We start from the raw sequence: 57,671 nt of genomic DNA, 5'->3' as shown, positions 1-57,671 counted from the left end.
TATAGCTGGTTTAAAGGCCGAAGATATTATGGGTAAAAGCCCTAAAAGCATACAATTTGATACCTTGGCAGTTGACGCCTTAGACATTATTAAACAAAACAATATAACACAATTGTTAGTTCTTGAACAAAATACTTACTTTGGCATCATCCATTTACACGATCTCCTTAACGAAGGCATTGTGTAATTTTTAAAATTAAAAATGAATAAAAATTATTATGCATTAATTATGGCCGGTGGCGTCGGAAGTCGCTTTTGGCCAGTAAGCAGGACAGAGTATCCAAAACAATTTATCGATTTTTTCGGCGTAGGCAAGACCCTTATTCAAAGCACGTACGAAAGATTTTTAAATATCTGTCCTCCCGAAAATATTTTTATCGTTACTAACGAAATATATTCGGACCTAATTAAAGAACAATTACCTCAGTTATCGGATAACCAGATTTTGGCGGAACCTTTAATGAGAAATACGGCACCGTGCATTGCTTATGGCAGTTTAAAAATTGCGGAGCTAAATCCAAACGCCACCATTGTGGTAGCACCTTCCGATCATACCATTGCCGATATTGATGGCTTCATACAGTCTATTGAGCAATCATTAGATGCAGCATCTAAAAATGACTGTTTAATTACTTTAGGTATTAAACCAAACCGTCCCGACACGGGGTATGGCTATATCCAGCATACTGATTATGTGCTTAATACTGACACAGATCTGCATAAAGTTAAAACTTTTACTGAAAAGCCAAATTTGGAATTGGCAAAATCATTTTTGCAAAGTGGCGATTTCCTTTGGAATGCCGGGATCTTTATCTGGTCGGCTAAAGCGATTTTAAGTGCTTTCGAAAAATATCTGCCAGACATGTACGAAATATTTAATATTGGTAAGTCTGAATTGAATAATGGAGGAGAAAAGGCGTTTATCAATAATGCCTATCTGCAATGCACCAATATTTCAATCGATTTTGGCATTATGGAAAAGGCAGAGAATGTTTATGTGCTTCCGTCTGACTTTGGCTGGTCTGACTTAGGTACCTGGGCTTCTATTTACGAAATGGCTGAAAAAGATTATGTTGGTAACGCCGTTATTCCTTCGGAGCAGGTATTGATGTTCGATTCATCGAATTGCATGGTGAATGTTCCAAAAGATAAACTGGTTATCTTACAAGGGCTGCATGATTACATTGTGGTTGAAAACAATAATATGCTCATGATTTGCCCAAGAAATGAGGAGCAAAGAGTTAAAGAGTTTGTAGCGGAGGTTAAATCCAGATTTGGAAACAAGTTTATATAAAGATGGATGAGTTGAGATGTAAAATGGATGATGTAGCATAGTTGCCCATCATCCATCTTACATTTACCATCTTACTACTTATTGTAGAAAAATCCTGAAACAAGTACCATTGCACGATACCAATAGAAAGGTCGTCATCTCGACTGTAGCGCAGCGAAATGGAGAGATCTATTTAGTTAGATTTAGCTTCGCTGAGCACTCTGTGGTTCTCGACTACGTTGCACTCCGATCAAAATGACGGTAACTCGAGGGATTTTTAGGCGTGGATTAATACTGTCATTTATATTGATTTTTATGAAATAAATTAATCCTCAGTATGATGCGCCCATGGAACGCACTAATCTATATTAATTCCATCAACCCTCTTCCCTATTACATCTAACATTAAACCGTTCTCTGCCTAACCGCTTCGTATAAAATTACTCCTGCAGCTACCGAAACATTTAATGATTCGATTTTACCAGCCATTGGTATTTTAGCTAAATGATCGGCTACTCTTAACAGATCATTAGAAATTCCTTCATCTTCTGAACCCATTACTATGGCAGTAGGCATGGTATAATCTGGTGCATAAATAAAATCACTGGTCTTTTCAGTACAAGCCACTATCTGCAGGCCACTTTCTTGCAGAAACAAGCAGGTTTTGTGTAGGTTGGCATGGCGACAAATCGGAATGCTAAATAATGCACCTGCAGACGTTTTAATAGCATCAGCATTAATTTGCGCCGCATTTTTTAATGGAACAACTATGGCGTGAACACCCACGCAAGCAGCCGTACGCGCTATTGCCCCCATATTGCGGACATCAGTTACACTATCTAAAACCAAAATTAATGGAACTTCGCCCTTTTCGAAAACAGCAGGAACAATGTCTTCAATGTTTTGATAGGTAATTGGAGAAATTACTGCAATTACACCTTGATGGTTTTTCTGCGACATGCGGTTCAGCTTCTCCACCGGAACCGAGTTTAATGGAATTAAGGTATCTTTTAGAAGGGCTTTTAACTCTAGAAAAAGTTCCCCGCCCAAACCGCGTTGCTGATAAATGGTTTCAATATCTCTTCCTGCTTTAACGGCTTCTATTACGGCCCTGATGCCAAATACAAACTCGTTATTCTCTTTTGCGCGTTGCGGTCTTCTAAAATTATCCATGTTTCGAAATTGTTAGGCAAAAGTATTCAAATAAAATGTTTTAGCCCTAAACAATGTACTCCTTATTAACATTTAATTGTTTAAAAATTTTTACAGCGTCGCAAATGCAATAAAATTTAATCTGATTATGCTTCAATTTGTTAACAAACAGCTAGTAACTAATTCAAGCAACCCCATCAAAATTTAATTACTTTTGTGGAATGAGTATCGATAATGAACAAGGCGGAAAGAACAGTATGACTGCAAGAAAAAGCAGGTTAAGTAATACCATAAGTTCACAGGGGAAAATTCCCCCTCAGGCATTAGATCTTGAGGAAGCAGTTCTTGGGGCATTAATGCTCGAAAAAGATGCACTTTCTGCTGTAATTGATGTTTTAAAGCCAGAGGTTTTCTATAACATTGCCCATCAGAAAATTTTTGAAGCGATTCATATTTTATTTCAAAAATCGCGACCAGTTGATATTTTAACAGTAACTGCTGAACTAAGGACTTTAGGTTCTCTGGAAATAGTTGGCGGTGCTTATTACATTACGAGTTTGACCAATCGCGTTGCTTCTGCAGCGAATATTGAGTTTCATGCCCGTATTATTTCTCAGAAATACATTCAGCGTGAGTTGATCAGAATTTCGACTGAAATTATTACAAATGCCTACGAAGATACCACTGATATTTTTGATCTCTTAGACCAGGCAGAAAAAGGGCTTTTTGAAATCGCCCAGAATAACCTGCGTAGGGATACGCAAAAAATGGACGATATTATCAAACAATCTTTAGCCACACTAGAGGAACTCCGTACGAAAACAGATGGTTTAACCGGTGTACCAACAGGTTTTACAGGATTAGATAGAATAACCGGAGGCTGGCAAAAGCAAGATTTAGTAATTATCGCTGCACGTCCGGCGATGGGAAAAACAGCCTTCGTACTAACCTGTGCAAGAAACGCCACCGTCGATTTTGCAAAACCAACCGTAGTATTCTCACTGGAGATGTCGTCGGTTCAGCTGGTGAATCGTTTAATTTCCGGAGAAGCAGAAATTGAGCAGGAAAAAATCAGAAAAGGAAATTTACAGGAATGGGAATGGCAGCAGTTACACAGTAAAATTGGCCGTTTAACCGAAGCTCCCCTGTTAATTGATGATACACCTGCACTAAATATTTTTGAATTCAGGGCAAAATGCCGAAGGTTAAAATCGCAATACGATATCCAACTGGTAATTGTCGATTACTTGCAGTTGATGCATGGTAAAGGCGAAGGAAAAGGCGGTGGTAACCGTGAGCAGGAAATTGGTAGTATATCGAGAGCGCTAAAATCAGTTGCAAAAGAGCTTGATGTTCCGGTACTGGCCCTATCGCAGTTAAGTCGTGCGGTAGAGAGTAGACCAGGTTTACAGGGAAAAAGACCAATGTTATCCGATTTACGTGAGTCGGGTTCAATTGAGCAGGATGCGGATATGGTATTGTTCTTATATCGTCCTGAATATTATGGTATTACCGAGGATGAGCAAGGAAGATCGCAGGCGGGTATTGGTGAGGTTATTATTGCAAAACACCGTAACGGTGAAACCGGAATTGTACCACTTAAATTCGTTGGTAAATTTGTGAAGTTCGTGGATTTGGACGATGATTTTAATGCTCCGCCAAATTCATTTGCTGCAGATCCGTCTGCTGGAATGTATCCATCTCAGGATTTCGAAAAACAAAGCAATGTCATTATCCGTCCTTCAAAAATGGATGATTATAATGATGATGATCCACCTTTTTAGAAAATCCCACACGACCTAAAATGCTCCAAAATCGTCATGTCATACATATGATTTTTGTAAGATAATTATTCCTCTTGGGAGATGGACTTCAATAGATTGATCGTCATTCCCGCGCAGGCGGGAATCTTAATCTCTAGGCTTATGGCATTAAGATTCCCAATCAAGTTGGGAATGACGACCCCACGCAATGTATTAATTCATTTAAATTCCCCTGTCATTCATGTTCTTTTTTCTGCAATAAACTACGTAGTCATAGCAAAAAAGTATTTCGACTTTAATAAAAAGCAAAACTATGGGTACTGGCACAAAAAAACTGGCCTGGTAGCAGAAAGCCAATCAATCTAAACCCGATAAAACGAATGCTCCCGATTCTTCATCGGAGCAGCAGTGATAGCGGGACTACATTAACTTATATAGTACTGTAATTGCTTTTCAAATTATAGTTAAGATTCAAAACCTTCATCTGTTATTACTAAAATAAATATCCAATTAATATACCTGCTAATACAATAACAGGTGGACTAACTTTAGTAAAATTTAACAATAAAAATGTAGCGATCATAATCCCTAAAAACACCCAGTTAAAGCCCATTGGTATTAATAGTAGCACAAAAGCCGCAATAATAAATCCAACGCTAACGGCATTAATTCCGGAAAGGCTATGACGGATTCTGGAAATCTTTTTCAGATCGTCCCAAAACGGTACAATAAATAAAACAAGGATGAGTCCTGGTAAGTTAATGCCGATTACGCCAATTAATCCGCCTAAAATCTGCCCCCATAATCCGTATCCAAAGTTCTTCATACTTAATGCACCTAAGTAACTGGTAAAAGAAAATGTTGGACCAGGTAAGGCTTGCTGTAATGCAAAACCCGATAAGAATCCGGATGAAGGCAAATAGTGTTTCATCTCTACAAACTCAGTAAACATTAAAGGCACAAGCACCTGTCCGCCTCCAAAAACCAATATTCCGTTACGGTAAAAGTTTTCGAGTAAACGGATGGGTAAACTAAAGGGCGATGTTCTATTGATAATGGCACCTACCAAGGCGAATAACAGCAAAGCACCTAAAAAGTAGATCATTTTTTTAGGGTTGATGTTCGAAAAAAGTTTCACCCTCAATTCCGTTTCTTCCTTCGGCGTTTCAATGGCTGAAGAAATCATTCCGCCGATCAATATAGAAAGTGGAAATACATAAGCATTTCTTAAAACTAATGTAACAATAACCGAAGCAATGGCCAGGAATATAGAAACCTGAGAGGATAAAACCTTTCTGCCTAGTTTCCATGCGCCATAAGCTACAATCCCTAAAGCAATGGGCTGGATATATTCTAAAATATCGTTAAACTTTTGTTTTTGATCAAGTAAAGCATAACTAATTGCTGCAAAGGTCATTATGGTTGCAGTAGGCAATATCCAGATCAGGAAAGTGATAATTGCCAGTTTAAGTTTTCCAACCTTCCAGGCTATCCCAACAAGGGTTTGTGTCGATGCTGGTCCGGGTAAAACCTGTGCCAGTGCATTCAGCTCTAAAAGTTCTTCCTCTGAGATAAATTTGGCGCTCTGAACAAAATATTTAAGCAACAAAGCAAGGTGTGCCTGCGCCCCGCCAAAAGAAGTGAAAGTAAAAAAAATTACATTCCGGATAAACAGCCACTGCTTTTTGGCAGCGATGGGTTTGGTTTGCATTAATTCAAAGCTAATAACTGTTAACTGAAAATTGACAACTGATAAATGGCTTAATCATCTTCATAATCTAATCCGGCGGCAGTATTATAAGCGCCCTGTAATTCTGAAAAGGCATGCATATCTCTTTTATTTCGGGCCACTTGCATCCCCTTCTCGTAGGTTTCGATTGCTTTCTCTTTTTCCCCGTCTTTTTCCAATAATTTGCCTAAATGGTAATAAGTTCCTACATAATCAGGATGTTTATCGGTTAATTGAAGGTAAAAAGAATAAGCTTTTTCCTTATCATTTAGATTGTTATACTCTGTGGCTAAGGCATATAGTATAAATGGGTCGTTAGCATCACTCTCTAAAAATTCTAATAACTTGCTTAAACGGGTGGATGACATTTTATTTCCTTGCTTTTTTAATTAAATTTGCAGAAAGACCTTATATAATAATGATATCATATATGAACCGATCAGCAGCTAAACAATTTTAGTTCCGGAACGTTCATAGCAATAAAAACCACTATTAACATATGAAAATATTAGTTTGTATCAGTAACGTGCCAGACACGACGACAAAAATAACTTTTACTAATGATAATACCGAATTCAATACGTCAGGAGTGCAATATATTGTTAATCCTTATGATGAAATCGCTTTATCACGTGCAATTGAGTTAAGCGAAGGTGGAAAAGGAACCGTAACTGTGATCAATGTTGGCGAAGCAGCTAACGATCCGACCATCAGAAAAGCACTGGCCATTGGAGCCGATGATGCAGTTAGGGTAAATGCAGCCCCGAGAGATGCTTATTTCGTGGCTAAACAAATTGCAGAATACGCTAAAGACAAAGATTTTGATGTTATTTTAACCGGTCGCGAATCTATTGATTACAATGGTAATCAGGTTGCAGCTATGGTTGGCGAATTTTTAGATATTCCATCTGTATCCATCATCAAAAAATTAACTTTCGAAGGAGATACAGCCACTATTGAACGAGAAATTGAAGGTGGTAAAGAAGTTTTAACCGTTTCTGGTAAGTTCATCGCAAGTTGCGCTGAAGGTGTGGCAGAACCTAAAATTCCGAATATGCGTGGTATCATGAGCGCCAGAACAAAACCTTTAACCGTTGTTGATGCAATTGCTATTGAAGAGGTAAGTAAAGTAACTAAATACGAAACTCCTGCTCCCCGTGGAACGGTAAAATTAATTCCTGCCGATCAAACAGAACAGTTGATCAGCTTGTTACACAGCGAAGCTAAAGTAATCTAACCTACTAAATCCCCTGACGGGGACTTTTAAAATAAATAAAAAATTAAATTTTACTAAAATCCTTTTAAGGAAATAAATTATATGTCAGTATTAGTATATGTAGAACAAGCTGAGGGAAAATTTAAGAAATCTGTTTTTGAAGCCGTATCTTATGCCAAAGCCATTGCCGATCAACAATCAACTAATTTAACCGCAATTTCTATTGGCGATGTAGCCGACAGCGAATTAAAGGAATTAGGTAAATATGGTGCATCAAAAGTATTAAATGTAACTGCCGATCAATTAAAAACCTTTGTAAATCAGGCTTATGCAAGTGTTATTGCTACTGCTGCCGAAAAAGAAGGTGCTGATATCGTTGTTTTATCTAACTCTTTCTCTGGTAAAGGTTTAGCACCGCGCATTGCAGTAAAACTTAAAGCGGGATTAGCGGATGGTGCAGTTGAGTTACCTGGTACTGATGGTAAATTTTCGGTTAAAAAAACGGCTTTCTCAGGTAAAGCATTCGCCATTACCGAATTAACATCGGCTAATAAAGTAATTGCATTAAATCCAAATGCATTTGGTGTTAAAGAAAATGCAACCGATGCAGTTATAGAAAACTTTGCTGCTGATATTAAACAATCAGACTTAGGCACAGTTATTAAAGATATTGTAAGGGCTACTGATAAAGTTTCGTTACCGGATGCAGAACTGGTAGTATCAGCAGGCAGAGGATTAAAAGGACCAGAAAACTGGGGAATGATCGAAGAGCTTGCCAATTTATTGGGAGCAGCTACAGCTTGTTCTAAACCGGTATCGGATGCAGACTGGAGACCACATTCAGAACACGTTGGTCAAACTGGTATTGCTATCAGCCCTAATCTTTATATAGCTATTGGTATCTCAGGCGCCATCCAGCATTTGGCGGGTGTTAGTTCATCAAAAGTGATTGTTGTAATCAACAAAGATCCGGAAGCTCCTTTTTTCAAAGTGGCCGATTATGGTATTGTTGGTGATGCTTTTGAAGTGGTACCAAAATTAATTGAAGCATTAAAAGCACATAAAGCATAAAATAAACCTTTAAACCTCGCAGGTTTTAAAATGGCGATAGCCTTCAATGAGACCGAAAAAAAACTTATCACCCGAATTAAACCTGCGAGGTTTGGAAAACAAATATGAAAAAAGTTAAATTAGATATTGTAGGTTTATCTTACAGCCAGACTCAATCTGGTGCTTATGCCCTTGTTTTAGGAGAAGTAAATGGACGCCGTCGCTTACCAATTATTATTGGTGCATTTGAAGCGCAGGCCATTGCCATAGAAATTGAGAAAATGACTCCTAGTAGGCCATTAACACATGATTTATTCAAATCAATGGCTGATACTTTTCATATCGATATTAAGGAAATTATTATATACAACCTGGTTGATGGCGTTTTTTACGCAAAGTTAATCTGTAGTGATGGTAAAAATACACATGAAGTTGATGCCAGAACATCTGATGCTATTGCTTTGGCCGTTCGGTTTAATGCCATGATTTATACCTACGAATTTATTTTGGCTTCTGCCGGAATCGTGATAGAAGGTAATGACTTTCTTTTTCTTGAAAATATGGATTCTATTGCCAAAGAACCCGAAGCAGATAGCCTGCCTACCTCAACCCAGCAACAGGGTTTTGGTGATTTAACATTGGAGGAACTTCAACAAAAATTACAGGAAGCCATTGCCGAAGAAGCCTATGAAAAGGCCGCAAGATTAAGAGATGAGTTGAATAAGCGCGGAACATCTTAGTATTGGAGTATATTAAAAGTTTATCCGCTCAAAATTTGTCAGGTTTTTTCTCTCAAATCCCCTCTGTAAAAGCTAAATTCTAAAATGAACCGGATTATTTTAAATAATTTAGGTTCATTTTGGATTATCATTTAAAATAGTTCTATATTCAGCTTTTACTTTCAATCATTCAAACTAAATTATTATTATGAATGTTAAGTTTCGCTTAACTATAATGAGTTTCATGCAATTCTTTGTATGGGCTGCCTGGTTAATTACAATTGCAAATTATTGGTTTGGAACCAAACAATGGGATGGTGCAGATTTTGGAATCATTTTTTCTACGATGGGCATTGCATCACTATTTATGCCTACCATAACCGGTATTTTAGCCGATAAATGGATTAACGCAGAAAAACTTTATGCCATCTTGCATCTACTTTACGCAGCAACCATGTTTTACCTGCCACAGGTAAATGATCCGCATACTTTTTTTTGGGTAATCTTGGTAGCCATGTGTTTTTATATGCCAACCATAGCCCTGAGCAATTCGATCAGTTACACCACCTTAAAAAATGGCAATTTTGATGTAATAAAAGACTTTCCGCCCATCAGGGTTTGGGGTACCATTGGTTTTATTGCTGCCATGTGGATTACCAATTTAACGGGCAATAAGGCCAGTGCCAACCAGTTCTACATTGCAGGTATAAGTGCCTTATTGTTGGGCATATACGCTTTTACATTACCTGCTTGTAAGCCTTTAAATTTAATCAGCGATAAAAAAACATTTGCACAGAAACTTGGACTCGAATCTTTTAAGCTTTTCGCCGATTACAAAATGGCGTTGTTTTTCATCTTTTCTATGTTTTTAGGAGCTGCTTTGCAACTTACAAATGCTTATGGTGATGTTTTTCTGGATGAATTTAAATTATTCCCCGTTTTTGCAGAATCATTTGTCATTAAATATTCTACCATCATTTTATCAATTTCGCAGGTATCAGAAACACTTTTTATTCTGGCTATTCCTTTCTTTTTGAAAAGATTTGGCATTAAATGGGTAATTGCAATTGCGATGTTTGCCTGGGTACTACGTTTTGGTTTATTCGCCTATGGCGATCCTTCAACCAACCTCTGGATGATCATTACTTCATGTATTGTTTACGGAATGGCATTCGATTTCTTTAATATATCAGGATCGCTGTTTGTTGAAACATCAACTGCGCCAAAAATCCGTTCTTCTGCACAGGGTTTATTTATGATGATGACTAATGGCTTTGGTGCCGTGTTTGGCAGTTTGGTTTCAGGTTGGATGATTAGCCGCTTCTTTACCACTTATTACAGTACGATTGCTTCGCTCTCCAAATATGTTAAAAGTGAGGAAGACAATGTACACTTACTTAAATTTCTTAAAAATAAAGGAATTGATGTATTGCCTAACGGAAACCTCAGCAGGGCCCTTGATGTAAAGGACTGGCATAACATCTGGTTAACTTTTACCATTTACGTACTTGTTATTGCAGTCGTTTTTGTGGTCATATTTAAGCATAAACATACACGGGCAGAAGTAGAAGCTATTAATCATTTATAATTCCAATTTATTCCAATGCCAGCTGGTAAGTATAGAAAAGAACACAACTGCCTAAACTGTGGCGCTCATGTTGAGAAACATTATTGTAGTGATTGCGGTCAGCCAAATTTAGAATTAAAAGAAAGTTTCTGGGCTTTTATCAGCCACAGTATTGCACATTACTTTCACTTCGACAATAAATTCTTTCAAACCCTCTCTCCTCTTTTAACAAAGCCTGGGCAGGTAACGCTCGATTATTTGGCTGGTAAAAGAGCCCGGTACATTAATCCGGTAAGCATGTACATTTTTGTTTCCATCGTATATTTTTTGGTGGTGTATTCGCCAAAACACGTAGAAAAAGACCCCGATAATGGACATATTGGTATCGAAAAGAAAAAGGATGAAAATGTTACAGATAGTGTAAATAAAGCACTAAAGCTTACAGGTATATCTAAAGAAATTGCAAATAAAGCTACAAGATCGATTAACGAAGCAATCAAGAAGAAGGAATTTGTAAAACTTGGTTTTGCTGATCAGGAGAAAGAATTAAATAGACTTAATGCAGAAAATGCTAAACTAAAGTCTGATTCTCTAATTGATATGATCAATGAATATAATGATATTCACATCGAAAGGAATGATAGTACCTATGCAGCTTATCTTTTGAGACAGAAAAAGCTGCCTGTTTCCAAACAAGATAGCTGGTACGATAGACTGATTAAAAAGCGGTCAATCACACTTGGAGAAAAATCTGAGGTCATCCAGGAAACTCTGGAGCATAACCGCCCGAAGCAATATTTTTTATTGATGCCATTGCTGGCCTGGTTTATTATGCTCAACTTCAGAAAAAACCACATCTACTATCTGGATCACCTGATTTTTACTATCCATGGTATGATGGTTTATTTTATCGTCGCCATTATCACTCAGCCGGTAATGAAACATGTTTTTGGGGAAGATTCTTTTGTCAGCAAAATTATTGAGGTGGGTGTTACCATATTTCTGTTCTGGTATATGTTTAAGGCACTTACCATTTTTTATCAACGCAAAACGTGGAGCACAATTTTTAAAATATTCTGGATATTGATCCTGTATGCAGTAGCTTTTAAACTATCGGAAATAGTGATGATTAACCTGATTTATTACGTAGCTACCTAAAATTGTATCGTCATTTCGACCGTAGCGGAGAAATCTTTGAACTATCCACTTAAACGTTCTTTAAAAATCTCTCCATTTCGCTTTGCTCCAGTCGAGATGACGGATAGAACCCATAAAAAAACCACCCAAGATACTCGGGTGGTTTTTTTATGGGTTTTATAGAATTATTTTCTGTCTTTAATCTCAACAAATTCTCTGTCAGTTTCGCCTACATAAATCTGACGTGGACGACCTATCGGTTCTTTGTTTTCGTGCATTTCTTTCCATTGTGCAATCCATCCTGGTAAACGCCCTAAAGCAAATAGAACAGTAAACATTTCGGATGGGAAGCCTAATGCGCGGTAAATAATACCTGAATAAAAATCTACATTCGGATATAACTTACGGTCGATAAAGTATTGATCGGTTAAAGCCGCTTCTTCTAATTTTTTAGCAATTTCTAAAATCGGATCATCAATGCCCAGGTTTTCTAAAATATCATCACAAGCTTTTTTAATAATTTTAGCTCTTGGATCGAAGTTTTTGTAAACCCTGTGCCCAAAGCCCATCATGCGGAATGGATCATTTTTATCTTTCGCTTTTGCAATCCATTTCTCTGTATCACCGCCATCAGCTTTAATCAACTCTAACATGTCGATCACCGCCTGGTTAGCACCGCCGTGCAGTGGACCCCATAGTGCCGCAATACCGGCAGCAATTGAAGCATATAAATTACAATCAGAAGAACCTACAATACGAACGGTTGATGCTGAACAGTTTTGCTCGTGATCTGCATGTAAAATAAGCAATTTATTCATGGCATTAACCACAATCGGATTTACGTCGTAATCTTCGGTACGTTGTCCAAATGTCATCCAAAGAAAATTGGTTACATAATCGTATTTATTTTTTGGATAAATCAGTGGATGACCTAATGATTTTTTATAAACGAAAGAAACAATGGTTGGAAATTTAGCCAAAAGTTTGATGATGGTTAAATCTTGTTCTTCTGCGGTTTGATTTGGCTTTAAGCACTCAGGATAGAATGTAGACAATGAGAAGATCAGGGAGCCTAACTGACCCATTGGATGAGATCTTGATGGATAACCATCAAAAAATTTCTTCATATCCTCATGTATGAGTGTATGTTTACTGATTTCGGCCTGCAGTCCTTCTAATTGAGTTTGCGTAGGAAGATCACCATAGATAATCAGATAAATAACCTCTAAAAAACTCGATTTTGCCGCAAGCTCTTCAATAGAATATCCCCTGTATTTTAAAATGCCTTTTTCACCATCTAAAAAAGTGATTTTACTTTTTGTAGAACCAGTATTTTTAAAACCAGTATCTAAAGTTACAAAGCCTGTTAGATCTCTTAATTTCGAAATATCAATGGCCTTTTCATCTTCTGTTCCTGTAATTACTGGCAATTCTACTGTCTTACCATCAACTTTTATCTCTGCAATATCTGACATATTATTGTATTATGTTTATAGCTTTCTAAATTATATAAAATTAATATACATGCATAACAAATCTGTTAAATTAATATGAATAATTAGTCAAAATGACGTAACAATCATGCTTAATTAAACCCGTTTTAGCACCTTATTTTGCCTTAATCTCTTCGGCAACTCTACCACATTCTAACATCTCGTTACCATAGTAAGGATTTTTAATTTCCTTTTCGGTTGATAACCAATCACCTCCGTCTCCCTTATTCGCCATAGGGCAATGTTGAACATATATCGTGCCTTTTTCTATTTCTGCATTTTTAAGCAAGGCGATTAAATCGGCACTTAAAACAGTGAATTCTTTTCTTTGCGAAGCGAGATTCTTGCTTGCAGCGATTTTTCCTGAAACAGCTGCAGTAGGCTCGCAACCTTTATAGGCAGCCAAACTCGTTTGTAACGTTGCTGCCGATTTTTGTGCACTGGCAGAATCTGATTTTACGAGTGCATTTTTTAAATCTACATATTGGTTAAAGATTTGAGATTTTTGCTTGTCTTTTATAGAAACCTCATTTTTAACCGATGCCGAATCTGTTTTTATTGAATCTTTAGTTTTTGCAGATTTTTTGTCTGTCTGGTTACAGGCCATTAAAGCGGTAAGTATTACTAGTCCGAATATTCTTTTCATTTGTATTTGGTTTTCGGCTCAAAATAGCAATTAAAATGGTAAATAAATAAAAAAGTCCCGATTTTCATCGGGACTCCAAAATTAAATGATGTTCTAATTATAATTTAAAATTATAAGCCAGTCTCAGGTTAAATTGTCCGGTTTTCATGAAGTAAAGATCGGAAGCGCTGTTATTTACATACCCCTCATATTTTACGCCAAGATCAAGACCGTTTTTCCATTCGTAACCTAAACCACCGGTATAAATAAAGTTCATGTTGGCACCCTCTTTTATGGCTAAACCTGAACCAAGTTCGGTAGCAAGATACATTCTTTCAATTGGGAATACCCTCACACCACCCATTACCGGAATAAATTCGAATTTTAGCGGGCTGCCTTTCCATTTTAAACGGGTATAACCGCCGGAAGCTGTAACAGCTACATACGGGCTTAAATCATACTGAAGTTTTACATCTGCACCATAACCATAATCCATTTCCGAACGATCTGGAAATAATCCAGCATTTACACCTACGCCGATTTTGAAAGCCATTCCGCTTCCGGTAGTCATTGGCTCGGTGGAACCCATTGTTTGCGCTTTTAAATTAGAAGTGGTTAAAATTGCAAGAGCCGTTAAAGTCGTTGCAAAAAGTTTAGTAGCTGTTTTCATTTTAAGATATTTTAAGTTATCAATTAAGGATTTAATTTATATACGTTAAAATATCTATGGCGGATTTTCAAATTTTCATTTTTTTCAGAATGTTATGGAATATAAAGGCCTCCTCTATTAAGGAGGCTTTTATAAAGCTATTAATTATTGATTAATTGATAGGGTTATTATTTCTTCTTGGTTCAACACTAATACTCAGTACATTTCCATTAGTTATTTCACGTGTCACATAACTACCATTTGACATTCCTATAATAATAGGTTGGTCAAATGTTAGGATAGCTTCCGCTAGATTATCTGAGCCTAACATTGTTTTTATACTATATGTTCTCTTGTCAGTTGTAGTTGCAGTTTCGCCGAATTTTAAACCCAGTTTTGCTACAGATGCGAATTGAGGTTCGAAGCCAAAATTAGTGGCAAAGGTGGTTGTATTTTCATAACTTTTAGTTTCTTCTTGAGTGCCATCTACTTCATAAAAAATAAATTTCCAGGCCGTGCCATAATTTTCTAAATCCCAAGGAATTAATTCAATATTTGGATGGAATTCTTTAGGAATAGCATTCCTGAATCCATATATTTTTCTGCCAATAAACTTAAGTTCGCCAGTCAATTCATACTGTAGATCGAATAACTCCGATGGTCTAACACTCATCTGCCTAACATATTCATTTCCAGCTCCATTTTTAGCGTTTACCAATACTGAAATTCTAAATTCAAAATTTCCATCTGTCCACATTGTTGTTGGTAAATTCCCTGTGTTCGGCCCGGTGGCGTAAGAATTATTTACTCTAGGATCACCATCTTGATCTGAAATTATTCCCAAGGCATTTGGCGTTAAAAATTTAAATGATGTAATATATTCGCTATAATAGTTTCTAAATTTCCCTTTAGGACTGCTTGAAGTAATACCGTAATAAACATAATCGCGATGCCAATCATTACCAGAATTGTATGCATCAACATTTACTTGGTCAATCGCATTTAAATCAGACACATTCGGTGATGGTGCAACACGACTAATTGTCCCTTGTATACTAGCCAACTTATTTGTTTTTAACGATAAAGAGGAAGTTGATTTTTCAACAGGTAAACTACCATCATAAGCTTTATCGATGAACTCAAATGAAAGACCATTTGAAGTATTAGAAACGAGCTTTACACCACTACTTTTTACAGCTAATTTGTTATTACCTTTTTTGACAATCACCCGCTCATTTTCCTTAACAACTAAAACCGGAAATCCGGGTATTTGTTTTTGCGATAATTTTACTTCCACGCCCTTATCATCATACAATGAAACGGTTCCAGCTTTATCCAAATTAGATACAGCTATTACCGGAGCCTCGCTGATTGTATTCCAGCTAGCGGGTGTAAAGTTAGGCAAGGTAGGAACAAAAATTGTTAAAAGAGGAAATTCTCTTTCTATAGCTTCTAACTCTTTCTCAGTGGTAAAATTTAGCAATTTAGACCTGAATGATTTACCATTGCTAATCTCAGCATTTTTTATTTGATAATATAAAATATCATTATCCCGATCAAATTCTTTTAAACCTTCTGTTTTAATAAACTTTCTTAAATCTTCATCTGATTTCACTGCTTTTGCTAAAATTTTTGCAAATGATGTTTGCAATTCTACGGTTCTACTTTTGACTTCTAAGTTTTCAATTTCTTTTGATGAGTTTTTGCCTATCTCTTTTTTACAACTTAATAATGATGTTGAAACTAACAATCCTGTCAGCAGTAATTCTAATGTTCTTTTTTTCATAGTTATTGTTTTTAATAATAGATGCTACAAATGTAGTAAAAAACAGCACTAACTATAAATTAAGTTACTATATTTAAATATGTTTATATTTTATGTTAATAGTGTTAAATTAAATATATTAAACTAATTAAATATACAAAAAAGGTCATATGTAATTTAATACATAAGACCTTTTTGATCTTTAATTCTTAGATATTTACAAGCTAAATCCGTAAGCTAAGCGAATGCCAGCAAAACCAATACTACCATTGTTAGAGTAACCTTCGTATTTAGCAGCTAAATCTAAACCATTGCTCCATGCATAACCAATTGCCGGAGAATAAACAAATGAAGTACCAGAACCTTTAGTTGTACCAAAACCAGCACCTAACTCTGCAAGGCCATAAGCACCCGCACCCGAATCATTAAAGAAATATTTTGCACCTGCTTTAACCGGAATTATGCCGAAGCTTCCACCTCCGTAAGAGTCTTTTCTAGAAAAGTTATTATAGCCCGCAGTTACAGGAATTGATAATTGCTTATCTACGTTAAATTGATATCTGATATCACCACCTAACACTAAACCATATCCAGTTGATGTTCCCGCTCCTACATTTAATCCTATTCCTAAGTTCCGACTTGATTGCGCGTTAGCATTTGTAGTAAAGAATAAAGCCACGACAGCTGCTGAAGTAGCAATAATTTTAGTAATTGTTTTCATTTTTAAGATATTGTTTTTGAGTTAAACTAATATCTTCAACAGATACAAAGGTTGTGCCAAAAGGGCTTTATTAATATAATTTAAGCGATAAGACAACCTTAAGATGACCAATAAAGTTAATTTGAAGCAACTGAAACCTTTTCAAGTATTAACTGTTTTAACAGGTTTGTTGATGCAGATGCATCCAGCCAGATAATCTCCACATTGTCCTTTTCCATTTTCCTGAAAAAAGTATTTTGTCTTTTGGCATATCGGCAAATAGCAGTACCAAGTCTCAGCTTTAATTCTTCAAAAGTTAATAATCCATCCAGGTAATTCACAATGAATTTATATTCCAGTCCGTAGAAAACCAGTATTTCTTTACTAATGCCCTCTTTAAGTAATTGTGCTACTTCTTCAATTAAGCCTGCATTGAATCTTTCGTTTAATCTGGCTAAAATTTTAGCTCTGGTCACCTCTACTTCATTCTTCAATCCAAAAATAATCGGTTTAATTTCCGGGCGATCTACTGTTTCCAGTGTATGATGTTTTAAATAATCTGCTATTTCTAATGCGCGGATTAATCTCTTTTTAGAGGATAGATCAACATGGCCGGTTTCCTGGCTTTTATCATTTTGCAATTTTAAAATCAATTCCTCTTTCGATAATAAATTTAGTTGATCTCTCAACTGTTGATTTACGGGAACAGCAGTAAATGTTTGATTTTGCAGAAGGCTATGGATATACATTCCTGTTCCACCACAAAGGATAGGGATTTTGTTTTTTTTTGTTATAGATTCAAAGGCCTGATAGAAATCATTTTTAAAAGCATCTACATGATAACGCTCGCCAGGTGTTAAAATATCGATTAAATGATAAGGGATGGTTTTGCCGTTTATATGATATTCTTGCAAGTCTTTTCCTGTGCCAACATCCATTCCTTTAAATATCTGACGGCTATCGGCACTAATGATTTCTCCATTTAAAGCATCTGCTATGCTTACGGCCAGCCTGGTTTTGCCAGAGGCAGTTGCGCCTAAAATGATAATGAGGTTATGCTGATCCATTAAAACTGGAGAATGAATTTTAAACTTCCTGTATGATATACCTCTTGTGCAAAAACCTGCTGATCTTTTTTAAGCTGACGATTTAGATTTTCATCCAATATGTAAATCTGAGGTTCCAAAACGGCGGTTTGCCTGAAACCCAATTTGATATAAGCCTCCCCTGCCGACCAGTCCCGATCTGCATAAGTCATCAGGTCATTAGGTTGATAGGTTGCAGCGAAAAAGGAAATCAGTTTACTTAATCCTCCGGTAATGGAATAACCCGCTTTAACTGCAAACCTGATCAGTTCTGCAGATTTATAATTTTCGGTATGATTCATTTTACGCAGTGCCGAAAAAGTAGCAACAGCCACGAGTTCCTCTTTTTCAAATAAACCAATTTTATAACGGCTGTTTACAGATCCCTGCAGGTGATTTTCAATTAAAAAAGAATCAGCAACAGGTTTGGTAATCTTGAATACTTTGGTTTTCCTGCCATGAATACGAATATTTTTACCAAGCAGAGATTTTATTCTCGCCAAAACCTGATCTGGTTTTGATAGCCAGAGATCTTCCCATAGGTGAATGAGTTTCGTATCTATGCGCTGATATTTTTCCTGTAAACCTATAAGATCGCGTGGGATAAATTTATGGTTTAAACTAACCAGGTGGATGATCAATTGATGATTAATCCGTAACAACTGAAATCCATCTTCTAAATAAAAAAAGTACCCGATTTTATGATGAGCAAGTGCTAGATTAAATTGATGGTGCCAGTTATCTTCGGAAATTAAGTTATTCAATCAGTAGAAAGTTATTGAGAAAAATTATCTGCTGCAAATTTAACCATCATATTTTTAAATCCATTCTTTTTCTTTAAAGTTCGTATGGATAATCTCCACTAAAGTTTCTACTTCTTTTAATTTGGTATCATCAAGGCTCGAAATTTTTAAACCTGCTTTATTTTCTCCAAAATTGTGTAAATCGTGATTTTCTGCAGAAAATTCATCCGTATTGATTTTAACTTCTACAGCATCACCGTTAATATAAACACCTGTAAAAAAGCGTTCTGTTACTTTTTCGCCGTTTAATTCAATATTTTTTTCACTGTAGAGATCATACCCATTTTCCGAATTTTCGTGTACCGTATATCCGCGGGTGGCGTATGGTTGTATTCCGGCTCTAATGGTCTGAAAAATTTCAACAAGATCAGTTTTCATAATTGTATTTGATTTTAGAATTAAACACCATAGTACAATTATTGTTTAATTTTTATTCTGTCAGCCACCAATTTTCCGTAGGCAAATATTCGTTTAAGATTACGGTTTCGCCCAATTTTGGAGTAACTAAGGGAAGCTGCTTCTCTGCTGCTGCTAAAACAACTCTTTTAATAGGTTCATTCCAGGGATGCATGGCTAAGCTAAATTTACCCCAATGTACAGGCATTAAAACTTTTGCTTTTAAATCAATTGCGGCCTGTACGGTTTCTTCTGGAAACATATGGATGTATGGCCAATAGGCGTTGTATTGTCCACACTCGAGTAAGGCTAAATCAAAGGGACCAAACTCCTCACCTATTTTAGCGAAGTGTGTATCATATCCGGAATCGCCACCCAAAAATAGCTGGTAGTTTGTAGTTTTCAGTACAAAGGCTGACCAAAGCGTTTGATTCCTTTTAAACTTTCTCCCGGTAAAATGTCTCGCCGGAACAGCTGTTAATTGCAATTTGTTAAACAATGTTATTGATTCGTTCCAGCTCAGTTCATTTATGTTTTCTTTCTTAATTCCCCATCGCTCCAGATGTGAACCTATTCCAAGCGAAGTGACGATGGTTTTAACTTCTGGCGAAATTTTTAAAATACTACTATAATCAAGGTGATCATAATGATCATGTGTGATGATCAGGATATCGATATTTTTAAATTCTTCTGCTTTTAGTACATCGGTGCCCAAAAAAGCCTTACTTCCGATAAATGAAAATGGAGAGGGAGTTTTGCTAAATATAGGATCAACCAGAATTCTTAAATCAGCTATTTTGATCAGGTAAGAGGAATGTCCAAACCAGATAATTTCGGGAGAATCACTTTTAGGAGTGCCATTTAAGTCGGGTGAAATATAAGGAAGCGCTTTATCAGGAGCCTTATTCGGGTGTTTTTCAAAAAGGAATGCGTTTAACACCTTAAAAAAGCTAATACCCTCAGGTTGCATTGGCGTTAAGGACTGGTTTTGCAAGGCACCATCATGATAATTAGCTAGGTGGCGGATTTTTTCCAGCCGTAATCCTTTTGGTAAACGCCCAAAAACCGGAAGATTCGTAATGACTAAAAATGTGATGAAGAGAACGAGTACAATATATAAGGCTATCATGTTATTTAATAAGTGAAGCAAAGTAATGAATATGCTTTTACAAAAAAACATGATTTGGATATATATGACGCATGGATTACTTCTTAGAGATTTGAATGGCAATGCCTCAAGTTGTTAAAGCATTGCTGTAAAACTTAAACAATTGGAATAAGCCCAACCCTATGTATAACATCCCTAAATTTTATACCTTTGGGAAGGGTTAAACATATAGCTTAGATAACTTTTGTACCTGCTTGCAGGAAAATAACCCAATTTGACGAGGAGTGGTACGAACACTTCTCGTCTTTTCGTTTAAATGAGATTGTATATAAAACAAGTTTCATTAAAAATTTGTTGAGGTGAACGCAATTCTTATTAACTTTATCATGCATTGAACCCCTTTAAAAGTGCTATGGCTAATTTTTCGATAAGTCTATAATTGTAAAGGTTTAGTAGTTTGGTAGCGCCATTAGTTTTCCGAAATTATTGATATTTATATAACAGCGGAAAGAAATGAGGAAAAAAAATAGCGCAAACGTTTGATTAATTTGTATTATTAAGTATTAAAGAAATTTAATGTAGTTTAGCACTCAAGAATGCAGTCGAAACCAACAACCATCAAAGAAATAGCCAGAATCTTAAACATTTCTCCATCCAGTGTTTCCAGGGGATTGCACGATCATCCGAGCATTGGAGCGGTTACGAGAGAGAAAATTAAGCAGCTGGCGAAGTCGCTAAACTATGAGCCCAATAATGCAGCTATTCTTTTTCAAAAAGGGAAAACGTATACTATTGGTGTAATTTTACCAGAACTGTCAGAACACTTTTTCTCCATCGCTATTTCTGCAATTGAAGATGAAGCTATTAAGAAAAACTATACGGTAATTTTTGCGCAATCACACGATCATTATGAGCAGGAAGTAAAGCTCGTTGAGAAAATGAAAAATCAACGGGTAGATGGCTTATTGGTTTCCATCAGTAAGGACACTTCTAAATTTGATCATTTCGAAAAGCTTAATTCATTTAATATACCAGTTGTATTTTTTGACCGGATACCGCCATTAAAAAACGTGCATTATGTTGCTTGTAGCCTGGAAAGTGCAACAGTAAAAGCTGTAAACTATCTATTGAAAAAGGGACACAGAAGTATTGGAATGATTAACGGCCCTAATACTTTATATGCGAGTGAGGAGCGCAGGGATGGTTACATACAGGCAATTACTTTTAACCGGTTAAAATTCGATCCATCCTTAGTAGTAAACTGTGATTTAACCGAACAAGGTACAATAGAAGCTGCCGAACAGTTTTTAAACCACAAAAGAAAACCAACGGCTATCGTTGCTTTTAATGATTATGTAGCGCTGTTTCTGATCAGATACTTTAAAAAGTTAAATGTAATTAATGATTTTGATATAGTGAGTTACGCAAATTTGCCTATTATCAGCTACTTAGATAATTCACCTGTAGCTTCAGTAGAGCAATATCCATATTTGCAGGGACAGAAAGCCGCCAATATCCTGTTAGATCTTATTCATAGTCCTAATTCTGAAAACCAGGCCTATTACAATACCATCGTAGAGTCTGATCTGATTATAAATGAAGTAAAAGAATAAACAAACGTTTGCGCTGAATTACTGGCTTTTGTTTAAACTTCCTGGTAAAATATTATACTGCTTTTTAAAGGCAGTAATAAAGTGTTGTGCATTTTTATAGCCTACAAGAAAAGAAACTTCATTTACAGTTTTCTTTTCTTTGGATAAAAAATAATGGGCTTTTTCCATCCTGATCTTGTAAAGATAGCCAAATACAGTAAATCCCGTTAGTTCCTTAAAACCTCTTTTAAGTTTATAATCATTAATACCAACCTTCCGCGATAATTCCATTAATGAATTCGGATTTTGTAAATCGTACTCAACCAATCGTTTGGCCATTAGAATTTTTTCTATATCATTCTTTTTTATTATGCCTGTTTGTTTTTCTTGTTTTTGATTAAAATAAGCAATAATCAATTCAAATATCCTGGCCTCCAAAAATAGTCGCTTTAATCTAGCTTCGTGTCTGGGGTAAATAATTTGCTGCAGTATCAAACCAATTTCCGGGCTGGTGGATTTTTGGATGGTTGTTTTAATCTCATAGCCAGGTTCTCCTCCTGTTACCTGGCAGAAATATTGTTCGGTGAGCTGTATATAAAGATAACTGGTTTTCTCTACTACATTAAATTTAATCGAATTAACCCTGCCTATATTAAAGTCCTGCTCGTTTTTAGCCAGTGATAAAAAATTATTTTGGTGCCTGTTATTATAATAATTAATTGTGCCGCTCAGACAAAATAGAAAGCCAATATGCTGTTGGGAAGATTCAAAGCTAAAACTTTCTTCCTCTTGGGGGCCAATTTCTACAATAGCAATATGAATCCCGCTAAACCACTTTTGGTTTATACGCAAGTTGGCATGAGCTGTTTTTAACTCTGATACCATCTCCTCTACATCTTTAATACCATCAAAATTATCAGGGTAGGTGTGCTCATAAATAATTTTTCCTTCTGGATAGGTAGAGAGTTTAACTTCCATATTTATTTAATCCGTTTAGCGGTATTAATTATCCGTTTAACGTTATCTGCTTTTATTGAATATCTACAAATTTGCATAATTATTTATAATTAGTCTAAATAAATGAAGATATATTTATCAATTGCCTTATCGCTTTATGGATTTGTTACTGTGGCTCAGGAAATTAAAATGGATACAGCAAAGGCAAATGATTTGAGAGAGGTAGTAATTACGGGACAGTACGGGCCGCAGACTTTGAAAAATTCGGTATACAATGTAAAAACCATAAGTGCAGAACGGATTAAGTTAAGAGCAGCAACCAATGTACAGCAGATTTTAAATACCGAACTCGGTTTTCGTTTTAGCAATGATTTAACCTTAGGCACAACTGATGTTTCTTTAATGGGAATGACTGGCAGGAATATTAAAATTTTATTGGATGGCGTACCTATGGTAGATCGATCGGATGCCCGCGAAAGTTTAAATCAGATAGACGTTAATACCATTGAAAGGATTGAAATTGTAGAAGGCCCGATGTCTGTTATATATGGTACTGATGCTCTGGCCGGCGTAATTAATATTATAACCAAAAATCCCGGAAAGCCATTGTTAAGCGTTAATGTGCGTGTACAGGAAGAGACAGCTGGAAAAGAATATAACCTGCTCCATGGTGCGGGTCAGCATAATCAGAATCTGAGTATTAGTTGGCAGCAAAAAGGCTGGAGTGTTTTGCTTGGTGCATCACATAACGATTTCGGTGGCTGGAATATGGCTCCAAAAACAGCATTTTTAGAAGAATTTAACAGCCATAAAAATCAATGGAAGCCTAAGGAGCAATGGCTTGGTAATACTAAAATCGGTTATAGAAATCAAAATTTCAATATATGGTATCGTTTAGATGGGCTAAACGAGGATATTGATTCGCGTTTTGGAATAAATCCATCAAGTTTCGAAGGGAAGCTGTCCACGTACACGACCAAACGTTATACGCAACAATTGCAGTCCGAATGGAGGGTAAATGATAAATTACAGGTTACAGCTATAGGAGGTTACACCGATTTACAACGATCAACCCATACTGTTATCCATAATTTTACAAACAACACAGAACGATTAAGCGTGGATCAGGGCGAACAGGATATCGCAAAATTCAACTCAGCTATTTTTAGGGCCACTGCAATTTACGTATTGAATCAATCAATTGTATTTCAGCCCGGAATCGAATACAATAGAGATGCAGCCAGTGGGCAGAGAATTAACGGATCGCCGGTCATCAATGATTATGCAGCGTTTATTTCTGCCGAGATTAAACTTACCGGTGGAATAAGAGTAAGGCCAGGATTGAGGTTTATTAAAAATTCCATTTACGATGCTCCACCTGTAATTCCGTCATTAAATACCAAATTTACTTTAACAAAAGATTTAGATCTGCGTTTGGCTTATGCGAAAGGTTTTCGTTCACCTGCCTTGAGGGAATTGTATTATGATTTTGTAGATGCCAGTCATAATATTTTGGGTAATCCCAATTTAAAAGCAGAAGAATCGAATAGTTTTAATGGTTCTTTGGCATGGTCAGGCATACATGAGAAAGATTTGCAATTCCGCTCTAACCTATCGGCTTTTTATAATCTATTTAAAAACAGGATAAATTTTGCTCAGTCTCCTACAAATAACACTATAACCTCACTATTTAACGTAGAAAAATATAAAACTACTGGTGGTACATTGGATAATACCTTGATTTATAAAAATATTCAAGCTACACTGGGTGTATCATATATCGGCCGATACAATGATTTAAGGGTGAGCAATCCACAATTGGAAACTCCAGAATTTGCTTGGGCTACGGAAGTAAATTCGAATATAACTTATACGCTTCCGAAAATAAATGGGAGTATCAGCCTCTTTTATAAATATACGGGGAGCTTACCAAACTATAAACTTACTATAGAAAACGATCCCAACTCAGTAAGACTGACAAAAATTGGCGATTTCCATACTGCAGATTTAATGCTGAACAAAAATCTGTTTAAATCTTTAACCATTAATGCTGGTATTAAAAACCTTTTTAATGTTACACAACTCAGCAATACTTCAACCGCTACTGGCGGGGCGCATAGCATAGGTGGCGATGTTCCATATAGTTATGGTCGATCGTATGTACTTGGGCTAACCTATAACTGGAATAAACTTTAACAATAATAACATAATTAAAACAAGATGAATAAACTTAACTCAATGATCGCTGTGGCTTTTTTAGCAATAACATTTACAGCTTGTAAAAAAGATACCGATGAACCCATTTTTATTGCTCCACCTTCTGATGGAAGTACGTTAACACTTAGTGGCAAAACAGCAGAATCAAACTATACAAATATCGTTTATGTAGATTTTAGCGCAAATAAACAGACTTCTGCAGAGAGAAAAAGCTTCAATATCGGGTTAACTTCTGATGGTAAATTCAGAGTTGTACTTAACTCCTCCTATCAAACTACCGCAACGGCTACCTCAAAAACCGATATTACAGCTGTTACACTGGCAGATCCTGGAACAAACGTTAATTTAAATCACGACATCATGGATCCGCTTACTGTATCATTAGTTGATTATTGGGATGGAAATGTCACTAAAACAGCTTTTGCTGAAGTAAGTGCTACCGAAGCAGATAATAAAGTTTATTTATTAAGCTATGAAGGAAATAAGGATAAAGACAAGTGGTTTAAATTAAAAGTTACCCGTAACGGTTCTGGTTATAAAATTCAATATGCCCGGCTAAATGAAACTGTAATAAAAACTATGGATGTGCCTAAAAGTGCCGATTATAATCTGGTTTTTGTTTCATTAGAAAACAATAAAATTGTTCAGGCCGAACCAGCAAAAAGTGCATGGGATATTTCATGGAGTTATAGTACGTTTAACTCTGGTTTAGGGTCGCCTTATTGGGTTCAGGATTTTATTTCTATTAATAACTTAGGCGGCGTAAGTGCAGCAATGGTATCTAAAAAAGACGCTTATTCAACGTTTACAGAGGCTGATTTAGCTGGTATTACTTTTCTATCTGCAAAAGATGTGATTGGAACAAGCTGGAGAACTTCGCCTAGCCAGGCAGGTACAGGCGGTGCAGTTAAAAGTGATCTTTGTTATATTATTAAAGATGCTGCAGGTAATTATTATAAACTGAAATTCAATAGTTACATTTCTGGCGACGGTGGTGAAAGAGGTAAACCGGTTATCGAATATAAATTGGTTAAAAAAGGATAAATGTAAGTAAGGCTTATCGCCCGTTAAAAAATATGTTTTGTTAGTTGGATAGATGCTCTCCGCGATGGGGAGCTTTATCTTTTTATAGGTGTTATTAATTTGTGGGCTTCATGCTGATCCGGTAGCTATCGGATTTATTGCAGCATCTATATGGTAAGCTCATTAAGACCCTGAAACAAGTTCAAGGTGACGATGTGCGAACCTGTGAGACTTACGAATTCTGACGCACATATTACGGTTAAACTTCTTAAGTATAACAAATGCTATAAACGCAAAAAGGGGCCTGGCATACCAGAACCCTTTTTGTTTCATACTCGCGAAATATTATTTTCCAGAGTTTTTCTTGTCAGTTACTTCTGCACGGATTTCTTGTGCTAAAACTTTAAGATCTTGCATTGCTTTACGCACACGAGTACCAGCAGCTGCATTGCCAGCATTATAAAATTTTTCTACATCTGCTTCAATAGCAGCAACAGCAGCTTTAACTTTTGAGAATTTTTCCATCGCTAATTGATGTTTTTAAGGTTTAAAAAATTTATTTTTTTCAATAATACATATTTACCTTGAATTAACAACAGAAAGCAAATATTTATTTACAATAAGTTTTGCACATTTTCAGAATCAAAAAAATGCCCTGGAACTTATTGCAGCCCCATTTTTCACAATTCGTAGATAAAATATTATCACTTATGCCAATTGTTCAGAGAGCTTGATCAGGTTATTGAAGGTTAAGTTGGCACTATTTACACATCGTTCATAATCCGCTTCAGAGATATGCTGATTGATTACAGAAACAAATATTTTCCATTTTGTGCTAAGCTCCTCACCGTAAACACCATAATAATTTAGGCCATCTTCGTGGTTTTTAAAATTCGGATTGGCAAGAATATGCCTTTTTATTACGTTACCCCCCAATGTTGCCCCTTCTAGCACATATAATGCGCCTAAAACTTCTGCCGTATTTATTTCCGGCACAAATAATTCAAAATTTAATCCTGGTAAGGTTAAGCTACTGATATTCCAGTAATTTAAGTCTTGCGTTAAAGCATTTAGCTTCAATCGTTCTTTCATCCCCAATTGCTCAGCAATAGCGGCGTCCAGGCTATTTGCAAGTGTATTCTCTAATTTTTGGTGAATAATATAATTAATAGTTAATAGCTTTTTATACTGATCTGTACTTAACGAATTGTTCATAATCTCATTAACGAACATCAAGGATTCTAAGGTTTTATGATTTTGTGCAGTTTCAGTTCTCAATAAATTGGAAATCATATTTGGGAGTTTATTACTAAATAAAAAAGATTCGGACTTAATGTCCGAATCTATCTATGTTGTTTATTCAATTTTAATTTAACCTTAAATGTTGGTTAAACCAAAAGTCGTGTACGGAATGTACACATTTAACTAAGTTTTCGTAACCGTCAGGTTTGGTAAGGTAGGCATTGGCGCCAAATTCTATTGAGGCTTTTACATCGTCCGGATTATCAGATGTTGAAAACAAGATTACGGGTATGGTTTTCAGATAAGGAATATCCCGTATAAATTTTAATAAATCCAAACCAGACAGGCCTGGTAAATTCAAATCGAGTAAAATTAATTTCGGCTTAGTTTTATTTTCAGCAAAATTTTGAAGTTTTTTCAATGCTTCTACCCCATCTTCAACTATTGTTAAATTCAGTGTATCCTTAACTTCCTGTACAGCACTTTGCATAAAAAATGCATAATCTATATCATCCTCAACATAAAATATATCTGGTGTTTTCATTTATCTGTTTTTAAAAGCTACAAAAAAGGTCGATCCTACATTCAACTTACTCTCAAACCAAACTCTGCCATGATGTTTTTCTACAACCCTTTTTACAATAGCAAGTCCCACTCCTGATCCTTCAATCTCCTTCACATTATCCATACGTTTAAAAAGTTCAAAAACTCTGTCATAATACCGGTTATCAATTCCTATACCATTGTCTTTAACTGAATAGATAATCTCTCCTCCGTCTATATACGAAGAAACCTCGATTTTGGGTTCATTAACCATGGCAGAGTATTTAACAGCATTTCCAATTAAATTTGTAAAAACCTGCGTAATCATGGTTTTATCACCTTTGATGTTAGGGAGTTGTCCTAAAATTAACACTGAATGATCTGCTTTATAGGCCGACCACACCTCGCTTTTGATATCTTTTATCAAAGATTCTATGTTGACTGTTTCAAAATTAACCTCAGAACGGCCGACTCTTGCTAAATTTAAAATCTCCTTAATCAATGAGTTCATTTTATCAGCGCCGGCTAAAATCCTGCTTAACATTTTTTTACCTCCATCATCTATGCTCTTGTTTTTAAGCATCAGCTCTGCGTAAGTTTTAATCGAGGTAAGAGGGGTTCTTAAATCATGTGATACGGTGTAACTAAACGTATCCAGTTCTTCGTAAGCTGCCTGCAATTTCTCATTAAGTAATCTAATTTCATTCGCCTTTTTATTAATATCGGCAATGATAATTTCTCGTATCCTTAACACAGAGTCAACTTCTTCAGCCATCCATTTTTCAGACGTGTTGTTCACTACCTCCGACCAGATTTCGAAAGATTTACGCGGAGACAGGCTCATTAAACCATTTTCTGATGGAACTACAGATTTTTCAGGATTTCCTGCCCAATTTACGTTGGTAATCATTTCGGGTTTAAACCAAATCACCATTTCACCCATTTCCCTATTGATAATACAGGAAAGAATACCGGAAGCTACAGATTTATATTTTTTAGCGGGAGAATAGATTTCAGATAATCGATGGGTATAGAATATCGACTCATCATTGGCCGTTTTCAACCATGCTGAAAGTGCTCTTATATCTTCTTCCAATGGTACATTTCCAATAGTTTTGAGTTCATTTTCGAAAATGACGGCCACACCTGACGCTTTGGTAACATTTAAAATAGTACGTTTATGCGTAGTTATCGCCTCAATTAAATACTTATCACGTGTTAAATGCTCTGAAAGAATGTTTGCGGTACTTTTAAATTGCTCAATAATTTTTGCGTCTTCTTCTTCCTGGCGATATTCCAATGCAGAGGAAAGAATTTGTCCGATTAGCTTTGCACCTTCTCTCGCTTTATAATCAATAAATTTCGGACTATAATTATGGCATGCAATTAAACCCCAAAGCTCTCCATGAGAAATTAAGGATATACTAAAACTGGAGTGAACACCCATATTCTTTAAATATTGAATATGTATGGGAGATACTGCTCTTAAGCCTCCATTGGTTAAATCAAGTGCTTCATTTTCTTTAAATGTAATAATTTTTGAATCGGCTATGTTTACGTCTGCAATTAGCCTCGTTAAATTAAGTTTATAAAGTTCTCTGGCTTGCTTCGGGATATCTGATGCCGGATAATGCAGGCCAAAAAAAGCTTCTAATGTTTCTTCTTTTTCTTCTGCAACAACTTCGCCGTGGCCATCTTCCAAAAATTTGTAGATCATAATACGGTCGTAATTGATCAGCCTTTTTACTTCTTTGGCCGCCCCCTTCAATAAGGCGGAAATGTTTTTTCCCTGAAGCATGGATGAAGCTGAACGGCCAATTGAACTTTGAATGTCGAATTGCAGCGTAACAGGTTCAAATTCTAGTAACCAGTCGTTTTTTGATGAAGAAATAATGAGATAAAACGGATGTCCGTTAATTTCGATGGGGTGCGGGCTAATGGCATCGAAACTTTTGCGTATAATACCCAGTTTCAGTAAATCTTCAATATTAAACGCAGCGTCTTGTTGTTTAATAGAGTGATTTAAATCTGACAGTGGTTTATTTAATAAGCTTCTGGCTTGTTCTTGTAAAAAATCTCCTGTATTTTCACTGATATAGGTAATGGTTGAGCTGTTCTTGTCAACAGCTACCAGAAAACCATGTGATTGAATTTTGCCCGGGATATGAATGGGTTCTTTATCACAATTGGTTAGGTCTACAGAAAATTTAGTCATACGTATTTTATTGCAGCAAATTTAATTTAACGAATCAACAAATATAAAGGGTATATTTTAGAATGTCTCTAATTTGATAAATTCGGATTTGAGATTTGTTTTTTATTATATATTTGTTTGAATTTAAAAAAATCATTCAAACTTTGGCAAAGAAAAATATTTTAGTTATTGAAGATAACCATGCAATCCTTGATGTTATTACACTTATTTTAGAAAGCGAAGCTTTTAATGTTGATGGACTGAACAAAGGTGCTGATTTTATTAACCATGTTCAGGAGTTTAATCCAGATGTAATAATTATGGATATTATGCTCCCTGACGTTGATGGAAGGGTACTTTTAAAAGAACTTAAAGAGACAGAGTCTACCATGCATATTCCCGTATTAATGATTTCTGCCCGTTATAATGCGAACAACTATACATTAGATGGTATAGAAGCAGATGATTTTATGGCCAAACCTTTTAACATCGACGAGTTGATGGACAAGATTTATGCTTTGCTGAGGAAATAGTTTTTATTCAGCCATACCTGGCAATTTTATTCCTCCAAGTTTTAGGTTTTTCATTAACACTTCCAGAAAAGAGAGTTTAGTATCTGTAAATCCGTGTGCATTGACCCAAACATTTATATTTGCTCTGAAACCACTATCTTCTAAAGCAGATACGCCTATTCTCCGTTCTGGTGTTTTTAAACAAGAACTAAATTCATCGACTGTTTTATTGAAAATGGAAACCACTTTATCATAGTCTATCCCATAACTAAATTTTATTTCAATATCCAATCTTCTAATACCCTCTCTGCTGATATTGATAATCACTTCGTTCGATAATTTACTATTGGGAATAACTACAGTTCTATTGTCAAAGGTTTTAACTATGGTATAGAATATCTGGATTGAAGATACCGTTCCTTCCTGGCTTTGTGCAATAATATTATCACCCACAACAAAAGGTTTTAATAGTAAAATCAATACACCACTGGCAAAATTTTGCAGCGTACCGGATAGTGCTAAGCCAGCTGCAACTCCAATACCACCTATCAAAACTGTTAAAAAAGTAAGCTGAATGCCAATAATCTGCATTACAGTAAGTACGAGTAAAATTCTTAAGCTAATGAGTATTAAACTGGTTAAAAATGGGCGTAATGAAGGATTTATATCTTTGCGGTGCATACCACCCTGCATCCATTTTCCCAGTAACTTAATCAACCACAAGCCTAAAATAAGCAACACAATACCTAAAATTACAGATGGCCCTTTATCAATTATCCAATCATAGGCCTTATCATAAAAATGGTCAATATTACCGGCATCAATCTTCATATTAGTATTCTCTGTCTCTTATTACTGGTTTTTCTCTTTAACTGCCTTGTCTTTAGTTACATCTACTTTCTTTGCATCTTTTGCTGATGTAACTTTATCATCAGCGCCTTTAGCTTTTGTATTTTTCGGTGCCGTAGCCTTGCTACTTTCTGCCGATGTTTTAGAATTTTTCATCTTTTATAATTGTTAATCTTCAGCATTCAGCCATGCCTTTGCCTCTTCTATTTCTTCGGGTTTAAAGCCTTTTGATTTACCAGGTGTAGCGAGGGTGAAAACATCAGTAAACCACTCAACTCCTTTTTCAGCGCTTACTACTGCAATTTTTTTCCATTTGTTAAAATTCTGTAAACCTGCTTTAACGTCTTGTACCCAGGCACCGGCAGTAAAATTCTTCACATCAGTTTCCAAAACAAGCAAATACCTGATTTCCTTAAACCGGTCGGCCGTTCTTTTTAAACCCGTTAATAGAACGCTCTTAATATCATCGCTTGTAACTTCTCCGGTAGCTCTTACGCCAAAAATATGATCTGGAAGCCCTGTTATTTCTGTTAGCATACTTTTTCTTTTATTTAACAACACTTTAATTCGATAAGAAGTTTGCCATTTATGTAAATTCTGAAAAGTTGTATAATAATAAAAACACTTGTCTTACCGATCCTGTTATAAAACAATATTTACAAAATCAAAATAATTCTATGAAAACCAACTTGTTAAAACCTTTCACCATTGTTTGTGGAATGGCTGTTTTACTTTCAGCCTGCACAGGTGAAACTAAAACCACTGCAGCGACAGACTCAACTATAACTGACTCTACTCTAAATGCGGCATTAAAACCTGCGGGACCAGCACCTGAATGGGGAAAAACAATAAAACCGGAAATGCAGGTGGTAATAGAAAAATTAAGCAGTTATGGGGATAAGCCTTTAGAAACTTTAAGTGCTACTGATGCGCGTAAGAATCATACACCCACAGACGCGGTAATGGATTTAATCAAACAAAATAATATTGTTGTCCCTGCACCTAAGGTAGATACAACGGGTAAGGATATTGAGGCTAATGATGGTAAAATTCATTTGCGCGTTTACACCCCTAAAAAAGGAAATGGACCCTATCCGCTCATTGTTTATTATCATGGTGGCGGTTTTGTTATCGCTAATTTAGATGTTTATAATGCATCTGCCCAGGCTTTGGCTGAACAGGTTAATGCAATTGTGGTTTCTGTAGCTTACCGCTTAGCACCCGAAAACAAATTTCCCACAGCACATAACGACGCTTTTACAGCCTATGAATGGGCTATAAAAAATGCAGTTGACTTAAAAGCTGATCCAGCAAAAATTGCAGTGGTTGGTGAAAGTGCAGGCGGGAATTTAGCGGCAAATGTATCTATTATGGCCAGAAACAAACATATCATGCTTCCTGTACACGAGGTTTTGATCTATCCTATTGCTCAGGCAGATATGAATACAAAATCGTATAAAATGTATGAAAATGCAAAGCCGTTAAATAAAGCGATGATGAGCTGGTTTACCGAAAAATACCTTAATAGCATGATCGAAGCGCAAGACCCTAAAATATCATTGGTTAATGCCAATTTAAAAGGACTTCCGCCAACAACTATTATCACGGCTGAAATAGATCCCTTACATGATGATGGAGTAATACTAGCCGAAAAACTGAGCGCTGCCGGGGTAAAAGTTAACAGTAAAAATTATGAAGGAGTAACACACGAATTTTTTGGGATGGCGCTACTTGTGCCTGAAGCGAAAGCTGCCCAGGCTTATGCCGCAGATCAATTGAAAGCTGCTTTTAAATAGTTAAATCTTTCTGGAGCAAAACATAAGGTTTAGCTCCAGAAAGATTTTGCTTAGCGCTTGGCGTAAGCGTTTGCAAAACGCCCAACTTAACTACGCTCCTTTCTTCGAACCTAAGCTCTGCATCAGTTGATCATACAAATCATCACTGGAAGCTTTTTGAGGTTTCATCTTCTTCACAGTAGCTCGTTTTCCTTTAGCTTTTGCTTTAATAATTTTCAATAATTCGGTACTGTAATCATCTTTAAATGTACTCAAATCGAATTTTGAGCTATATTGTTTGATCAAAGCTAATCCCACATCCATTTCTTTTTTGGTGATGGTAATATCATCAACCTTATTAAGCTCAGATAAGCTTCTGATTTCCTGTTCGAATCTGATTTTTGTGATTACAATTACGTTTTCCATGGGATGAATAACACAGAGATTTTCTGTATTCCTGAGAACAAATCTGGCCACGCCAGCTTTACCAGATTTTTGCAATGCTTTTAACAACAAACTATAAGCTTTTTTGCCCTGCTTTTCAGGCTCGGTATAATAAGAAGTTTCGTAATAAATAGGATTTATCTCTTTTATATCAACAAAATTCTCTAATTCTATAATTTTAGTTTTTTCAGGTGCAGCCTCTTCAAAATCGTGCTTATCTAAAACGATGTACCTGTCTTTTAAAAAATAGCCTTTAACTATTTTCTCATAAGGAACTTCTTTATGTGTATTTTCATTTACTCTAAGGAATTTAATCTTTGCATGATCGCGTTCATCGAGCATATCTAAATCAAGATTACTGTTCTGGACTCCTGAAAACAACTTAATCGGGATATTTACCAAACCAAACCCAATCGAACCTTTCCATATTGATCTCATAGCTTAATATTTACTTACTAACAAGCACCTAAAACAGATTGTTTTGGGTTTATTAAGCGTAAATTGACGAAATCACAAACTATTTGGATAATGTAATGTTATTTAAGTATCAACCCTATTTGAAATACATTATGAAAATCGCCTATATTTCAACCTATCCTCCGCGCGAATGTGGTTTAGCAACTTTTAATCAGAATTTGGTTAATGCATTAAGTTTAAATCCAGCTTACAATCCGCAAAAAAGTTTTGTTGTTGCCTTAAATGAATCGGATGATGTTAATGAACACGATTACCCAAACGAAGTAAAATTTGTTATTCGTCAACAAAATCAAAAAGATTATATTGATGCAGCAGATTTTATCAATAACAGTGATGTAGACAGCTGTATCATTGAGCATGAATTTGGTATATATGGCGGCAATAGCGGTGTATTCTTATTGTCTTTAATTAACAGATTAAAAAAACCATTCATTACCATTTTGCATACGGTTTTAAAAGAACCGAATTTTATGCAGCAGACCATTATTAAAGAAATTGCAGTTAAATCATCTAAAATAGTGGTGATGAGCAAAAAAGCAGTCTTATTTTTAACCAGTATTTACCAGATTCCTAAGGCTTCTATTAAATTAATAGAGCATGGTGTTCCGGATCTGGAACCTATACCAAATAACGAAATTGCACAAAGTGAACTGTTTAAAAATCGAAAAGTGCTTTTTACTTTTGGTTTAATTAGCAGGAATAAAGGTTTAGAAACGGTGATTAAAGCTTTACCCAACATCGTAGCACAACATCCTGATGTTTTGTATGTGATTTTGGGCAATACCCATCCCGGTGTGGTAAAACATAACGGTGAAGAATATCGTGATAGTTTAAAAGCACTGGCGAAAGATTTGGGCGTAGAAAATAATATTGCATTCGTCAATAAATTTGTATCTGAGGAAGAATTGCATCAATATTTAACCGCCTGTTATTTATACATTACACCTTATTTAAATGAAGCACAAATTACCAGTGGTACACTATCTTATGCGGTAGGTGCTGGTGCAGCAGTAGTTTCTACCCCATATTGGCATGCGCAGGAACTTTTAGCCGATAACAGAGGCAAATTGTTTGATTTTAAGAATGATGTACAATTGGCAACCATTGTAAACGAGCTATTAAGTGATCAAGATAAATATCAGAAGCTGAGGAAAAATGCTTATAAATATGGATTAAATCTTCGTTGGCCGGCGATTGGAAGTGTTTATCTTAGCGTATTAGATGAGGCTTTGGCTGCAGGAAAAAAACCAGAAAGGATTACTCCTCCTATTATTGATGTTGAAGGTATGCCAGCGCTTAATTTAAACCATATTTCATTGTTGACAGATGATACCGGAATCATTCAGCATGCCCGTTTTGGTATTCCAAATTTGAAGGAAGGCTATTGTATTGATGACAATGCCAGAGCTCTAATTATGGCTTTAATGGCTATAGAGCAGGATAAAAATCCTAAAGCTTTAAAATTGATGCCTGTTTATCTTAGTTTTATTCAATATATGCAAACGGATGATGGGAATTTCAGGAATTTCCTGAGTTTTAACCGCAATTATTTGGATGAAATAGGCTCAGAAGATTCTTTCGGCCGAACCATCTGGGCATTGGGCTATTTAGTTTGCAGCGCACCCAACAATTCTTACCGTGAATTCGGCAGGGAATTATTTTCGCACTCTATTCCACATTTCAAAGAATTAAAATACCTCCGTGGAAAAGCAAATACCATTATTGGTCTATCCTATTACCTGTGTGCCCATCCTGGCGATGAGTTAATTACAAAAGAAATCAATTTGCTGGCCAATTCATTAATGGCATCATATAAAGACAATAAAGATGGCGATTGGCATTGGTTTGAAGATATTCTTACTTATGATAATGCAATACTTCCTTTGGCCTTGCTTCATCATTATGAAGTTACCGGGAATACTGCATCTTATAAAATTGCCATAGAAAGTGTTGAATTTTTAAATAGCTTTTCTTTCGAAAACGGATACCTAAATCCTGTTGGCAATGCCGGATGGATGAAAAAACACGGTAAAAATCCTATATATGACCAACAGGCTATAGAAACGATGGCAATGGTTTTACTCTATGCTAAAACCTTCGAAGTAACTAAAGATGAAAAGTATTTAAGTTTAATGCATATCAGCTATGAGTGGTTTTTAGGGAAAAACAGCTTACATATTCCATTGTACGATTTTGAAACACATGGCTGTGCAGATGGCTTACAATTTAACAGCGTCAACAGAAATCAAGGTGCCGAAAGTACGCTGGCTTACTTTGTCTCGCACCTGGCTATCCTTAAAGCAGCAGAAGCAGAATATGAAACCTTGTCTTCCCCCTTAGTAGAGGCAGATAAATGTAGCTAAGATTAATTTGTCTTGGAAATAAATATTAAGGCTGGTTCAGAAATGAGCCAGCTTTTTTATAGATAAGTCAGTTTATCTTTAAATGGATAGGTGGTCAATATTATTTTGAAAATCAGGGTTTGGCACGCTTCGGTTACAGCTGTCCTGCTATCTCTTCAAGTCCTCACTCATGCTTCGCTCCGGGCTTTCCGTTCTATCAGGTTTATTTAAATTTGGTAGGTGCTTCTTAGGATTAAGATTCATAGATCATGGTAAAAATATTTTCTACAGGCAGGCTTTATCATAAATTGTAATTTAATCGAATTTGTCACGTTGAGCCTGTCGAAACGCCTATTAAGATATCTAAAACAGGGTCCTTCGACAAGCTCAGGATGACAATTCTATATTTATGAGATAGCCTCTTTTTTGCAGGAAAAAGCCAAATCATCCTTAAATTGACTCAAATGACTTAGGTGGTCAATATTATTTTAAAAATCAGGATTTGGTACGTTTCGGTTACAGCAGTCCTGCTATCTCTTCAAGTACTCACTCATGCTTCGTTTCGGGCTTTCCGTTCTATCAGGTTTATTTAAATTTGGTAGGTGGTTCTTAGGATTAAGATTCATAGATCATGGTAAAAATATTTTCTACAGGCAGGCTTTATCATAAATTGTAATTTAATCGAATTTGTCACGTTGAGCCTATCGAAACGCCTATTAAGATATCTAAAACAGGGTCCTTCGACAAGCTCAGGATGACAATTCTATATTTATGAGATAGCCTCTTTTTTGCAGGAAAAAGCCAAATCATCCTTAAATTGACTCAAATGACTTAGGTGGTCAATATTATTTTAAAAATCAGGATTTGGTACGTTTCGGTTACAGCAGTCCTGCTATCTCTTCAAGTACTCACTCATGCTTCGTTTCGGGCTTTCCGTTCTATCAGGTTTATTTAAATTTGGTAGGTGGTTCTTAGGATTAAGATTCATAGATCATGGTAAAAATATTTTCTACAGGCAGGCTTTATCATAAATTGTAATTTAATCGAATTTGTCACGTTGAGCCTATCGAAACGCCTATTAAGATATCTAAAACAGGGTCCTTCGACAAGCTCAGGATGACAATTCTATATTTATGAGATAGCCTCTTTTTTGCAGGAAAAAGCCAAATCATCCTTAAATTGACTCAAATGACTTAGGTGGTCAATATTATTTTAAAAATCAGGGTTTGGTACGTTTCGGTTACAGCAGTCCTGCTATCTCTTCAAGTCCTCATTCATGCTTCGTTTCGGGCTTTCCGTTCTATCAGGTTTATTTAAATTTGGTAGGTGGTTCTTAGGGTTTAAGATTCACAACTGCCCCAGTTTGTATCCTTAAAGACCTGAATATTGAGTGTAATCACCATTGTCTTCACTGATCAATGAAAAGGACTATGCTATCAAAACCTCGCATGTTTCAGAAACCTGCGAGGTTTAATGATGTTAAATTCATCACACTAGTTGTAATGAGAAAATATCGTTAATTATTTATCGTTGTTTTCCAATAATTTATTCAACAGCAGCTCCAAATTTACTGTTGCGAAAGAAGAGCTGTAATCAGACAATCCATAAGGAATAATCAGTTCACCGTTGCTGATGATCGAACCGCATGAATAAACCACATTGGGTACATAACCTTCGCGTTCGTCGTTATTTGGGATAATTAAAGGCTCTTTTAAATGACCAATTTCTTTACTCGGATCTTCCAGATCCAACAAACTTACACCAATACAATATCTACGCATCGGGCCAACGCCGTGGGTAATCACAATCCAGCCTTTCTCCGTTTCAATCGGAGAACCACAGTTACCGATCTGTACCAGTTCCCAATCGTAACGAGGTTGTTTTAACAGTATTGGGTTCTCCCAAACATTAACCTTGTCCGAAAACATCAGGTAATTATTCCAGCCATCTATCCGGCTCATCATTACATATTTTCCTTTAATTTTTCTTGGAAATAGCGCCAGGTTTTTGTTCTGTGCACCATCTCCATAAAGCGGAATTACCTTAAACTCATAAAAATCCTCTGTTTGTACCAGCTTAGGAATAATTAAAGAACCATCAAAAGCTGTATATGTGGCATAGTACAGCACTTTTCCGTCATCTTTAATAAATTTTACAAAACGTGCATCTTCAATTCCTTTACGCTCAAATTCAGATATAGGAAAAATTACACGATCAGAAATATCGGTATCTTTTGAAAAAGTTATGGTATGATAAGTATCTGATAGCCAAAGTATTTTATCGTATTCGATCAGTCGTGTTGGATTTTCTTTATGCAGACTTTTTGAATCCTTAATGATATTGCTTAAGCTGGTGTATTCAAATTTATCGTCCAGTTTTGCTTCAATTTCTTCGAGCACAGAAGGATCGATCTGCGCATAAGCCGCTTTTTTAAGGAAGAGTTTTTTAACGTAGATTGCATTTTTAACTACCTCAGCCTCATCAACATAATTGCCTACTGGTAAAACCTGGATATTATTGTTTTTATCGATCAAAGCACGGCGGAAAACTATGGAAGAAATGTGCCCCTCACCTACAGCCCTGAAGCTAATAATTACCCGCTTTTCTCCTTCTACCAGATCGGTCTGATCAGGATCATCAACAATACTCGGGTTAAAAAATGCAGCCGATTCAATGGAATATTCGTGTGTAAAATAGGCTCCGATAAGCAATCTCGTATATTCATCTACATCTTCCAATTCGGTACCCAATGCAATAAACTGCTTTTTTAACTTTTTGCAGTGACGTGTTAAAATCTTCGTGATGTTTCGGTGCCTTTTCGAATATTCCTGCAAAATGGGCGAAATCAGTGAAAACACTTTTTCGTCTGAAAACTCTAAAACCTTTCTAATTACTTCTAATGCTCTCTCCTCTCCGTTGAAAAAAAAACGGGCAATAACTCTTTTAGTATCCGGATTAACCTTAACCGGTTTACGCTCTATGTATAATCTCATCGTTTAAGCTTTTTTGGTAGTAATTTTACGTTTTGCCGCACTATTTACTGTAAATTATATTAACGGAATTTACGACTTAATTGTTTACATTATTATCATAATCTTTACCTTTAGTTTTTCATTCCTATTCTAATTAAAAAGGCCTTAATGAATATCGATCAAGCAGAAAATAACCCTCATTCAAATGAAAATTTGCATCTGGCAAAATTAAGTTATTATGATATCCTGGATACACCTGCCGAAAATGCTTTTGATCAGTTAACGCAATTGGCCGCTGCTATTTTTGAGGTCCCTCATGCAGGTATCTGTTTTCAGGCTTCCGAAAAAATATTCATAAAATCTCAGATCGGTTCATCGTTTCCTGATGAATCTGTTTTTTATGTTAGCGCACCATTCATCACACCTGATGGATTTGATATTGGCCAGATTTACGCTGCAGGCGACCAACCTAAAGCGGCTACAGAAAAACAACTCAGTATGTTGAAATTACTGGCTGATATGGTAATAGAAAAACTGGAATCCAGAATTGCGATCAGAAAGGCTTTAAGGGCTTATGATGATCGTTTACATGTACTTGTTCATGATCTTAAAAACCCGATGACGACCATTTCACTTCAATCTGAGTTATTAGGACGGATTCCTGGCATTGATGAAAGAGCTAGCCTGATTGCGGAAAAGATCAATACGCAATCTAAAAGAATGATCGACAATCTGGAAGGTCTTTTGAGTTCCGCCCGTAAGGAAGCCCATTCATTTAAGCCAAAAAAAACAAAAGTTGACCTAAAAGAATTAATTGAAGAAGTAAAGTTTAATTTGGATTTAGCGCTTAAACAGAAAAATCAAACCGTTTTGATCGATATTGAAGCTCCGCTTGAAATTTTTGGTGATGCTGACAAACTTAAGGTCATTTTTAGCCAGTTGCTTGATAATGCTATTAAATTTTCTCCAAAAGGAAAGGAAACTAAAATATCACATCAAACCGTAGAAAATGAAGTAACTATTGCCATAAAAGACAATGGTGTTGGATTAACAGAGTACGATCTTGATAAAATTTTCTTAAAATTTGCAACATTAACTGCTGTACCTACAGATCATGAAAATACTTATGGCCTGGGTCTAATCACCGTAAATGCTTTAGTGGATATACATAAGGGAAAGCTTTGGGTAGAAAGCGAAGGAAAAGATTCAGGTACAACATTTTTCGTAACGTTACCCATTAAATAAGTTTAAATCTAATAATTCGCTGAGTTTCATTTCTTCGAGTAAAATCCTTTCAGGAATAGCATTTCTATGATACGACCATTTTATTAATCTTATAAAGCCGTTCTCAATTTCGATACCAGTCATATCGCCATCACTAAAACAACAACATCCGCTATTGAAGTAACCAGGTTTATATTTGCCAAAGCTTGGTGCTTTATCTCCTTCTTTTATCAGCTTACGAAGCTCTGCATTTAAAACAGCAAGACCTTCAGCATTTTTTTCTTTTTTGGCTTTATTCAGGTTTACGTAAATCCGTTCCAGGTGTGTTAACGAAGCAAAAACCGGTTGATGTGTATGTCCTGTAATTAAAGCAAGGTTCTTTTTTGTAGCTGCCCAGCTGTACATCAATGCATTATGTGCTGTTTTAAGTTGGTTGTTATATGCAGGCGTATTCGGGTTAATTTGAAGGTACGATTGCAATGGAGCCCAAATTGTACTTACAAACCATTTGCTAAACCAGTTTCCGTCACTTTGCAAGTCTCCCTGATGTCCGTGGGTCAGGAAAATATCAAGTTTACTTTTTCCCACTCGCATCCGTAAAATTGCTCCTTCGTAAATACGGATTTTAGTTCCGTAAATTCTATTGAGGTTAAATCCTGCTAAAGGATCATTATCCCAATATAAATCATGGTTGCCAAATATCTTTGTAAAATGATTTTTTGAAATAAAGGCTTTCTCTGCTTCGAACGTTTCCTTATTGTGTTTAATTACAGATTCGAGTAAATTTTCCCAAAGCTCCTCGCTATCTCCCAGATTTATATAATGGAAATCCTGCAGGTTGTAATATTCAAGTGCCTTCAGGTAATTCTTTTCAGCTAAAGTGAAATCGTCAGCATAATCGCGGGCACCTTTATGCTGATCTGACAGAATGATGAATTTATCAGTATTGGTAACTTCAAAAATAAGTCCCCGTTTCCCGGGGCTGGTATTTATAGTTTTATAAAGTTTATTTAAAGCTTCATGGATACGTTTACGGTTGGGCCTTGACCCAAATCTATTCGACATCCGAATAATCCAGGCACTGAGTAAACGTTGTAAGAATTTTCGCATGTATAAATGAGTCTTCGCCAGGATTATTGTTTCTCAAAATAACAAAAAATATCATGAATCGTTTTTGTCGTTACGTCATTCCCAACTTGATTGGGAATCTTAAAGCAATAACAAATTGTTAATGCTTTAACCCTTAAATGAACCTCGTATGTCTTGCATGGTTAAAAAAATAATGGTTTCTAATTATTACGGCAATAATTTAACCATATAAGGCATTTAGGAGAATATAAGCTCATGCATCTTGAAATATATTTCAAAAGATTTAATTACATCAAATAGTTATCTCATTAATGTAATACATTTAATTGGCTTATTTCCGCTCTTTCCATGGCAAAATTAGTTTTATTAAATACATTTTACTAATTTTGTTAGCATTGAAAAGATCAGGAAGCGCAGATTTACCATTACATTATGGCCATGTACCACCGTGGCTGGCGCAGCGTATGGCCACACTTGGACTAGCTATAACGGAAGCCATCCTGATGGAATATGGTAAAGCAGAAGTAATACGTCGTTTAAGCAGTCCTTTTTGGTTTCAGAGTTTAGGTGCGGTAATGGGGATGGATTGGCATTCATCAGGAATTACAACTTCAGTAATGGGTGCTTTAAAGAAATCAATTAATCCATTATCAAAAGAATTGGGAATTTACATCTGTGGAGGCAAAGGAAAACACAGCAGGGAAACGCCAAATGAGCTTTTAAAAATTGCTGATAAAACGGGGTTAAATGGAACTGAATTGGTTCGCGCGAGTAAACTTAGTGCAAAAGTAGACAATACTGCCATTCAGGATGGCTTTCAACTGTACCTTCATAGTTTTATTTTAAGTAATGAAGGCGATTGGGCAGTAGTGCAGCAAGGCATGAGCGACAATAGTGCTACAGCCAGAAGATACCATTGGCATTCTGAAAACTTAAAATCTTTTGTAGAAGAACCCCATACGGGAATCTGTGGCATTAATCAAGGTCAGATCCTAAACTTAACGGCTAATGATGCTGATCAGGCGAGGCAGAGCATGATGAGTATGACAGCTGAATCTCCCACGAGGATGCTTAGTGAAATACAAAAGTTGGTACTACCCGATCATCATGATGTAAAATCGAAAGATGTAGATTTAAAACGTTTGGGAAGTATTTTGTGGCTGGCACAGGAAAAACAACCCAGCGATTTTGAAGAATTATTATTACTAGAAGGCATGGGACCAAGGACCTTACAATCTATGGCTTTAGTGAGTGAGGTGATTTACGGTACGCCTTCCCGGTTTACTGATCCTGCGCGTTATTCTTTCGCACATGGTGGCAAAGATGGCCATCCCTTCCCTGTTCCGGTAAATGTTTATGATGAGACCATAAGTGTTTTGCAAAAAGCAATTGAAAAAGCGAAGATTGGAAATACAGATAAACAGCAAGCGATAAAATCGCTCCATCAAATTGCCCGTAATGCAGAAAAAGACTTTGTTCCAAATATGGATTTTGAAAAGGTAATTCAAAAAGAACGTGCTGAAAGCTGGAAATACGGTGGCAGAACAGTTTTTGGGAAAGAAAAGCCACCAATAAATGAGCAGTTGAAGTTGTTTTAATTTACTTTTTTGCATGTTCGTCATACTGACCTGTAGCAAAGCGGAAAGCTACGCAGTAAATTCACTTAAGGATCTATTTATCTATAGATCAGGATTTTAGCCAAAACAAAGGAGTTGGATGCAGGTTAGGATAAATCGTCATCTCGACCGCAGTGGAGAGATCTTTTGATTATGTTTAAAAGATCTCTCCACTACGCGTTGCTCCGGTCGAGATGACGCCGATTTTTAGTGCCTGTCATTAAAAACGAAGTCGAAGAATCTTTCCAAAAACCATGTTTCTTACAACATTAATAAATCTGTAGTTATCCTTTTTATCTGTGGTTAATTAATTCCGTGGCAGAAATAACACATAATATGAAAGGCCTTAGCGCGACGCTAAGACTAGAGAAGTTGGATGACAGGTTTTGGCGGTTCGTCATTCCCAACTTGATTGGGAATCGTAATGCAAGCGCTTTAAGATTCCCGCCTGCGCGGGAAAGACGACCACTCTATTGGAGTCTGTCATTAATAGCGAAGTTGAAGAATCTTTCCAAGAACATTTTTTCTTACGACACTAATAAATCTGTGTTCAGCCCATTTATCTGTGGTTAATTCATTCCGTGGTCTCGGTGTTTCCGTGGCGGAAATAGCGCATATGATGAAAGAAAATCTTTCTCAACTTAGTTCAAAGATCTCTCCATTACGTTGCACTCCAGTCGAGATGACGACTTATTTACGAGATTTGTCAATAGCCTAAAACAAAAAAGGTCGTGGTTTGCACCACGACCCAAAAAATATAGAATTTAAAACCTACTAAGCGTATGCAACTGCATCTTTCGATGCCAGTTTAGTTGTTCCCATTAAGTATTCGTCTACCTTACGGGCAGCTTCTCTACCTTCTGAGATGGCCCAAACCACCAATGATTGTCCACGGCGAACATCACCTGCAGCAAAAATCTTTGCAATATTGGTTTGGTAAGTATGTTCAGATGCTTTTACGTTTCCGCGGTTATCTAACTCTATACCTAATTTCTCAATTAAACCTTCTTTTTGAGGATGTAAGAAACCCATTGCTAATAATACCAGTTCGCATGGAAGATCCCTCTCGGTACCAGCTACTTCTTTAAAAGTAACCGGACGCCCGTTCGCATCAATTTCCCATTCCACATCAACTACTTTTAGCGCCTTAAGGTTTCCTTTCTCATCAGCAATAAAGTTTTTGGTATTAACTGACCAAGCCCGTTGTGCACCTTCCTCGTGAGAAGAAGTATTTTTTAATAACATTGGGTAATTTGGCCAGGGCATGTGCTCGTTACGTGCCTGTGGTGGCATTGGCATAATCTCGAATTGTGTAACTGATTTCGCCCCATGACGGTTTGAAGTACCAATACAGTCAGATCCCGTATCGCCACCACCAATTACGATTACATTTTTACCGGTAGCCATAATATCTTCTGCTTCAACAGTTCTGCTCGCTACACGTTTATTTTGTTGTTTCAGGAAATCCATTGCAAAGTGCACACCTTTAGCCGAACGGCCATCAATAGGTAAATCGCGCGGAATAGTTGAACCACCAGCCAGTACAATCGCGTTAAAATCGCGTAACAAAGTACCTATCTCAACATTCTCGCCCACATTGGCATTACATTTAAAAATAATCCCTTCTTCTTTCATCAAATCGATACGGCGATCTACTACATTTTTCTGTAGCTTGAAATCAGGAATACCGTACCTCAGTAAACCACCCGGAGCATCATCACGTTCGAAAACCGTAACCTCATGTCCAACTTTATTTAACTGAGCAGCAGCAGCTAAGCCTGCCGGACCTGAACCAATTACAGCTACTTTTTTACCAGTTCTGATTAATGGTGCTTTTGCTTTGATAAACCCTTTTTCGAAAGCTATTTCAATAATGTGTTTTTCAATTTCCTCAATTGAAACCGGCGGACGGTTGATGCTTAACACACATGCAGATTCGCATGGCGCAGGGCAAATTCTACCAGTAAATTCAGGAAAATTATTGGTGCTTAATAAAATATTGGCAGCTAATTCCCATTTTCCCTGATAAACAGCGTCGTTAAATTCTGGTATCACGTTACCCAGCGGGCAGCCTGATTGGCAGAAAGGTACACCGCAATCCATACAACGGGCAGCCTGATTGTTTAATTCTTGTGAAGGTAAATTATTTAAAAATTCACCGTAATGTTTTACACGTGTTGCAGCCTCTTCTCTAGTGGGCGCAACTCTATCGTATTCTTGAAATCCTGTTACTTTTCCCATGGCCTAGTGTGTTTTTACTTGTTGGTTACGTTTGCTTAAAACTGCTTTGTATTCTTTAGGGAATACTTTTACGAAATGAGCAGATTGTGTTTTCCAGTCGCTTAAGATAAACTCAGCTACTTTACTATCAGTCAGACGAATATGCGCTTTAAGCAAAGCTAAAATGCGTTCTTCATCTTCAGCTTGCAGTGGATCTAAATCAACCATTTCTTTATTGCACTTGCGTTCAAAAGTGCCATTGGCATCATAAATCCAGGCTACACCACCACTCATACCTGCGGCGAAATTGCTTCCGGTATCACCCAGAATCAGCACTTCACCACCAGTCATGTATTCACACCCGTGATCGCCTACTCCTTCCACAACAGCTGTTGCACCAGAGTTACGTACAGCAAAACGCTCACCCGCTTTGCCACGGGCAAATAACTCACCGGAAGTTGCACCATAAAGGGCTACGTTACCAATAATGATATTTTGTTCAGGGATAAAAGTTGAATTAGAAAAAGGATAAATAGCCAATCTGGCACCCGATAATCCTTTACCCACATAATCGTTCGCCTCACCTTCCAGTGACAAGGTTACCCCGCGGGTATTGAAAGCACCAAAACTCTGTCCGGCCGAACCAACAAATTTAAAGTTGATCGTATCGGGAGGTAAACCAGCACCTAAATGGACTTTAGATATTTCATTTGATAACATGGTGCCCAATGCACGGTCGGTATTTTTAACTTCGAAACTGGCAAATACAGGCTCATTATTGTCAATAGCAGGTTGTGCTGCAGCAATTAACTGATGATCTAAAACCTGATCCAAACCATGATCCTGGCCTTCCGTATTAAATAAAGGCAAGCCATTTTCTTCTGCCTTATATAAGATAGCTGATAAATCAAGGTGTTTCAGTTTCCAGTCTTCAGCAGGCAGTTCGCGTACTTTTAAGATATCAGCCTGGCCAATCATTTCGTGGATGGTTCTGAAACCTAATTCAGCCATAATCTCACGTAATTCTTCCGCAAGGAAATAAAATAAGTTCACTACATGATCTGCATCACCGGTAAATAATTTTCTTAATTCCGGATCCTGTGTTGCAACGCCAACCGGACAAGTATTTAAATGGCATTTACGCATCATAATACATCCCGAAGTTACCAATGCTGCTGTAGCAACACCCCATTCTTCGGCACCTAATAATGCAGCAATAGCGATATCTCTGCCTGTTTTAAGCTGTCCATCGGTTTGTAACACAATACGGTTACGCAATTTATTTTTTACCAAAGTTTGGTGCGCTTCTGCTAATCCAAGTTCCCAAGGTAAACCTGCATGTTGGATTGACGTAAGCGGAGATGCTCCGGTTCCACCATCAAAACCAGATACCAAAATCACATCTGCATGTGCTTTAGCCACACCTGCAGCAATGGTACCTACACCAGCTTTCGAAACCAGTTTAACATTAATTCTTGCGGCACGATTGGCATTTTTTAAATCGAAAATTAACTGAGCCAAATCTTCGATCGAATAAATATCGTGGTGAGGTGGAGGTGAAATTAAACCAACCCCTGGTGTAGAGTGACGAACTTTTGCAATCCAATCATCCACTTTGTGTCCTGGTAATTGACCACCTTCTCCCGGTTTAGCACCCTGAGCCATTTTAATCTGTAACTCATCAGCATTGGTTAAATAATAACTCGTTACACCAAAACGTGCAGAAGCAACTTGTTTAATGGCTGAGCGCATGCTATCACCATTTGGCAATTTAGTATAACGCATTTCATCTTCACCACCTTCTCCGGTATTGCTTTTGCCGCCGATACGGTTCATGGCAATTGCCAAAGTAGAGTGTGCCTCGTGAGAAATGGAACCGAAGGACATTGCTCCTGTTGCAAATCTTTTTAAAATTGCTTCGGTTGATTCTACCTCATTTAAAGGAACTGAAGGACGGCTATAGTTAAATTCGAACAATCCACGGATGGTATAAGCCTGTTGCGTTTGCTCATTCACCAACTTAGAGTATTGTTTGAAGATATTGTAATCGTTTTTACGCGTAGCATTCTGTAATAAGTGAATGGTCTGCGGATTAAACAAATGCGCTTCACCTTTACGGCGGAATTTATATGTTCCACCTGCTGGCAACAAGTTTTCGGTTTGTGTTAGCGGGCCAAAACTGCGGTGATGTTTAATTAACGTTTCTTTTGCAATTTCATCCAGGCCTAAGCCACCAATACGAGAAACAGCACCCGTAAAATAAGTATTTACCACTTGTTTATTTAAACCTAAAATCTCGAAAATCTGTGCACCTTGATAAGACTGCAAGGTTGAGATGCCCATTTTCGAGAAAATTTTAAGTAAACCGCTATTTACAGCGTAGATATAGTTCTTGGTAAGCTGCTCTGTTGATAAGCCCGATTCTTCTTTAAATTCACTAATGGTTTCTAAAGCCAGGTAAGGGTTAATTGCGGTAACACCAAAGCCCAATAAAGTGGCGAAATGATGTACTTCCCAGATATCACCAGCCTCTATTACAATACCTACAGCCCCACGGTATCCTTTGCGGATTAAATGATGGTGTACAGCAGAAACGGCTAGTAAAGAAGGCATTGCAGCATGCTCAGAATCAATAGCCCTGTCAGTTAATACAATTACCTGGAAACCATCCTCAACCGCATCGACCGCATAACGGCACAAACGGTCTAAGGCTTTAGCCATAGCACCAGGCTTGCCATCAGCTCTGAAATAGGTTTGTAAAGTTTTCGCCTGGAAAACACCTGTATCAATACTTCTTAACTTCTCTAATTCCTGGTTGGTTAAAATAGGATGTTTAATGGCAACGCAATGTGCTTGTAGTGGATTTTCTTCTAAAAGATTACCGTTACTACCCATAAAACTGGCCAAACTCATCACTACCTTTTCGCGGATCGGGTCTATTGGCGGATTGGTTACCTGTGCAAATAACTGTTTGAAATAAGAAGATAAATGTTGTGGACGTTTTGATAAAATAGCCAATGGTGTATCGGTACCCATTGAACCGATTGGTTCTTTACCTTCAATGGCCATTGGTTTAAGTAAAAGATCTACATCTTCCCTGCTATAACCAAAAACCTGCTGGTATTTAAATATAGATTCGGTAGATAAGCCAGTAAACATTACACGTGGTTCCGGTAATTCCTCCAAACGGATCTGATATTGGTTAATCCAATCGGCATAAGGGCTCTTGCCGCAAACTTCTCCTTTAATTTCGTTATCGCTGATAATTCTGCCCTGCTCCATATCCACCACGAACATTTTGCCTGGCGTTAAACGGCCTTTTTCGATTACTGTACTTTGATCGATGGCTAGCGCACCAGCCTCAGAACCCATAATTACACGGTCATCTGAAGTAATGGCATAACGGGAAGGACGAAGACCGTTACGATCTAAAGTAGCGCCGATTAATTTACCGTCAGTAAAAGCAATCGCTGCAGGTCCATCCCATGGCTCCATTAAAGTAGCATGGAACTCATAGAATGCCCTTTTTACCGGGTCCATATCTTCGTTACCATCCCAGGCCTCCGGCACCAACATCATTAATACATGAGGCAGGGTTCTTCCGGAGTGAAGTAATAATTCAATAACATTATCTAAACAGCCTGAATCTGAATTCGTTTCGTCAATTACAGGCAGTAACATGTCCAGTTCTTCTGGTGTAAAATAAGCAGAAGCAAAAGATTTAACACCTGCCCTAAACCAGTTTAAATTTCCCTGCAAAGTGTTGATCTCACCATTATGCGCAATAAAGCGGAATGGTTGGGCCAACCTCCACGAAGGGAAGGTATTGGTTGCAAAACGCGAGTGAACCAAGCCTAAAGCTGAAACCATGCGCTTATCACTCAGATCTGTAAAATAGGTACGTACCTGTAATGAAGTGAGCTGACCTTTATAGATAATGGTTTGCGCAGAAAGCGAAACGATATAAAAATCTTTACCTCCGTGAACGGTGTTCACGATCAGTTTAATCAGGTAATTTTTAAAAATATAAAGTTTACGCTCGAAATCTGCTCCTGGTGCTACTGCATAAGGACGGGCAATAAACACCTGCTCAATTTCCGGTTCAACAGAAAGGGCCATATTGCCAATATCCGTAGTGTCGACATCAACTTTTCTAAAACCTAAAATTTCCAGGCCAAGTTTTTCGGCGGCACGGTAAATCAATTCTCTGCACTCTTCTCTCGATCTGATATCCTTTGGCATAAATAACATACCTACACCATAATTATTGGTTTCAGGCAGGCTAAAGCCAGCTTTTAAGCATTCGTCGTAAAAAAATTCGTGAGGAATCTGAATCATAATACCTGCACCATCGCCTGTATTTGGTTCTGCTCCACATGCTCCTCTATGATCTAGATTCTCTAAAATAGTAAGTGCATCAGAGATGATTTGATGCGATTTTCGCCCTTTCACATGTGCAACGAACCCAATACCGCAGGCATCGTGTTCAAATTGCGCATCGTACAATCCACTGTTTGGTTCCATTCTTTGCTCGTTAGTTGTTAGTGTATAGGAAACACTAAGATAGGAAAAACAAATTTAAAATTACAGAGTTGATATGTTTTTTGGAAAAATTTTAGTCCTTATGTAATTTAAAGTCTTTAAATTGAAATATTTTTATTTTTACACATTAATAATTATCAAATTTGTAATGATAATATTGTACAATAAATGAGCTTTTCCAGCTAGATTCCATGATAAATCGTTTTATTAATTTTATTTATTCATGAATATTAAATTCATATACAAATATTATACTTAAAAATTTGTTTATCATGTATTTCCTTATATAATCTGAAAACACACATTTTAATTTTATTAATTTACTAATCAGCCACATAGCTTAAAACAGAAAAAAAATAGAAAAATGCATTTTGCGAAACAACTTCTTTTTCTACCTTTGTGGCCGGGCAAGTCTTTTACGACCAGCTCCCTTTGAACTCCCCCAGGGTGGGAACGCAGCAAGGGTAGAAGGTTGTAGCGGTGCGATAGAAGGTGCTTGCCCTTTTTTTACCCCCTAACCCCCTGAAGGGGGGATATTAAATTCTTCAGGGGTTCTAGCAGCAGAACCTAATTATCATTTTAAGAATTTATAAACATGAAATTTTTTATTGACACAGCAAATCTTGATCAAATCAAAGAAGCGCAAGATCTTGGCATTTTAGATGGCGTAACCACCAATCCTAGCTTAATGGCTAAAGAAGGTATTACCGGCGATGAAAATGTAATCAACCACTATAAAGCAATTTGCGATATCGTTGATGATAACGTAAGTGCAGAAGTAATTTCGACCACTTTTGACGAAATTGTTAAAGAAGGTGAAGCTTTAGCCGCTTTGAACCCGAAAATCGTAGTAAAAGTTCCGATGATTAAAGATGGTGTTAAAGCCATTAAATATTTCTCATCAAAAGGAATCAAAACCAACTGTACTTTAATTTTCTCTGCAGGCCAGGCATTATTGGCTGCAAAAGCCGGTGCTACTTACGTTTCTCCGTTTTTAGGTCGTTTAGATGATATTTCTAGTGATGGCTTGGTTTTAATTGAAGATATCAGAACTATTTTTGATAACTACGGTTACGAAACTCAAATCCTCGCAGCTTCAATCCGCGGACCATTGCACATTGTAAACTGTGCTAAACTAGGTGCTGATGTAATCACTGCTCCTTTGGCTGCAATTGTTGGCTTATTGAAACACCCATTAACTGATAGCGGTTTGGCTACTTTCTTAGCTGACCACGCTAAAGCAGCGGGTAAATAATATTTAAAGTCGGAAGACTTTAATCCTAAGTCTTGAGTCGGATTTCCGGTTTAAGACTTAGGATTTTTTGTTTTATGGATAATCTAAGATGTATAATGGATGATGGGCAAAGCGCAGGCTACATCTCCCCTTTTCCATTTTTTGTACCATTAAAAAGTTAAGACAGTTTAGGTTTTATTGGTGCTTGCTCTTGCATGTCAAATCATCCTTTTCCCTCTTACATTTTCCTTTTTTTCTACCATTAAGAAGTTAAGCCTATTAAGGCTTTATTGGTGCTTGTTCTTGCAAATTGCAGATTACATCATCCGTTTTCCCTCTTACAATTTTACATGATTTTTTTTGGAGAGCAAGAACAGTGCAGATCGGTTCCTGCAGTCCTGCTTTACATTATATTCCGGTAATGTTCGGTAAATATAAAATAGTCGAATACCGGAATGCCATTTCAATCAGGTCTAGATGGCTACGGCACTTACGAAATACTCAATGGAAGGCGTGCGGAAAGATTTTCGTAAGTATTAGGTAGGGAAAGCTTAATAGAATTTCAGAAGCTTCTGACTGACGAAGTTATTCATTCGCTTCTTTCCTTTCTAAACTTCTTAAGTCATTGCGGCATTCTGCGTTAACGATGGGAACGGCATCCTTTTTGGCTGTCATCCTGAAGGATAATTTATTTTATAAAATCAATAGGAATGGAAAGTAATTAATCTACATGTAAAAATTCCCTCTTATTACCTTCATTTCGAGCAGAGTGCAACGCAGTCGAGAACCCGAAGGCTCTGCGAAGCAAAATCTGTTTGGATAGATCTCTCCACTACGCGTTGCTCCGGTCGAGATGACGACCATTCTTATTGGAGTCTGTCAATGATAGCGTAGTTAAATGACAGCCAAAAAGATATAGTGTATAAGCGTGTTAAAACGCCCAAATTAATAAAATGGATGATGTAAGATAGGTGTGATGGGCAAATTGCAGGTTACATCTCCAGTCTTCCTTTCTCCATTTTACATTTTTCGACCATTAAGAAGTTAAGGTAATTAAGATTTTACTGGCGCTTGCCATTGCAGGTTTCACCTTCCATATTACCTTTTCCATATTATGTTGGTATGGGCGATTTGCTTATTCCAAACTCCTAACCCCGAACTCCAAACTAAACTAAAGATTCTCTTTTCAATACCTCTTTCACCTTCTCATAGCTAATCTGCTCATCAGGTTCAATCAGGATTCCCTTCACTCCTGCCCCGTTTGCTGCTTCAACATCTCTGGGTTTATCGCCGATCATAACTGATTGTGCCGGATCAATATCATACATGTCGATGGCATCTAAAATCATTCCCGATGCTGGTTTTCTGCATTTGCATTCGCCGCCAACAGTTGGATGATGCGGACAGTAATAAAAGCCAGCAATATCGGCCCCTTTGGCCACAAAAGCATTTCTTAACATCTGGTGCATAATGGCCAGTTCCTGTTCGGTATAACGTTTCAGTGCAATGCCGCCCTGGTTGGTGATTACGATTAACAAATAACCTTCATCGAAGAATTTTTTGAGTACAGGGATCTGGTAATCCAATATTTTAAAATCTTCAACCCGGCAGATGTAATCGTAAATTTCGTGGTTAAGTACACCATCGCGGTCGAGAAAAATAGCTTTGTTCATTGTTAAATATGGGGATTGAGTATCAAGTATCAAGATGTGAGACATGTGATTTAGGTCTCGTTTATAATTCGCCAAAATAACTGAAAATTAATCGCAAAAGAAAGCCAAATCTATTATAGACCGGGCTTAATCATAATTTATTTGGTTTTGGTTATTTTAACTTTAGTCCGGCTTTATGACCTTTTACAGCAAAGAACAAAATATAAAGGTAACATGGCAATACGGTTAACAGATAAGCCAATTGGAAATTGATGTGTAATTTTTCGTTTAAAAAGGCATACAATAAAGGCATAATTGCACCGCCTGCAATACCCATCACCATAATAGCTGAACCGATTTTGGTGAATTTTCCTAAATGACTGATGCCGAGCGGGAATATTGCCGGCCACATTAACGAGTTTGCCAAACCAAGCAAGGCTACAAAAATTACAGCAAACCAGTTCGAAATGGCGAAAGATAAAACCGTAAATATGATACCTAAAATGGCGCAGATGCGAAGTGCTTTTTGTTGAGAGATGTATTTCGGAATGGTAATGATCCCAATGATATAACCAATTAACATACTAAAAAGGGTAATGGAGGTTAACTTTCCGCTGATTTCGACGCTGATGCCCAATTCGCGGCCATAAATCCCGATAATATCACCTGCCATTACTTCTGCACCAACATATACAAAAATACAAAGGGCACCTAAAAATAAGTGAGGGAACTGAAAAATACTGCTGTGTTTTACTACTGCGCCTTTACTTTCGTCGATAATATCCTCTTCAACCTCCACCTCTGGCAAATCGGTAAATTTAATCAGCACTGCAAAAAGACAAAAAACGATTGCTAAAACAACATAAGGCATATTTACACGGCCCAACACATCGTTTAACAATTGTTCATGTGCTGCGCCCGTAGCCGCTTTAATCTGTTTTTCAACTTCTGAAGCATTTTTAAGAAACAGACTGCCCATAATCAAAGGCACAATCATGCCGGCAAATTTATTACAGATTCCGGCAATACTGATGCGTTTGGCTGCACTTTCAATCGGACCTATGATGGTTAAATAAGGATTTGACGCCGTTTGCAGCAAAGCCAAAGCAGCCCCCTGAACAAAAATACCAGTTAAGAAAAGACCAAAAGTCCGGGTTTGCGCTGCCGGAATAAATATTAATGAGCCAAGGCCCAGAATGACCAAACCTAAAACAATCCCATTTTTAAAACCCACTTTCTTAAGTATCCACGATGATGGCAACGCTAAAAAGAAATAAGCCATGTACGATGCAAAGGTTACAAAGAATGCCTGTAAATTTGATAATCCGAAAGACAATTTAAAGAATGGAATTAATGTTCCGTTTGCCCATGTCACAAAGCCAAAAATAAAGAATAGCGCACAAATGATAATAAGCGGTTTTGGTCCTTGGGTTTGACTTAGTTTTGTTGTTTGTTGCATAAAGTTTTGGTTCGGCTTATTTGTTTGTGCCAAACTAAACAATAATATTTAATTAAAATGTATCAAACGTTTGCGTAATTTCAACTTTAACAAAAAAGGGCTTTTAGCTAATGCTAAACTAGCCTAAAGCCCTATGCACTAATGCGGTATCAACAATAGGTTTGATTTTGGATTTAGCCGGTAAGCTTTGCAATAACAGGCATTATATATAAAATAACCTCCTTCTTCTATTAGGTATAGTTGGTTTCGTATGGTTGTAGCTGTATCTGATACGCCTTCTGTGTTATTCAGAAAAAGTGAATCTTGTATGTATTTTCCATTTCCCTCTTCTTTAGTTTTATTGGACTGGCAGGGTAATATGGAGCCCATTTGTAAAAAAATAGCGCAACAGGTGGAATTTCGCAGGGGTTAATCTTAAATTAAGAGCAATAAAAATATCAAATCCATTTAAAAAATCAGGCCTGAATAATTAATTTGCCTATAAATCAATACACTAACACGTTTGGCGATTTTTTATTTGCACGAAACAGTCTATAACCCTATATTTGCACCACTTTAAAGGAAACGGATAACGTTTTTAAACAAAGTAGATTCCGTAGCTCAGCTGGTAGAGCATTACACTTTTAATGTAGTGGTCCTGGGTTCGAATCCCAGCGGGATCACACCAAAGACTATCAAAATGTACAAAACCCTGCAATCGCACGATTAGCAGGGTTTTTACTTTTAGTGAATTGCCAAAATCGCACGAATTCACAAAACTTTGGTGAGTGATTCGGTGAGTAAGGCAAAATTTTAAATTGACTCACCGAATAGCTCATAACCATTTACTTTACAGTATGTTGTAAACTATACATATTGTATCTATTAAAGATGATGATGATCTACCTAAACAGTACCTGGTTTATAATCAGTATTCCGATAAGTCCGATAACTGAAACCAAGGTTTCCATCAGCGACCAGGACAAAAATGTTTGTTTGATAGATAATCCTAAATACTCTTTGAATAACCAGAAAGAAGAATCATTTACATGAGAACAAAACAGGCTCCCTGAGCCAACCGCAAGCACCATTAAATTTGGATCGGCACCATGAGGCCCGATAAGCGGATATACGATACCGGCAGCGGTGAGGCCAGCTACGGTAGCCGAACCCAGACAAAGCCTTAATACAGCCGTTATTAACCAGGCCAGTAACAAGGGTGGCAGGGTCAATCCTTGCAAAATTGCAGCAAGGCTGTTACTTACCCCTGTTTCTACAAATACCTGTTTCAAAATACCTGCACTACCGATTATTAAAAGGATCATTGCTATATCTTTTGTTGCATCAACAAAAATTACCATAATGTCAATCAGCTTTTTACCTAACCTCATCCCAAGGGTGTATGTTGCAATACAAATGGTTAATATCATGGCAATAGTTGGATCACCGGTAAATCTGGCAAAATTTAACACAGCGATATTGTCATTACATATCCTGGTGATCAATGTGGTCCCCAAAATGATAAGTACAGGTAATAATGCGGAAACCACACTATTTGTTATTCCTGGCAGCTCATTATCGGGCAGTTCATCGGCTTGTAGGGTAACCGTTGGCCTGGATTGCATATTTATTAATGCTTTTGCGAAAATAGGACCTGCAATAATTATTGCAGGTATAGCCACTATTAAACCATAAGTAAAGGTCTTAACCAGATCTGCATTAAACTGAGTAACTAAAGCCATGGGCGATGGATGCGGTGGCAAAAAACCATGCATTACGGAGAGCGATGCCAGCATAGGCAATCCTACATATACCAGGGGTAACTTATAGTTATAGGCTACAGAAAAAATAATGGGTATAAGCAATACAAACCCAACATTATAAAATAATGGAATGCCCACTATAAAACCTGTTAAAGCCATGGCCCAGGTTACGGATTTATAGCCGAATGTGTTTTTTAATACCGTGGCTATTTTTTGAGCGGCACCACTGGAGGCGACAAGTTTTCCGAGCATGGCTCCCAAAACGATGATGATTGCCAGAGATCCTAATGTATCTCCTAATCCTTTATTAACCGTTTGCGGAATACTGGCGGCTGGCATACCTAGCAATAAGGCTGCCCCTACAGATACGATTAAAAATGCAAGAAAGGTATTCACCTTCGCCCAGGCAATTAATAATACAAGTATAACTATACAGCCTAAAAGAATCAGTACATCCATATTTCTGTTAATGGGAGTCTCTGGCTACGGCTGAACCTGAGCCGCCTACTAAAAAGTCCAGATCAGCACCTTTATCTGCCTGTTGAACATGTTTGATATATAAGTTTACATAGCCACGTGTTGCAGAAGGAATTGGCTGTACCCAATTGCTTCGCCTCAGGGCTAACACTTCATCACTCACTTCAAGATGAATACGTTTATTGGCTACATCGAGCTCAATGATATCTCCGTTTTCTACAAGCGCTAAATTTCCACCAATAGCAGACTCCGGCGATACGTGCAGTATAACTGTACCATAAGCGGTACCACTCATCCTGCCATCCGATATCCTTACCATATCTGTTACGCCCTTGTCAAGTAGCTTTTTTGGTAAAGTCATATTACCCACCTCGGGCATACCCGGATAGCCGACCGGACCAACCGATTTCAAGACCATTACACAAGTTTCATCGATATCCAAATCAGGGTCATCCACTCTCGCATGGTAATCCTCAATGTCTTCAAACACTACTGCCCTGCCCCGATGCTGCATTAAGCCGGGCGTAGCTGCAGATGGCTTTATAACCGCACCGTTAACTGCAAGATTACCTTTTAGTACGGTAATTCCGGCTTCCGGAATGATCGGCTGTTCAAATTCATAAATAACTTCCTTATTGTAATTTATTCCTTTATCGGCAATGTTTTCGGCATGCGTTTTCCCGCTTACCGTTAGGGTATCCATTTTTAAAACAGATTGCATTTGTTTTAAAACCGTGGGTACACCACCGGCATAGTAAAAATCCTCCATCAAAAATTTCCCAGAAGGCATAAGATTTACCAGAAGTGGCATTTTGCTGCCAATATCATCAAAATCATCTAAGTTCAGCGCTACACCCATACGCCCTGCAATAGCCGTAAGGTGAATAATAAAGTTTGAAGAACCTCCAACCGCGGCATTTACCTTAATTGCATTTTCAAAAGCATCCCGTGTTAGTATTTTAGAAATTTTCAGGTCTTCTTTAACCATTTCAACTATTCTCCTTCCGGATAGCTGAGCAAGCCTTTTCCGCCGGGAATCGACGGCAG

Annotated in this window: 46 protein-coding genes, 1 tRNA gene and 1 other RNA gene (2 of these 48 running past the window's edge); 19 read left to right on the top strand and 29 right to left on the bottom strand. The window is 37.0% G+C overall.

Annotated elements, in window-relative coordinates; translation table 11 throughout:
- On the top strand, window positions 1-187 hold the end of the coding sequence (locus FFJ24_RS08835; RefSeq protein WP_138821158.1) for an SIS domain-containing protein. 782 nt of this gene lie to the left of the window's left edge; 187 of the gene's 969 nt are visible here — the last part of the coding sequence; the start codon falls outside the window, past its left edge; its stop codon occupies window positions 185-187.
- A gap of 15 nt (window positions 188-202) precedes the next feature.
- Window positions 203-1,294 carry a mannose-1-phosphate guanylyltransferase gene (locus tag FFJ24_RS08830; RefSeq protein WP_138821157.1) on the top strand — a complete coding sequence of 364 codons (1,092 nt, stop codon included), beginning with the start codon at window positions 203-205 and terminating at the stop codon, window positions 1,292-1,294.
- 384 nt (window positions 1,295-1,678) lie between these two features.
- Here FFJ24_RS08830 and rlmB read toward each other — a convergent pair whose 3' ends face one another.
- Window positions 1,679-2,446: a 23S rRNA (guanosine(2251)-2'-O)-methyltransferase RlmB gene (gene rlmB, locus FFJ24_RS08825; RefSeq protein WP_138821156.1), complete on the bottom strand. Its 768-nt coding sequence runs from the start codon at window positions 2,444-2,446 to the stop codon at window positions 1,679-1,681.
- A gap of 200 nt (window positions 2,447-2,646) precedes the next feature.
- Here rlmB and dnaB point away from each other — a divergent pair, with 200 nt between their 5' ends.
- Complete coding sequence (gene dnaB / locus FFJ24_RS08820; protein WP_138821155.1) at window positions 2,647-4,209, top strand: replicative DNA helicase; 1,563 nt, start codon at window positions 2,647-2,649, stop codon at window positions 4,207-4,209.
- A gap of 472 nt (window positions 4,210-4,681) precedes the next feature.
- Here the strand turns inward: dnaB and chrA are convergent, their stop codons facing one another.
- Window positions 4,682-5,899, bottom strand: a complete 1,218-nt coding sequence (gene chrA, locus FFJ24_RS08815) for a chromate efflux transporter (RefSeq protein WP_138821154.1) — start codon at window positions 5,897-5,899, stop codon at window positions 4,682-4,684.
- Between the two features lie 50 nt (window positions 5,900-5,949).
- Window positions 5,950-6,285, bottom strand: a complete 336-nt coding sequence (locus FFJ24_RS08810) for a tetratricopeptide repeat protein (RefSeq protein ID WP_138821153.1) — start codon at window positions 6,283-6,285, stop codon at window positions 5,950-5,952.
- Between the two features lie 131 nt (window positions 6,286-6,416).
- Here FFJ24_RS08810 and FFJ24_RS08805 point away from each other — a divergent pair, with 131 nt between their 5' ends.
- The 5 genes from FFJ24_RS08805 to FFJ24_RS08785 all read left to right on the top strand — a co-directional run bounded on the left by FFJ24_RS08805 (window position 6,417) and on the right by FFJ24_RS08785 (window position 11,627).
- Window positions 6,417-7,154, top strand: coding sequence for an electron transfer flavoprotein subunit beta/FixA family protein (locus tag FFJ24_RS08805; protein ID WP_138821152.1), 738 nt, complete (start codon window positions 6,417-6,419; stop codon window positions 7,152-7,154).
- An 81-nt stretch (window positions 7,155-7,235) separates the two neighbouring features.
- Entirely contained in the window at window positions 7,236-8,204 is a 969-nt protein-coding gene (locus tag FFJ24_RS08800; protein WP_138821151.1) for an electron transfer flavoprotein subunit alpha/FixB family protein, read from the top strand.
- Window positions 8,205-8,308: 104 nt separating this feature from the next.
- Window positions 8,309-8,923 (top strand): bifunctional nuclease family protein, encoded by a 615-nt coding sequence (locus tag FFJ24_RS08795; protein WP_138821150.1) that lies wholly within the window; start codon window positions 8,309-8,311, stop codon window positions 8,921-8,923.
- 187 nt (window positions 8,924-9,110) lie between these two features.
- Window positions 9,111-10,490 carry a nucleoside permease gene (locus tag FFJ24_RS08790; protein WP_138821149.1) on the top strand — a complete coding sequence of 460 codons (1,380 nt, stop codon included), beginning with the start codon at window positions 9,111-9,113 and terminating at the stop codon, window positions 10,488-10,490.
- Between the two features lie 15 nt (window positions 10,491-10,505).
- Complete coding sequence (locus tag FFJ24_RS08785; protein WP_138821148.1) at window positions 10,506-11,627, top strand: DUF3667 domain-containing protein; 1,122 nt, start codon at window positions 10,506-10,508, stop codon at window positions 11,625-11,627.
- 164 nt (window positions 11,628-11,791) lie between these two features.
- Here the strand turns inward: FFJ24_RS08785 and FFJ24_RS08780 are convergent, their stop codons facing one another.
- The 9 genes from FFJ24_RS08780 to FFJ24_RS08740 all read right to left on the bottom strand — a co-directional run bounded on the left by FFJ24_RS08780 (window position 11,792) and on the right by FFJ24_RS08740 (window position 20,251).
- Entirely contained in the window at window positions 11,792-13,081 is a 1,290-nt protein-coding gene (locus tag FFJ24_RS08780; RefSeq protein WP_138821147.1) for a citrate synthase, read from the bottom strand.
- 133 nt (window positions 13,082-13,214) lie between these two features.
- Window positions 13,215-13,745: a DUF3347 domain-containing protein gene (locus FFJ24_RS08775; RefSeq protein ID WP_138821146.1), complete on the bottom strand. Its 531-nt coding sequence runs from the start codon at window positions 13,743-13,745 to the stop codon at window positions 13,215-13,217.
- 97 nt (window positions 13,746-13,842) lie between these two features.
- On the bottom strand, window positions 13,843-14,394 hold the full coding sequence (locus FFJ24_RS08770) for a porin family protein (protein WP_138821145.1): 552 nt from the start codon (window positions 14,392-14,394) through the stop codon (window positions 13,843-13,845).
- A 151-nt stretch (window positions 14,395-14,545) separates the two neighbouring features.
- Window positions 14,546-16,159, bottom strand: coding sequence for a hypothetical protein (locus FFJ24_RS08765; protein ID WP_138821144.1), 1,614 nt, complete (start codon window positions 16,157-16,159; stop codon window positions 14,546-14,548).
- 196 nt (window positions 16,160-16,355) lie between these two features.
- Window positions 16,356-16,859, bottom strand: coding sequence for a hypothetical protein (locus FFJ24_RS08760; protein WP_138821143.1), 504 nt, complete (start codon window positions 16,857-16,859; stop codon window positions 16,356-16,358).
- 116 nt (window positions 16,860-16,975) lie between these two features.
- Entirely contained in the window at window positions 16,976-17,905 is a 930-nt protein-coding gene (gene miaA / locus FFJ24_RS08755) for a tRNA (adenosine(37)-N6)-dimethylallyltransferase MiaA (protein WP_138821142.1), read from the bottom strand.
- The gene (locus FFJ24_RS08750; protein ID WP_138821141.1) at window positions 17,905-18,687 is read right to left on the bottom strand and encodes a hypothetical protein; all 783 of its coding nucleotides are present in this window, start codon (window positions 18,685-18,687) and stop codon (window positions 17,905-17,907) included. The genes miaA and FFJ24_RS08750 overlap by 1 nt, the downstream gene beginning before the upstream one ends.
- 54 nt (window positions 18,688-18,741) lie before the next feature.
- Complete coding sequence (locus tag FFJ24_RS08745) at window positions 18,742-19,104, bottom strand: hypothetical protein (protein WP_138821140.1); 363 nt, start codon at window positions 19,102-19,104, stop codon at window positions 18,742-18,744.
- Between the two features lie 52 nt (window positions 19,105-19,156).
- The gene (locus FFJ24_RS08740; RefSeq protein WP_168202419.1) at window positions 19,157-20,251 is read right to left on the bottom strand and encodes an MBL fold metallo-hydrolase; all 1,095 of its coding nucleotides are present in this window, start codon (window positions 20,249-20,251) and stop codon (window positions 19,157-19,159) included.
- A 575-nt stretch (window positions 20,252-20,826) separates the two neighbouring features.
- Here FFJ24_RS08740 and FFJ24_RS08735 point away from each other — a divergent pair.
- The gene (locus tag FFJ24_RS08735) at window positions 20,827-21,843 is read left to right on the top strand and encodes a LacI family DNA-binding transcriptional regulator (RefSeq protein ID WP_138821139.1); all 1,017 of its coding nucleotides are present in this window, start codon (window positions 20,827-20,829) and stop codon (window positions 21,841-21,843) included.
- A gap of 18 nt (window positions 21,844-21,861) precedes the next feature.
- On the opposite strand, the gene FFJ24_RS08730 is transcribed toward FFJ24_RS08735, so the two are convergent.
- Window positions 21,862-22,800: a helix-turn-helix transcriptional regulator gene (locus FFJ24_RS08730; protein ID WP_138821138.1), complete on the bottom strand. Its 939-nt coding sequence runs from the start codon at window positions 22,798-22,800 to the stop codon at window positions 21,862-21,864.
- A gap of 102 nt (window positions 22,801-22,902) precedes the next feature.
- Here FFJ24_RS08730 and FFJ24_RS08725 point away from each other — a divergent pair, with 102 nt between their 5' ends.
- Complete coding sequence (locus FFJ24_RS08725) at window positions 22,903-24,975, top strand: TonB-dependent siderophore receptor (RefSeq protein ID WP_138821137.1); 2,073 nt, start codon at window positions 22,903-22,905, stop codon at window positions 24,973-24,975.
- 24 nt (window positions 24,976-24,999) lie between these two features.
- Window positions 25,000-26,040, top strand: coding sequence for an HmuY family protein (locus FFJ24_RS08720; RefSeq protein WP_138821136.1), 1,041 nt, complete (start codon window positions 25,000-25,002; stop codon window positions 26,038-26,040).
- Window positions 26,041-26,364: 324 nt separating this feature from the next.
- On the opposite strand, the gene FFJ24_RS08715 is transcribed toward FFJ24_RS08720, so the two are convergent.
- The 4 genes from FFJ24_RS08715 to FFJ24_RS08700 form a co-directional block, all read right to left on the bottom strand.
- Window positions 26,365-26,544 (bottom strand): hypothetical protein, encoded by a 180-nt coding sequence (locus tag FFJ24_RS08715; protein WP_010602585.1) that lies wholly within the window; start codon window positions 26,542-26,544, stop codon window positions 26,365-26,367.
- Window positions 26,545-26,727: 183 nt separating this feature from the next.
- A complete protein-coding gene (locus FFJ24_RS08710; protein WP_138821135.1) occupies window positions 26,728-27,312 on the bottom strand; it encodes a biliverdin-producing heme oxygenase in 585 nt (194 codons plus the stop codon).
- 73 nt (window positions 27,313-27,385) lie between these two features.
- A complete protein-coding gene (locus tag FFJ24_RS08705; protein ID WP_138821134.1) occupies window positions 27,386-27,805 on the bottom strand; it encodes a response regulator in 420 nt (139 codons plus the stop codon).
- Window positions 27,806-30,019 carry an ATP-binding protein gene (locus FFJ24_RS08700; RefSeq protein ID WP_138821133.1) on the bottom strand — a complete coding sequence of 738 codons (2,214 nt, stop codon included), beginning with the start codon at window positions 30,017-30,019 and terminating at the stop codon, window positions 27,806-27,808. It lies immediately after the preceding gene.
- A 143-nt stretch (window positions 30,020-30,162) separates the two neighbouring features.
- On the opposite strand from FFJ24_RS08700, the gene FFJ24_RS08695 reads away from it, so the two are divergent.
- Entirely contained in the window at window positions 30,163-30,531 is a 369-nt protein-coding gene (locus FFJ24_RS08695; protein ID WP_138821132.1) for a response regulator transcription factor, read from the top strand.
- A gap of 3 nt (window positions 30,532-30,534) precedes the next feature.
- On the opposite strand, the gene FFJ24_RS08690 is transcribed toward FFJ24_RS08695, so the two are convergent.
- The 3 genes from FFJ24_RS08690 to FFJ24_RS08685 are packed head-to-tail and all read right to left on the bottom strand — an operon-like array spanning window position 30,535 to window position 31,896.
- A complete protein-coding gene (locus FFJ24_RS08690) occupies window positions 30,535-31,341 on the bottom strand; it encodes a mechanosensitive ion channel family protein (protein WP_138821131.1) in 807 nt (268 codons plus the stop codon).
- Window positions 31,342-31,362: 21 nt separating this feature from the next.
- Window positions 31,363-31,515 (bottom strand): hypothetical protein, encoded by a 153-nt coding sequence (locus FFJ24_RS26015; protein WP_168202418.1) that lies wholly within the window; start codon window positions 31,513-31,515, stop codon window positions 31,363-31,365.
- A gap of 12 nt (window positions 31,516-31,527) precedes the next feature.
- Window positions 31,528-31,896 (bottom strand): STAS/SEC14 domain-containing protein, encoded by a 369-nt coding sequence (locus tag FFJ24_RS08685; RefSeq protein WP_138821130.1) that lies wholly within the window; start codon window positions 31,894-31,896, stop codon window positions 31,528-31,530.
- A gap of 140 nt (window positions 31,897-32,036) precedes the next feature.
- Between FFJ24_RS08685 and FFJ24_RS08680 the strand changes: the two genes are divergently transcribed.
- The gene (locus FFJ24_RS08680) at window positions 32,037-33,155 is read left to right on the top strand and encodes an alpha/beta hydrolase (protein WP_138821129.1); all 1,119 of its coding nucleotides are present in this window, start codon (window positions 32,037-32,039) and stop codon (window positions 33,153-33,155) included.
- Window positions 33,156-33,245: 90 nt separating this feature from the next.
- Here FFJ24_RS08680 and FFJ24_RS08675 read toward each other — a convergent pair whose 3' ends face one another.
- The gene (locus FFJ24_RS08675) at window positions 33,246-34,016 is read right to left on the bottom strand and encodes a Ku protein (RefSeq protein WP_138821128.1); all 771 of its coding nucleotides are present in this window, start codon (window positions 34,014-34,016) and stop codon (window positions 33,246-33,248) included.
- 131 nt (window positions 34,017-34,147) lie between these two features.
- On the opposite strand from FFJ24_RS08675, the gene FFJ24_RS08670 reads away from it, so the two are divergent.
- A complete protein-coding gene (locus FFJ24_RS08670) occupies window positions 34,148-36,418 on the top strand; it encodes a glycosyltransferase family 4 protein (protein WP_138821127.1) in 2,271 nt (756 codons plus the stop codon).
- Between the two features lie 1,499 nt (window positions 36,419-37,917).
- On the opposite strand, the gene FFJ24_RS08665 is transcribed toward FFJ24_RS08670, so the two are convergent.
- Window positions 37,918-39,390, bottom strand: coding sequence for a glycoside hydrolase family 130 protein (locus tag FFJ24_RS08665; RefSeq protein WP_138821126.1), 1,473 nt, complete (start codon window positions 39,388-39,390; stop codon window positions 37,918-37,920).
- Between the two features lie 147 nt (window positions 39,391-39,537).
- On the opposite strand from FFJ24_RS08665, the gene FFJ24_RS08660 reads away from it, so the two are divergent.
- Complete coding sequence (locus tag FFJ24_RS08660; RefSeq protein ID WP_138821125.1) at window positions 39,538-40,614, top strand: sensor histidine kinase KdpD; 1,077 nt, start codon at window positions 39,538-39,540, stop codon at window positions 40,612-40,614.
- Here the strand turns inward: FFJ24_RS08660 and FFJ24_RS08655 are convergent.
- The gene (locus FFJ24_RS08655) at window positions 40,600-41,703 is read right to left on the bottom strand and encodes a metallophosphoesterase (RefSeq protein WP_138821124.1); all 1,104 of its coding nucleotides are present in this window, start codon (window positions 41,701-41,703) and stop codon (window positions 40,600-40,602) included. The genes FFJ24_RS08660 and FFJ24_RS08655 overlap by 15 nt on opposite strands.
- A gap of 374 nt (window positions 41,704-42,077) precedes the next feature.
- Between FFJ24_RS08655 and FFJ24_RS08650 the strand changes: the two genes are divergently transcribed.
- The gene (locus FFJ24_RS08650) at window positions 42,078-43,280 is read left to right on the top strand and encodes a DUF763 domain-containing protein (protein WP_138821123.1); all 1,203 of its coding nucleotides are present in this window, start codon (window positions 42,078-42,080) and stop codon (window positions 43,278-43,280) included.
- A gap of 792 nt (window positions 43,281-44,072) precedes the next feature.
- Here the strand turns inward: FFJ24_RS08650 and FFJ24_RS08645 are convergent.
- Both FFJ24_RS08645 and gltB read right to left on the bottom strand, forming a co-directional pair.
- Window positions 44,073-45,539 (bottom strand): glutamate synthase subunit beta, encoded by a 1,467-nt coding sequence (locus FFJ24_RS08645; protein ID WP_138821122.1) that lies wholly within the window; start codon window positions 45,537-45,539, stop codon window positions 44,073-44,075.
- A gap of 3 nt (window positions 45,540-45,542) precedes the next feature.
- Window positions 45,543-50,042: a glutamate synthase large subunit gene (gene gltB / locus FFJ24_RS08640; protein ID WP_138821121.1), complete on the bottom strand. Its 4,500-nt coding sequence runs from the start codon at window positions 50,040-50,042 to the stop codon at window positions 45,543-45,545.
- A gap of 423 nt (window positions 50,043-50,465) precedes the next feature.
- On the opposite strand from gltB, the gene ffs reads away from it, so the two are divergent.
- An RNA gene (gene ffs, locus FFJ24_RS08635) (signal recognition particle sRNA small type) lies at window positions 50,466-50,565 on the top strand.
- Between the two features lie 90 nt (window positions 50,566-50,655).
- Window positions 50,656-51,315: a fructose-6-phosphate aldolase gene (gene fsa, locus FFJ24_RS08630; protein ID WP_086546195.1), complete on the top strand. Its 660-nt coding sequence runs from the start codon at window positions 50,656-50,658 to the stop codon at window positions 51,313-51,315.
- Between the two features lie 1,145 nt (window positions 51,316-52,460).
- Here fsa and FFJ24_RS08625 read toward each other — a convergent pair.
- Both FFJ24_RS08625 and FFJ24_RS08620 read right to left on the bottom strand, forming a co-directional pair.
- A complete protein-coding gene (locus FFJ24_RS08625) occupies window positions 52,461-52,967 on the bottom strand; it encodes an HAD-IIIA family hydrolase (protein WP_138821120.1) in 507 nt (168 codons plus the stop codon).
- 151 nt (window positions 52,968-53,118) lie between these two features.
- Window positions 53,119-54,405, bottom strand: coding sequence for a sugar MFS transporter (locus tag FFJ24_RS08620; protein ID WP_138821119.1), 1,287 nt, complete (start codon window positions 54,403-54,405; stop codon window positions 53,119-53,121).
- Window positions 54,406-54,994: 589 nt separating this feature from the next.
- Between FFJ24_RS08620 and FFJ24_RS08615 the strand changes: the two genes are divergently transcribed.
- Window positions 54,995-55,067 (top strand) — tRNA-Lys (locus FFJ24_RS08615).
- Between the two features lie 219 nt (window positions 55,068-55,286).
- On the opposite strand, the gene FFJ24_RS08610 is transcribed toward FFJ24_RS08615, so the two are convergent.
- Both FFJ24_RS08610 and FFJ24_RS08605 read right to left on the bottom strand, forming a co-directional pair.
- On the bottom strand, window positions 55,287-56,606 hold the full coding sequence (locus tag FFJ24_RS08610; protein ID WP_138821118.1) for a gluconate:H+ symporter: 1,320 nt from the start codon (window positions 56,604-56,606) through the stop codon (window positions 55,287-55,289).
- Window positions 56,607-56,613: 7 nt separating this feature from the next.
- Window positions 56,614-57,671 carry the 3' portion of an IlvD/Edd family dehydratase gene (locus FFJ24_RS08605; RefSeq protein WP_138821117.1) on the bottom strand. Its footprint extends 658 nt past the window's final position, so only the last 1,058 of its 1,716 coding nucleotides appear in the window; the start codon falls outside the window, past its right edge; it ends in the stop codon at window positions 56,614-56,616.

Origin of the sequence: Pedobacter sp. KBS0701, assembly GCF_005938645.2 — a bacterium.
Lineage (GTDB): Bacteria > Bacteroidota > Bacteroidia > Sphingobacteriales > Sphingobacteriaceae > Pedobacter.
This window is presented reverse-complemented; position numbering and strand designations above follow the sequence as displayed.

What these genes read in the sequence shown, in the direction of transcription:
- FFJ24_RS08830 (WP_138821157.1), top strand. Translation starts at nt 203, where the DNA reads ATGAATAAAAATTATTATGCATTAATTATGGCCGGTGGCGTCGGAAGT.
- rlmB (WP_138821156.1), bottom strand. Translation starts at nt 2,446, where the DNA reads ATGGATAATTTTAGAAGACCGCAACGCGCAAAAGAGAATAACGAGTTT.
- dnaB (WP_138821155.1), top strand. Translation starts at nt 2,647, where the DNA reads ATGAGTATCGATAATGAACAAGGCGGAAAGAACAGTATGACTGCAAGA.
- chrA (WP_138821154.1), bottom strand. Translation starts at nt 5,899, where the DNA reads ATGCAAACCAAACCCATCGCTGCCAAAAAGCAGTGGCTGTTTATCCGG.
- FFJ24_RS08810 (WP_138821153.1), bottom strand. Translation starts at nt 6,285, where the DNA reads ATGTCATCCACCCGTTTAAGCAAGTTATTAGAATTTTTAGAGAGTGAT.
- FFJ24_RS08805 (WP_138821152.1), top strand. Translation starts at nt 6,417, where the DNA reads ATGAAAATATTAGTTTGTATCAGTAACGTGCCAGACACGACGACAAAA.
- FFJ24_RS08800 (WP_138821151.1), top strand. Translation starts at nt 7,236, where the DNA reads ATGTCAGTATTAGTATATGTAGAACAAGCTGAGGGAAAATTTAAGAAA.
- FFJ24_RS08795 (WP_138821150.1), top strand. Translation starts at nt 8,309, where the DNA reads ATGAAAAAAGTTAAATTAGATATTGTAGGTTTATCTTACAGCCAGACT.
- FFJ24_RS08790 (WP_138821149.1), top strand. Translation starts at nt 9,111, where the DNA reads ATGAATGTTAAGTTTCGCTTAACTATAATGAGTTTCATGCAATTCTTT.
- FFJ24_RS08785 (WP_138821148.1), top strand. Translation starts at nt 10,506, where the DNA reads ATGCCAGCTGGTAAGTATAGAAAAGAACACAACTGCCTAAACTGTGGC.
- FFJ24_RS08780 (WP_138821147.1), bottom strand. Translation starts at nt 13,081, where the DNA reads ATGTCAGATATTGCAGAGATAAAAGTTGATGGTAAGACAGTAGAATTG.
- FFJ24_RS08775 (WP_138821146.1), bottom strand. Translation starts at nt 13,745, where the DNA reads ATGAAAAGAATATTCGGACTAGTAATACTTACCGCTTTAATGGCCTGT.
- FFJ24_RS08770 (WP_138821145.1), bottom strand. Translation starts at nt 14,394, where the DNA reads ATGAAAACAGCTACTAAACTTTTTGCAACGACTTTAACGGCTCTTGCA.
- FFJ24_RS08765 (WP_138821144.1), bottom strand. Translation starts at nt 16,159, where the DNA reads ATGAAAAAAAGAACATTAGAATTACTGCTGACAGGATTGTTAGTTTCA.
- FFJ24_RS08760 (WP_138821143.1), bottom strand. Translation starts at nt 16,859, where the DNA reads ATGAAAACAATTACTAAAATTATTGCTACTTCAGCAGCTGTCGTGGCT.
- miaA (WP_138821142.1), bottom strand. Translation starts at nt 17,905, where the DNA reads ATGGATCAGCATAACCTCATTATCATTTTAGGCGCAACTGCCTCTGGC.
- FFJ24_RS08745 (WP_138821140.1), bottom strand. Translation starts at nt 19,104, where the DNA reads ATGAAAACTGATCTTGTTGAAATTTTTCAGACCATTAGAGCCGGAATA.
- FFJ24_RS08740 (WP_168202419.1), bottom strand. Translation starts at nt 20,251, where the DNA reads ATGATAGCCTTATATATTGTACTCGTTCTCTTCATCACATTTTTAGTC.
- FFJ24_RS08735 (WP_138821139.1), top strand. Translation starts at nt 20,827, where the DNA reads ATGCAGTCGAAACCAACAACCATCAAAGAAATAGCCAGAATCTTAAAC.
- FFJ24_RS08730 (WP_138821138.1), bottom strand. Translation starts at nt 22,800, where the DNA reads ATGGAAGTTAAACTCTCTACCTATCCAGAAGGAAAAATTATTTATGAG.
- FFJ24_RS08725 (WP_138821137.1), top strand. Translation starts at nt 22,903, where the DNA reads ATGAAGATATATTTATCAATTGCCTTATCGCTTTATGGATTTGTTACT.
- FFJ24_RS08720 (WP_138821136.1), top strand. Translation starts at nt 25,000, where the DNA reads ATGAATAAACTTAACTCAATGATCGCTGTGGCTTTTTTAGCAATAACA.
- FFJ24_RS08715 (WP_010602585.1), bottom strand. Translation starts at nt 26,544, where the DNA reads ATGGAAAAATTCTCAAAAGTTAAAGCTGCTGTTGCTGCTATTGAAGCA.
- FFJ24_RS08710 (WP_138821135.1), bottom strand. Translation starts at nt 27,312, where the DNA reads ATGATTTCCAATTTATTGAGAACTGAAACTGCACAAAATCATAAAACC.
- FFJ24_RS08705 (WP_138821134.1), bottom strand. Translation starts at nt 27,805, where the DNA reads ATGAAAACACCAGATATATTTTATGTTGAGGATGATATAGATTATGCA.
- FFJ24_RS08700 (WP_138821133.1), bottom strand. Translation starts at nt 30,019, where the DNA reads ATGACTAAATTTTCTGTAGACCTAACCAATTGTGATAAAGAACCCATT.
- FFJ24_RS08690 (WP_138821131.1), bottom strand. Translation starts at nt 31,341, where the DNA reads ATGAAGATTGATGCCGGTAATATTGACCATTTTTATGATAAGGCCTAT.
- FFJ24_RS26015 (WP_168202418.1), bottom strand. Translation starts at nt 31,515, where the DNA reads ATGAAAAATTCTAAAACATCGGCAGAAAGTAGCAAGGCTACGGCACCG.
- FFJ24_RS08685 (WP_138821130.1), bottom strand. Translation starts at nt 31,896, where the DNA reads ATGCTAACAGAAATAACAGGGCTTCCAGATCATATTTTTGGCGTAAGA.
- FFJ24_RS08680 (WP_138821129.1), top strand. Translation starts at nt 32,037, where the DNA reads ATGAAAACCAACTTGTTAAAACCTTTCACCATTGTTTGTGGAATGGCT.
- FFJ24_RS08675 (WP_138821128.1), bottom strand. Translation starts at nt 34,016, where the DNA reads ATGAGATCAATATGGAAAGGTTCGATTGGGTTTGGTTTGGTAAATATC.
- FFJ24_RS08670 (WP_138821127.1), top strand. Translation starts at nt 34,148, where the DNA reads ATGAAAATCGCCTATATTTCAACCTATCCTCCGCGCGAATGTGGTTTA.
- FFJ24_RS08665 (WP_138821126.1), bottom strand. Translation starts at nt 39,390, where the DNA reads ATGAGATTATACATAGAGCGTAAACCGGTTAAGGTTAATCCGGATACT.
- FFJ24_RS08660 (WP_138821125.1), top strand. Translation starts at nt 39,538, where the DNA reads ATGAATATCGATCAAGCAGAAAATAACCCTCATTCAAATGAAAATTTG.
- FFJ24_RS08655 (WP_138821124.1), bottom strand. Translation starts at nt 41,703, where the DNA reads ATGCGAAAATTCTTACAACGTTTACTCAGTGCCTGGATTATTCGGATG.
- FFJ24_RS08645 (WP_138821122.1), bottom strand. Translation starts at nt 45,539, where the DNA reads ATGGGAAAAGTAACAGGATTTCAAGAATACGATAGAGTTGCGCCCACT.
- gltB (WP_138821121.1), bottom strand. Translation starts at nt 50,042, where the DNA reads ATGGAACCAAACAGTGGATTGTACGATGCGCAATTTGAACACGATGCC.
- fsa (WP_086546195.1), top strand. Translation starts at nt 50,656, where the DNA reads ATGAAATTTTTTATTGACACAGCAAATCTTGATCAAATCAAAGAAGCG.
- FFJ24_RS08625 (WP_138821120.1), bottom strand. Translation starts at nt 52,967, where the DNA reads ATGAACAAAGCTATTTTTCTCGACCGCGATGGTGTACTTAACCACGAA.
- FFJ24_RS08620 (WP_138821119.1), bottom strand. Translation starts at nt 54,405, where the DNA reads ATGCAACAAACAACAAAACTAAGTCAAACCCAAGGACCAAAACCGCTT.
- FFJ24_RS08610 (WP_138821118.1), bottom strand. Translation starts at nt 56,606, where the DNA reads ATGGATGTACTGATTCTTTTAGGCTGTATAGTTATACTTGTATTATTA.